This window comes from Glaciecola sp. HTCC2999 (genome assembly GCF_000155775.1).
In the GTDB taxonomy this organism is placed as follows: domain Bacteria; phylum Pseudomonadota; class Gammaproteobacteria; order Enterobacterales; family Alteromonadaceae; genus Opacimonas.
On record NZ_DS989810.1, the window covers coordinates 476,611 to 534,281 of the forward strand.

A 57,671-nucleotide genomic window follows, 5' to 3' on the forward strand; every position below is an offset into this window, starting at 1 on the left:
TGAGTGATTCATGAACGTGGATAATAATGAATTCAACGACGACGTGGTAGATGTAAACAAAACAGAAACGGGCCTGATTGCCTGGTTTGCAAATAATCCTGTCGCATCAAATTTGTTGATGGGATTTATCATCATTATGGGTTTGGTGAGCTACAATTCTATCCAACGCCAGATGTTTCCTAATGTGGAAATTAATTTCATTAATGTACAAGCCTCCTACCCTGGGGCTGCCCCGCGTGAAATTGAAGAAAGTATTCTGATCAAAATCGAAGAAAGCCTTAAAGATATTACCGAGATAAAAGAAAGCGTTTCGCGCTCATTCCGTAATGGTGGACGTATTAGTTTGCGCATACATCAAGGGGAAGATCTTGCTAGTGTATTAGATAAAGTTAAACAACGAGTTGACAGTATCGGTACCTTCCCTGCCGATATGGAACCGATACAAGTCACACAAGCAGAGTTCCAACAAGATGTCATTGAAATGTCATTGGTCGGTGATATACCACTTGAACAACTCAAACCCATAGCCAAACAAATCGAAACAGAGTTACTCCAACTCAATAATGTATCATTAGCGAATGCATCTGATCCTAGCGATGAAATCGCCATTGAAGTTCAACCGGAAACTTTAAAACAATACAATTTAACCATTAATGATATTACCAGCGCTATTCGTCGATATTCGGCTAACTTTTCAGCCGGTCAGCTCAGAACCGATGCCGGTATCATTGCTGTGCGTGTCGAGAACCAATTATATAATGGCGAAGAATTTCGTAATATTCCTGTCGTCATTGGTGCAAATGGTGGACGAGTGCTACTCCATGAAGTAGCCGATATAAAAGATGGATTTACCGAAGGTGAACGTTACTTTAAATATTCAGGGAAAAACGCAATTTTCATGGATGTTAAAGCGACTAAATCACAAGACACCATTCCTGTCGCTGAATCTGTGAAAGCATACATTACGGAAAAAAATAAGCAGCTACCACAAGGATTAGAGTTAAAAATCTTAGTGGATATGACCTATTACCTTAACGCTCGTTTAGACATGATGTTAGGTAATCTATTCCAAGGCGCCATCTTAGTGGCCCTAATGTTGACCCTGTTTTTACGTTTTAAACTCGCTTTATGGGTGATGGTTGGCTTGCCTGTATGTTTCTTAGGCGCGATGATGCTAATGCCAGTCTTCGGTGTCACTATTAATATTCTCTCTTTATTCGCCTTTATTATGGTGCTAGGGATTGTGGTTGATGATGCTATTGTTATCGGTGAATCCTCCTATAGTGAAGTGGAAAAATATGGCGGCGGCGTGAACAATGTCGTTCGCGGGGCAAAGCGTGTCGCAACGCCCGCTACATTTGGTGTACTCACCACAATCGCGGTATTTGCTCCCTTTACTCAGTCTAGTGGATTTGAAGGCTCATTTTTCTTTAATATCTCAATGGTAGTCATCTTATGCTTAGTATTTTCTTTAATAGAATCTAAGTTAATACTTCCATCTCACATTGCGAGTATTAATTTTAAACCACTCAAAGAAGGCTCATTTCGGGATCGCTTTAACAAAGCCTTCTTCGGTTTTGTGAACGGTAAATACCGTCGCTTTGTTGCTCGCTGTGTGGAATATCGCTGGGCGGTTTTCATGTTCTTTGTTGCGATGCTTTTAGTCAGTATCGGTTTAATTCAAGCTAATTACGTCCGTATGGTCCCTAATCCAAAAGTACCGCATGATTTTCCTTCTATCAGTATTGAAATGAGTGAAACTGTATCGGATATGGCCACGATTGAAGCATTAAAAACAGTTGAAAAAGTCATTTTAAATGTGGAACAAGAAACCATTGATGCACATGGTTCAGGCATGATCCGAGATATTTTGGCATTTAACCGTGGCCGGACAGAAGCACGTATTGTGATACCGCTAGTCGATGAAGAATTACGGCATTATGATACGTTTGAACTAGCGCGTCGTTGGCGCGAGCGTATTCCTGAAATAGCAGGCATGAAATCTTTCTCGATCCAAGATGATGTGAATGGCGGAAATGAAGGGGGTGAATTTGGTTATATGATCTTCGGTTCTGACATTGATACGCTTAATGCTGCTGGTCGTTATTTGATTTCACTGCTACAACAGGAAAATGGGTTATTTGATATCAGCTCAACCATTGACCCTGACAGTAAAGAAATTCGTATGGCGCTCTTACCTGTCGCTGACGATTTAGGCTTAGATATTTCTAATATCGCCCGTCAAGTTGGCTTAAGTTTTTATGGTGGTGAAGCTCAACGGGTAATTCGTGATGGGGAAGAAGTCAAAGTCATGGTACGCTACCCACAGCTCACTCGTGAACGCTTTGCCGACTTAAAGTACACCATGATCAAAACCCCTAAGGGTCAAGAAGTCATGCTCGGTGATGTCGTTGAGTTATATGAAGAACCCGGTATTTCTTATATACGTCGTGAAGAAGGTTATCGCACGGTTTATGTCTGGGGCGCGATTGATGAAGAGGTCGTTGAACCTGATACAGTCGTTGAACAAATTAAAGAGAACCTGTTACCACAAATGAAAGCCGCGTTTCCGGATGTAAAAACACAACTGGGCGGTACGATTGAAGAACAACAAGCGCAACAAGACGAACAAATTATGTTTTTCTATGCGGGTATGATCATGGTCTTTATTTTATTAGCTGTGCCTCTTAAGAGTTATGGACAGCCTTTGATCATCATGTCAGTGATTCCATTTAGTTTAACCGGCGCGATTTGGGGACACTTCTTTATGGGGATTGATTTATCAATGATGTCTACCTTTGGGTTAATCGCGGCAGCTGGAGTGGTAATAAATGACTCTCTGGTGATGACGGACTTTATTAACCAACGGGTCAAACAAGGTTATGCTGTGAAAACAGCTGTTCTCGAAGCAGGTTGTGCACGCTTTAGAGCGATCACCCTCACCTCTATCACTACTTTTGCTGGCGTGTTACCCATTATGTTTGAAACGAGTTTACAAGCATCATTTGTGATACCAATGGCTGTAGCATTAGGTTTTGCGGTATTGTATGCGACCCTTGTCACATTAGTCTTAGTCCCTTGTTTATATATCATTTTGTTAGATCTAGCCTCCCCGTATCATTGGCTTAAGCAAAAAATATCAGGACGCGTGTTGAACGAGACGAGCTAAGCAAACCGTCTGACATGATTTATTTTTCTAGAAAAATCTCAAGTTGTGTATAATAGAACACACTTAAATACTTACATCACTTTGAGATTTTTCGATGAAATTGACTCCTCCATATGCTTTATTTTTAGGTGACGCAACCGATACCTTAGGCTTAAAAATGGCCAACAGTATTGCTACCTGGCGTAAACATCAATGCATTGGCGAAATATCATTACCAGAATGTACCGTCACAACTGGTTTACCTCAATTATCGGTAAATAAAGCAGCTGAACTTGGCGCTAAGACTTTTGTACTGGGGTTTAACAATGCTGGAGGCCATATTGATGCTAAGTACATTCCTGAAATTAAAATAGCGATTCAACAAGGCTTAAATATTGTTAATGGCTTACATGATAAGTTAACTGACATTCCTGAATTAGTGACACTTGCCAACCAACACAATGTTGATTTAATCGATATTAGACACCCCACCACACGCTTTAAAACAGCCAATGGAGAAAAACGAACGGGGAAACGCTTATTAACGGTTGGCACTGATTGCTCTGTTGGAAAAATGTATACCACACTCGCCATTCATACTGCATTACAGGCGCGCCAAATTAATTCAACCTTTAGAGCGACAGGCCAATGCGGTATATTAATTGCTGGAGAAGGTGTCGCAGTTGATTGTGTTGTTGCTGATTTCATCTCAGGTGCAGTGGAGGCTCTGACTCCTAACAATGATGACGCACATTGGGATATTATTGAAGGACAAGGTTCATTATTTCAACCAGCATACGCTGGCGTCACATTAGGGCTTATCCATGGTGCTCAACCCGACGCATTAGTGTTATGTCATATTCTACAACGTGACAAAATGCGTGGGATGCCTAGTTATGCATTACCCGATATCCATGACGCGATTGAATTAAACTTACGCCATGCTCGTTTAACGAATCCAGGTTGCCAAATCGTTGGGATAAGTATCAATACTAGCGCAGTCGATGATATAACAGCTAAAGAGACGTGTTTGCAAATAGCCAAACAAACAGGACTTCCATGCCAAGATCCTATTCGACATGGTGTCACACAAATTGTTGATCAACTTGTGACATTATATTCGGATTAATGACGCTTAGTCACTACAACTGTGAGGGATCAATTAACCCATATTTGATTGCAAATCGAGTTAACTCAAATACTGAAGTTACGCCAAATTTATTTAAAATATTACGGCGATGGACATGCGCCGTTTTTACTGCAATATCAAGTGATGTCGCCACACCTTTCACTTCACCACCTAATGCTAATAATATAAATATTTCTTTTTCACGATCGGTTAGGCCCTGATATAAGCTTAGCTCTTCAGTTTGTGTACCTAAAGTATCACTAATTTGCGGACTATAAAACGTATTACCTTTGGCCACTTCAGAAATTGCCGTGAGCAATAGCTCGCCAGCATCACGTTTTGATAAATAGGCTTTCACACCCTGTTCCTTAGCCATTTCAACGTAATGTGGGCTTTCATACATGCTTAGCACGATCGACTTAACGGATAAACCCAACGCATGCAAAGAAGATAAGAAATCGAGACCATTTTGACCTGGTAATGAGATATCAGTAATGACTAACACTTCATCGTTTATTATACCACTGGAAAGTGCCGACTCTGCGTCATTAAAAGCACCAATGACATTTAATTGCGGTTCTGATGCAATTAATAACTCTATGGCTTGTAATACTAAATCATGATCATCGACTAATACAATATTGATAGTGTTCATTTGAGTTGCAACACATTTTTTATTAATATTCTTAACACTTACGTCTCTATCTAATCAATGTCTGTTGTGGAATAATAACTAACTACAGGCCATAATGCCAATTATTATAGGACCAAAAAATGAAACCGTTCAAACTGCATACTCAACCTTTATTATTTATATTTAGTACATCCGTGTTTTTGTTGTTATCTGGCTGTACAATACAGGATGCAGGTCATCTGTTATATCAATCAGCAGTATCTAATCAAAAGTTTCAATGTGAAGAAGATAAGTTAGGTAACAGCATTGAAGCGTGTAAACAAAATATTGATAATGCGGTTAACACCAAATCACAGGTATCCAATGACAAGCATGTTCATGCTCCAGGTTATGAACCTAAAGACTATATCAACAAACAACTGCAAAAAAACAAATAACCGAATAACAATCTCGAACGGGGTGAAGATAGTATTAGCCTAGCAATACACTTAACGTAATAGCTGTCGTAATGCCATTCACACATAAAGCCAGTGAAGCAAAAGCGCCAGCTTGTTCGCTTAGCTGTACCGCTTTGGCTGTACCGATACCATGGGCGATAGTGCCGAGGACCAAACCATTAACTTTGCCTTCGTTGATCCTCAGTACACGATTTAATATCGGTAACGCCATGACACCTACTATTCCAGTAATGATCACAAATACCGCAGCCAGTCCGGCAATGCCCCCTAACATAGTGGCAGTATCCATCGCAAAAGGAGTCGTGATGGATTTAGTGAGCATCGTCATTTGCCAACTATATTCTGCTCCAAGCACATACAACACACTATATGAAGATAGTGGTGCAAGAATACCGCCAAGGAGAATAGGAATTAATACTTTAAATCCTAACTGTCTTAGTACCGCTAGCTGATTATAAACAGGTAACGCTAATCCGACGGTTAACGGGCCTAGTAAATATGCTACGGGGTCCAAATAGTCCATTACCACATTTACATCGGTATTGATAAACTGCGATAAGAAGAGCATTAAGCTTGTGGTAATGACGATTGGATGGGCGATAATATGCTGTTTTAATAATCTGGCAAGCCGCAAAGATACCCCATAACATAACAGTAAAAGCACAATCCACATTGCACTTATACGGATAACATCCAAGCTTTCATTTAATAGCATCATGATGATTTCAATAAGCGATGACTGAGCCACATCACTACAACCATACTTAAAATGGTTGTTCCGACTAATGCTAGTAACAATGACAACCAATGCGTTATCACATCATCTTGAAATAGCCATACTGCCATAATCGCAGGGACAAAAAATAAAGACATATGCGATAAATATTGTGGAATGGTTCGTCGAATAAAGCCTGGGACCTGCCCTAATACAACAAACAAACCTAATAAAATAAATACCCCGTTAATGGTGGCTGGTAACGGGATCCATTGACTTAACAGTGCGCCACATTCAAACACACCGAGTAATACAGCGATTGAAGCGCAGTGCTCTAAAAAGATTACTCCACGTGAAGGATGAGAATGTGTCGGCTGCACGAATGGTTATTTTACAAGAAATTGAGGAAGCTGTGAGCTATGTGCACATTTGAGCTGACTCATTACTTGTATATACTGACGTAATAACATGTTAATAGCATGTGTTCCGCCGTTTTTACCTAACGCTGCAGCTGCATACACAAATGTTCGGCCTAAAAACGTAAAATCAGCGCCACTCGCCATAGCTGCGGCAACATCAGTACCACTTCGAACCCCACTATCAAACAGTAATTTTATTTGATCTTTATATTGATTATTTAATGCTTGGAGTCCTGCAATCGACGATTCACCACAATCCAACTGCCTTGCGCCATGATTAGATAACACCACACCATCTGCGCCCATATCAACAGCTTTTTGCACATCGGACGGATTGACTATCCCTTTGATAATAAAGTTACCATCCCATTTATCACGCAATACTTTTAATGCATCAAAATCCACCGGCCCCATGACCGTATTATTCATAAACGATGCTAACTGATCGGCAGGCATGTTGGGTGGCATATAAGGTTTTAACGTCTCCATCTCTGGTTTACCGGCAAGTGCAGTGGCTAACAGCCAACTTGGTTTTGTTAGCATCTGAATAATATTCGTCAATGACATTTTAGGTGGCATGGATAAGCCATTTTTTATGTCATTGACGCGATAACCGAAGGTGGGTACATCCACAGTCACCATAATATTTTGATAACCAGACGCTTTGAGACGGTCTAATAAATCTTCACGAGTATTCGCATCAGTCGGGTTATATAGTTGATACCATGCTTGCCCTTCGCTCACTTCAGCAATACGCTCTAGAGATGAAGAAGACACCGTACTTAATACATACGGAATATTCATCTTGGCAGCTGCTTTGGCTAAAATTTCTGGCGCATTAGGCCACATTAGCCCTTGTAATCCAACCGGCGCAATACCAAATGGTGCAGCATAACGATGGCCAAATAAATCAACAGAAGTATCCACATCTACCGACGGAGACAACAATTCGCTGCGTAAACGTACTTGTTGCAATTCATTGGTATTGCGATGTAAACCAATTTCATCGATACACCCCCCTTCTAAATACTCGAATGCAAATTTTGGCATGCTTTTTTGGGCTTGAGCACGCAAACTAGCTGAGTCAGGGAAACGAGGATCAAAAAAATCAGTCATTAAAATATTCCAAATTAGATATGTGTAAAAATCTGCGTTTTAGGTAAACGCGATTTCGGTAAATTAGCATTGAAGTCTTCAGTACTTCGATACCCTAACGCAACTACAGCAATCGGGGCTAAATTTTGTTCGCGTAGCGAAAATTCACGATCGAGCGCGGGAAAATCAAACCCTTCCATTGGTAACGCATCAATGTTCATCGCCGCAGCACTGGTTAATAACGCACCTAAATTTAAATACACTTGCTTTTCCATCCAATGTTGAGTGTCTTTCAGCTCAAACCGATGTAAGTCCACAAATGTACTACGTACTTTGTGATAAGTATCTTTAAAATCAGGGTTGCTGGTAAAGCGACCATCTTGCTCTTCTTGCTCGAGTAATTCAGCTAAATACTGATTATCCATGTGAATTTTACTGCACATGACAATCACATGAGAGCAAGCAGTCACCTTAGGCGCATTATACGCATATGTACCTGTTGCACCTTGGTTTACTCGTGCCTTACCCGCTTCAGTACTCGCGACAATAAAATGCCAAGGTTGCGTATTGACACTAGACGGCGCTAAGTGCAAAACATTCAGTAATTGTACTAAATCTTCATCACATATAGTTTTGTTTTGATCGAATACTTTGGTCGCATAACGGGTTTGCATTGCGTTAGATATGTTCATAAATACCTTTTATATCTGGCTTGAATAAGACTGATGATAATCGGATGAAACATTTATATCTAGGGATTTATCGAATATGAATGACGCAAACGTTTTGTTTGGTAAATACTCATTACAAGGGGAACAGGTTAAATCGTTATGATTATTTAGTCACAATGGGTTTGTGACCAGCAATGTCATAAAACTGTTCTCCTAACGATGATGATACGGTTTGAGATAATATCGGGACGCGGGTGGCATCCACCGCTTGGTTATTCGCCTTTATCGCGACTGAAAAATCAGCATTACTCGACCAGCTTTTATTGCGCGTAGCAATCGATATTTCACCAATCGCAAAGACATCAGTGTGTTGGCTGAAGCGGCGATAGCCACGGTAAGTAAATTGTTCAGCCACATACTGATGACCTAATTGAATTAACTGTGTCATCATTTGATTTAATATGACATTAGGATCATTAGATTCAATTAAAATAGTAAAGCAACGCCCGTGCAATTCAGGACAAAGTGCTGTTTGCGAACTGTGTATATTGGAAGTGCAATATAACTGAATATCAGCCACATAACGTTGTTCATCAACACGAATAGATTGTTTTAGGCGTAACGCCTGACTATCAAATCGACATAAACTTAATAATAATGGTAGCTCGTCTTGTTCCACTGTTGTAAGACCCGACGAGTTTTGCTGTGAGACAGCATCAAGGGTATTGACCAGTAACGGCGTATCATGATGACCATTAAAAGGCGTGCTATATTTACCCGATACTCGATCAAATAAACCAAACAACTCGCGCATTTCATGCTCTTTGGCTTTTTGTAATGCTAACAATGCGGTTTGAATGACTTCAGCACTAGGTAAATTTTTCTCTACTCGCCATTTCCTACCATAAACAATGTGTAACGGATTCAATTGATTATTCGTTTTATAATTATCATGCCCAATAATCCCGACCTGAATAAGCAAGGCATCGTTTTCTTGACTCACAAATATAGGAAAACGCTCATCAAACCTAATATCGTTAATAATGTCACACACACTTTTATAGGTATGTTCGTAACTCAGGTAATGCTGCGGTATACACTCTTGTGAATCATTAACAGGAATAGATGGAGCGCCTTGAATCGGTATTTCTGCATCAGCATATGCTAACGGCAATATCACAGGTGAACGTTCAAACAATGAAGACATAATATGCGACTTTCAACACAATAAATTAGAACACGATAACGATTTAACGACGCATGTAGTATTTGAGATCAGTTTAATTTGCTACAATTGTTTATTAGTTTCATTCTGAGTGATTATCATTACTAAATCTTTGTCTATCACGCCGACCATGGCAGCTCTTATCGCTGTCTGTAGTGGCTATCTCATTGCTCCGTTAGGTATGGCAGCTGTCAATGTAGCTATACCTGCTATGGCTGATGATTTAGGCGCAGATGCGATTAAAATAGGCTGGCTCCCTACACTTTATTTATTAAGTAATGTGGCTTTCATGCTCCCTGTTGGGAAAATTGCTGATAATTATGGTCGAAAAAAAATGTATATGGCCGGATTACTACTCAACGCATTATCCGCATTCATGTGTGCTATCGCGACGCATATTGATTGGGTGTTATTTTGGCGATTCGTTCAAGGTGCCTCTGCCGCCATGATTTTTGGCACCGGTATTGCGATAGTCACATCGGTGGTGCCTTCTACCCGCCGTGGAAGTGCATTAGGCATTGTAGCATCATGTGTTTATATAGGATTAACACTCGCACCTGCCGTGGGTGGTTATTTAACTCAGTACATTGACTGGCGAGCTGTTTTTTATTTTCAAGTCCCTATTGTCATAGTCTTAGTCATATTTATTCACTTCACCCTAAAAGGTGAATGGGTTAGCCCAGACAAAACTGGGTTTGATTACACCGGAGCAGTATTATTTGGTACATTTTCCACATGCTTTGTGATTGGATTATCTATGCTGCCTGATGTATTAGGCATAGTTTTATCACTATTATCGCTGCTATCACTGCTGACGTTTATCTGGCATCAAAGTCAGTCTGCATCTCCCCTCATCCGTGTTCAATTATTTAAAGAAAATCGTGTATTTAGCGTCTCCTTAGCAACCTCCTTTTTTATGTACGGAAGTAATTTTGCCCTACTATTTCTATTGAGTTTGTACCTGCAATACATTAAAGGTTACACCCCATCTTTTTCTGGAAAAATATTACTATTACAGGCGTTTATGATGGCCATTGTCGCGCCGTTTGCTGGCAAATTATCCGATCGTTTCCAGGCTAGAGTCGTTGCCTCAATAGGGTGTGTGATTGCGTTATCGGGCTATATCATCATGCAGCAACTCGACCCCAACACGGATGCCATCGTGGTCAGTATTGCGCTGGCATTAATTGGATTAGGTTTTGGGCTATTTTCAACACCCAATAACAACGCCATTATGAGTGCTATTCCAACATCTCAAGTAGGAGTCGCTTCTGCGTCAATGAACTTAGGCAGAACCGTGGGTAATCTAGTTGGTATGAGTATTATCAACTTAATCATTCACTTTTATTTAGGTAATCAAATCATGTCCACACAAACCCGTCCTGAATTGATGTCATCTATATCAGTGGCGCTTACCATGTCATTAGTCTTTGTCGTATGTGCTTGTATTTTATCGATCATGCGCGGGCGACAGGTTTAAACATAGCTGTAGCGCCTATTCATTTAAGTGAATATTACTGTCGAAATTCGCGAGTTAAGTAAGAAATAATCTTAGATACAATATTGAAATTTATGGCATTATATAACCATCTAAGCCATGAAATTTGAGATAGAATTTGAACCAGGCAGTAAAACTTCCTCAAAATCCAATGTTATTGCATTTGATACTCATTATATGTATCACTATTTTGGAGTTTTCTTTTTTTACCGCATCATTTGGCTATTCTGTTGTTACTGATTTTGCCATTTGGTATTTCCCCTTAGGTTTCCATTTTATTTTATTTTTAGTCTTGCCGTTTAAATTTTGGCCGACTGCACTTATCGCTCTAGGGATTGGTGCTGGACTCACCATGTATAATCAAGGATCTATTTATTATGACTGGCTCAAACATTTTTTATTAACCTTAACTATCAGTATTCATACGCTACCGGTTGTATTCATTGCGCAGAAAATGATTCAAAAGCTCGACATTTTTTCTTTGAAAGCCATTGTGACGCTTGTGCTGTTTGGCATGTTATCTCGTCTAACAAATATCGGTTTTCACTTTTTATCAAATACATCGGTATACGATAAAATCCCCGTTAATGAAAAATTTGGGATGTTTTTACAACATAATATTGCAGCATATCCGGGCATACTCATGGCCATCAGCGTATACTTTCTATATCAGTGGTATCGCCATTCCACACTTAAGTTTACAAGGAATATGTTAGCGTCAACAATCCGTTTAGCTGTTGCCCTAACTACTCTCATTGTATTGTTATTTTCTATCTCTGTTACCTCTCAAAATATATTGCAATTAGTATTGATTTTACCGATTATTTGGTTTGGTTACCGATATAGATGGGTAGCAAGTATTGTTAGTGCACTTTGGATAAATCTAGTGTTATTGGTGTTGCTATATAACACTTCACCTGAACAATTAGTCGCTTTTCAACCTTTTATTGTATGTTATTTTTTGATTGGATTAGTCACTGCTGGTCTACAGATAGACCATAACACTATCTATGAATCACTACAGAAACACCAAACACAACTCAAATTTAAATATCATGAATTAAGTCAAACCAAACAGCAGTTACAAAGCATGGCAAAAGAAATCATTGCCGTTCAAGAAATAGAAAAAAAGAACGTATCACAAGAGTTACATGATGATGTAGGACAAAACATTACTGCTCTGCGACTCGCCATAACGATGCTTGAAAAAAATGAAAAATTAACTGTTCAAGACAAACATTCAGTGCATGAGCTAAAAATAATGACCGATGAAATTTATTCAAACGCTTATGATTTAATGTATTGGTTAAGGCCTCGGATGGTAGATGATTTAGGGTTAAGTGCGACATTAACCGGTCACTTTTTCTCACTTAAGCTGACCCAAAATAATATTGAATACTCTCATCAGGTCAGTACTTCAGTCGATCAGCTAAACGACACGATCAAAATCGCGATTTTTCGTATTGTGCAAGAATGTGTCAACAATGTTATTGAGCATAGTCAAGCCACTCAATGCCATATCAACTTACACCTCTATGCCAGTATTATTAAGTTAGAGTTTTTTGATAATGGTATTGGTTTTAACCAGAATATACTCGACCAACCTTTACGTGGTGGACTGTTTAATATTCATAATAATATGCTAGCTTTAAACGGTAAGTTATCTTTATCAAATGAAGAAGGAGCCAGAGTGTATGTTGAACTCCCTATTGAGCGCTAAGTATTCTTCGTCATTACTTAACCGCAATATAGAATCTAGCGGCGCGTATCCTGTATACATCATATTGCTTGTCCAAATAATCATTTTATCGTTAGCGATGCTGATAGATACACTATTAATTACACCAACGCACATCCCATTATTATCCTGTGTAGTATCCGTTGGTTATTTTTGTTTTATTCTTTATCCCAAGACTCATTGGCGCTTAATAGCCTTCCCTTTTTTGTTGTTCCATTTCATTGCCAATCAACCTGTGATCAATAATTTTTTGCATTCACTCTACCTATCTATTTTCACTCTGATCATAATCATTTTTTTAGCGCATTTAACACATAAATTATTGCGAGGAAAAGAATCATTTTCCCTCCCATTTATTCATGTCGTAGTGGGATTCGGCGTGTTGTTATCATTGAGTTACCAACTTGTTTATATTGCCACTGTGATGAATCCCCCAATATTTGCTGCTATATCAAACCAATGGGCATTTTTCTCTATGGGCCAACTAGTTGGTTTCATCATTAGCTTTAGTATTTTGATGATGATTTTGATGTCACAAAATCAATATGCATACGGCATGAAATTGCTCACAATAGAGAGCTATATCTCGCTAATAATGATCACAATATTAACTATTCTCACATTGTTTTATGGTGGTGAACTAGTACATTACTTAAGTATTTATTTAGTCATCCCTGTCGTTTGGTTCTGTTATCGATATCGCTGGTGGGGAATGTCATCATTCACAATAGTCATTAACTTTTTTACTATTATGTTTGCCATCAGCAATTCGCATTTTTTTAATATCGACACTAATATCTCTTACGATGACTTAATTTGGTTTTTGTTAGCTCTCAATTTATTTAGTTTATATATTAATGCGATGGTATTTGAATTAGATGAAATCAAACGAGTCAATCGTAAAAATCAAGTGTTAATGACGGCTCGCAATGCAGATTTGATTGAAGTAAACACACAAATCAAAGAGTTAAATCGCCATCTTATCTCCGCACAAGAAAAACAAAGGCAACAACTATCCAGGCAGCTAGAAAAATTAATGGGTGAAAATATCAATGCACTTCAACAGTCAATTACAGTGCTTGAAATGCGAGCTAGCTTTTCACAAAAAGAAAACAATCCTTACTATGCTATTAAAAAATTTACTAATATTATCTATCTATCTGTTTATGAACTTGTTAACTGGCTTAGACCTGAAACGCTTGAGCGTTTAGGTTTAATTAACACCCTTAACAGTAAATTATTCAAAGACGCATTAGCATTAAATAATATACGATATGAATTTGAACTAATTGGTGAACATGCTGAGATCGCAGACGAAATAGCCTTACCCTTGTTTAGAGTCATTCAAGAGTCTGTAAGCAATGCGATTAAACACTCTAAAGCGAATACTTTTACAGTCAAATGTCAATTTAACGATTCACATTTGCAACTTTGGATTGAAGATGATGGTAATGGCTTTGACAGTGATAATGTGAAACGCGGATTTGGCTTAAGTAGTATGAAAAGTAGAATAGAAGCCATAAATGGGGAGTTTTCTATGACATCGACTAACGGAGTATCAATTTATATTAACACTCCGTTATAGTTTAAAGCTTAATTTTCTGGTTGATATAAATTTGCATTTTTAATGCTAGCAAAGTCATTAAAACGCACCCCTTGCTCTTTCATTATTTTGTTTATTTTGTTGCTAATAAACTGTCGAATATAGAAGGGTTGATTAGGCACATAATGATGAATAGTGTGGGTTTTACCAAAGTTGAAACAGAATAAATGAAATATGCTGAACCATTTACTGGTTAACACTTGTGTTTGCTCATATAAATTATTTACCCCACCATAGTAATGCATTGATGATGTAACTAGATTCAATGACGTAGAACGAAGTATATTAGGCAGTACTACCACCACCATTAGGAACTCCAATACGCTCATTATTGATAAAACATAAGTTGGTACCACGCTGGCTAATGGGTAAAACAAATTAACTAAATGGTAGCCAAGCGTCGTATACAACACAATAAAATACGCAGTTGTGATTGGGAAACCTGCATTAAATACTTTAGAGAAACTAAATCCTTTAATTTCTTTATTAAATGTTGAACGGTTAAGAACCAGCCCCATTAAACCATCAACGATAACGACAGCGCGTAAAAACGGATTTTTAATGCCATTACCCACTAAACGCTCTTCGAGGTCTTGTTGTGTTCCTGACGTAATATGGTGATGCAAATGTATCTTACGGCGGAACCATGGATTTATCGTATTTGGTCGCATTATCCATACGGTTAACATCATTGCATTTTGGATGAACGGTGTTTTAGCAAAATATTGGTTATGAATTAAATCATGTTCAAGTTCATGTGAAATGGAAGCCACCATCGCAGCGAGAATAATACAAAGCCAAGCGGGAATTATCTCGAGGAAATATAAATACCCCAAGCCAACCATCATCACAAAAGACATGACAGTTAGTAGTAATCCAATTGTATTTTGATGAGCTAAAACAGGAAACCTCGCACGGATTTTAGCATCTTCTGAGCGAATAGCGCCGACAATCGCTCTAATTTTTTGCTTAGCGTGTGAATCAGTCATAGTGAAGCGTTTCCTGTATGTTTAGTTAGCAATATATACGGATAATTCAAATCCGAGATTCATTATATCTAATTTTTTTTTCATCACAACAACCACCCTCCATGACAATTCCAGCGTAATGGCAAGCATACGCTACGAATATGTGTGTCAGTCATTACCTTCTCAAAGATAAATAGGCTTATTGCAGTGAACTGTGATGTATGACAGGATATCGACCAAAATATATTACACATAAATGTTAGTATGGAATAACTTATTTAATTTCGATTAACAAAAGGAAAATTATGAAAGTCATTGTGCTAAATAGCCTTTCTCATTCAGGATCGACTGTCCTTTCAATGGTCTTGAGTGCATCTCAAAATGCTATTTCATTAGGCGAAGTTTATCAAATTTTACGAGATGAACCGTCAAAATGGCTGGATAACAACGAATCTTGTAGTTGTAGTCAATCAACAGAACATTGTGATTTTTGGGGCCCTGTTTTACGTCACATACAAACACATCAAATACATGATATCAATGAACGATACCAATATGCCCTACAATACTTTACAACCCATTATGGTGATGACAGTATCTTAATAGATACTTCAAAAGGCGATAAACATATAGACATTTATCGTCGCATTAAAGTCGATTACAAACTGATATATCTCTTGCGTGATGTACGTTCCTTCGCTTTTTCTCAAAGTAAAGTCGCTGCCCGACAAAAAAGAAAAGGACTCAAGAAAATTAAAGGCCAGGTATGGTTTCAGTTTTTAAAATGGTATTTTGGAAATAAGAAAAGACTAAAAAAATTGGAAAACACAACTATCAAATATTTCCAGATGGGATATGAAGATTTTTGTTTTAATCAAAATAACCGACTCAATGATTTATGTGACTATTTAGACATACCATTCGACCCTGAATATCTTTCGATGTCGAATGCTAAACATCATGTCTTAATGGGTAATCCTATGCGTCATCAAAAAGATAAACAATCCGCTATAAAATATGATTCATCTTGGCTATCTGATACAAGAAATGCTGTACCTTGTGCTATCTTCCCTTTTATTATTGCTTACAATAAAAAACATGTTTATCAAAAGTAACTATGCATTGCTAATGTTCAGTAAAGATAAGCTCAATGGGATATTATGTCATACCTAGACGTCTGTGAAACGTTGTTCTAGGTAAGTTATGATGGCTGATGATTCATACAGCCATTCGACTTGCCCCTCATTCTCGATGCGTAAACAAGGTGTTTGTATTTTACCGCCCCCTTTAAGCAATTCATCACGATGAGGTGAACCTTTTGCCACTCCTAATGTGCTGATGGGTAAATTTAACTGATGCATTCTGCGGCGAGTTTTAATACAAAACGGACAAGCAAAAAATTGATATAAGCATAGATTTTCGAGATCAGCTTCTATTTTTTGTTGAACCTCAGGACTCCGTTTTAATTTTTTACCCCGCGTAATCAAGTCAAAAAATACTAAAATGCTGCCGATACCATTACGAATTAAGGAAATGATTAAACCCATGATTACTTCTTTTGTAGTGCTTGTGACAATTTATACTAGTATACCGATTATTCGACAATAATTTAATATCGCAGTACTAAACTCTAACCATTTTCACATGCATTGTGATACTCACGCTTAATTTACGCCATATGACACTTAAAAAATTGCGCAAATAAGCACGTAGGATATACTGATTTTCTTATTTCCTAAAACAGTCACTCATATGTTCTTAAATGATATCTTGCGTCGATTACGCTTCGCCCTTGGCCTTAATAATTCTGCCACGATTAGCTTATGTAAACTGATGGAGTATGAGCTAGATGAAAGTTATCTAACTAACATGATGAAACGCGATGACGAAGATGGGTTTATGCCTTGTCGGGACAAAATTTTATGTATATTTCTAGACGCTCTCATTATCAAACATCGTGGTAAGCAAGACGGGCCCTTACCTCCTTATTTAACTTCTGGACAGCGTTTAACGAATAATGACATTTTACGAAAAATAAAAATTGCGATGAATTATCAACAAGACGATATGCTGACCATTTTAGAAAGCATTGGTTTTCCAGTAAGTAAGGGAGAGCTTACCGCTCTATTTAGAAAACCAGATCACCGTAGCTATCGAGAATGTGGTGACCAATTATTACGTAATTTTCTAAAAGGGATGGTCAAACGCCACCGCCCAGATGCCGCTAAGAAAAGTCACCAAACGTTTAATTAATAGCTTAATGTATTTGCGCTGTAAGGATTGTGGATTATTCAGTATAAAAACACGTATAAATTATTCATTGCTAAAACTAGCGACCTATTAATTTGGTGCTAATATAATAGAAATAATATCTATTAAATATTACACAAGCTTAAAAGGTGCTTGATCTTAAAAAATGCCTACCTTATATAAGGAAAAGAAGTGATGGCAATTAGCATATTCAGTTATTCACCTATATGTGTCCCTCTAAATTGGCAAACAGAATGCTTAATTAATTCAGAAGAAAGATTCCCATTAATCAAAGAATTGTTAAGTGAAGATACCTCGCTAAGTGTAGTTGAAAACTCTTGGGCCATGGGATATGGCAATTTAACCTGTGACAATTTACCCCTACTTTATCAACCTGCAGCAGTCATTAAACCTGCTAATTTACTGGCAGAACCTGACGTTATTGATGGTGCCGTTTATTGTTATGATAATTGTTTAGCAATATTATTTATTGAGCTCAAGATAGAAGAAAACCTGGATTCTTTAGACGATAGTAACATTACGCAGCGTATTGAAACGTTATCACAGACCTTCATCAGCCCCATCCTCGAGCGGCTATATTATTACCCAGGCGGGGGTAAGTTAATTGCACCACAAAAATATCAATTCTTTGACGATACAAAAGACACACTATGTAACGCAAAACCATTATGGGTAGCCAGAACACTAGTTAAACATCCAGATATAGCAGAAACGGCTTATTTTTCATGGCTGAAAAATATTGATGAACGTTCAGATTCGCTTCTTTTAGGTTCAGGGAATTCGCTTATTCTAGACAGTGAAGCAATCCAAGATGTTCATAGAGTAATGATTTTGTCGCAATTCCAATCAGCCTTAATGGCACGTACAGAGGATTTATTAAAGCGAACTTTAAGAGAATTTAACTCTGCCTACTTTAACAAATCAATGGTGAATCAGTTAAATGAAGGAATAACAATTCATCAACAGCGCAATGATCATATAGAGTTTATTAATATTCAATTTTCGGCATCAGTTGCAGGAGTGCAAGGTATACGGCGTAGTTTACTCAGCCAATTTCAAGCGGCTTGGTTATTTGACGAACAGCAAGAGCGAATAAATAAATTATCCTCATTAATCCAAGAACGCTTAAATCGCTCTATTAGCCAACAACTGAGCAAGCAAAATCGTGGCATTCAAACTTTACTGACTTTTTTGGGCTCATTAGGGCTGGTAGGTTTAGTGATTGATTTAATTTCACTCAATGCGTCTACTGATCATGTAAAAACACACGGTTTACTCGATATCGTTTCCTATTTTTCCACAGAAAACTTACTCAGTATTTCACTGCTTATGATAGTTGTATTCACTTGGTATTTTTATAGAAACTACAAATAACATACAAGGTTTAATGATGTCTTTAAATACGTACAATAGTAAGCATGAAGCGGATAGTTCTGAAAGCAGAGTACGTTATACCGTGCTTATATCGTCTTCAATATTTAACTACAAAGAAGTACTTGCTTATATTGGGCCTAAATTAGGCGCATATTTTGCTGGTGCGTGTTGCGAGCCTGTTGATGGTGTATGGTCAGCAGACGGGGCTGAAATAAAAACACGTTATGCCGATGGGAATGTTGAAAACGGCATGCGCATTACTGTGTCGGTTGTGTCAAATGAAGCCCAAACAAGCTACTTCAACATACAATCTCTCATTCAAAAGATGAATGTTGATTTGCATCTAGGGTTAAATTGGGTGCATGTTGAGGAAGAAACGGTAAAAGCAAAGCATTTTTCATTAATAGATTAAATTACTTAGATGCAATCATCAACCCCGCAAATGTATCTGTTCTTGCAGGAAGCGGTCTATGTGGCGTGATACATAAATGCGCCGGCCTTAAACTTGAAGAGAAATGCAAAAGTATTGGGAAGCAGGAAATCGGCAATGCTATTGTTACCCCTGCGTTTGAATTGTCTAATTTAAAAGGAATAATACATGCTTGTGGTCCTTGATGGCTAGACGGTTCTAAAGATGAACCGTAGTTATTAGCATTAACCCATCAAAACATTATTACCGCAGCGCTAGCACACGGCTTCAGTTCAATTGCGATACCCGCCGTTTCTACTGGTGTATATAGATTTCCTGTAGATGTTGCGGCCGATGTGTATCAGTATCTCCTACCAGGGAAACAGCTAAACGAATTGCATCTTCAAATGACGTAGTCTCTAATGCTGCCACTATTGCTTGAGGCACTGAATGAAGGGCTCTTTCTGTTCGTTGATATTTCTGTCTAATGGAGGCAATAGTAAAATCTAGCTCGTAGTTTTTGCTTATAGCCTGCCTGATATCTTTCACTGGCAATCCTTGCCTAGCCAAATAAATAGACTCCACAACTGGCATAGCAGCACTCATTCCTTCAGGATGATTGTAAGTGATTTCTGTATAGTTATCAGATAGCTTTAACGCTTCATCCGAACTGGTAGCAATAAAAGCAACAGAACAGGCCCAAGGGTGCATACTGATTTGTCAGTCTGTCGCTCACCCCAAGGATAAAGATGCGATTAACAGATGGTTAAGTGAGCGTTATCAGAGATAAATATAGGTTTGTTGTCACATTAAATATAGATTCATAACGATAAGCTAAACTCGATTGTAATCTCATCACTAGTATCGTGAGACGTAATACAATAGCCTAACTAAACCAAAACCTGCCTAGCATCGTTTAAATAATATATATTTCGCTAGAGCTTATAATCCATGAAAACTAAATCGGCAATCACACGCTCTCTAATAGTTAGTACAATGATTACTCTTATTGCGTTTTCACAACACGCAAAAGCCAATCTCATTGACACAGCCATGGAGACGACCCTTGAATATCAACTGAATTCTGCCTATCACATCAAATCGCGCCTACAGGAATACGCCAGAGAAACTTCAAACCAAGCTCTATACGATGTTGTTGCAGCAACGACCTTAGTGTTTTCAAACGAGTTAAGCCTAGATAGTGTAGCTTTTGCCAGTGCTGATGAGCGGAGAGAAGTACATATTTCTATGGCATTTATACGACATTTGACAGCCTTTGTTAAACTTACACTTAAAGAACCTCTCACCACTTACAATAGTAATAACACAACTCTTTATGCTTACCAGCAAGACCTGATAAATCACGCTATTACTGATATTATCTTGCACGAATTAGGGCATCACGCCTTGGATTTATTTTATGGACAATACACACCACCACGCTATGTACCCCAAATGGAACAACAGGTAAGTCAATGGACGACTCGCATGAAAAACAATTTAGAATTAGATCAAAACGAAATGGGTCGATTACTCACGTTATTTTCGGTACTTGATCACAAGCTTGCCGAAAGTAAAGCTAATAACGCAATGACGCGCACTGTCAAAAACCTGCAAAATAAAATTGATTACGAATGCTTAGATGCTTTTAGTGAACAAGCTGAAATGTTATGTGAAAATTTAGCGGATACACTTTATGCAGAGTACGCTTTTACGAATGGCAATGATTAACTTCAGGGCAGCTTAGTTGAGGGCCCATATAAGTAATATTCTCTAACCGATCTTTTCCGAAAATTTAATTAAACGTGGATTTATTTGTGGGTAAAATAAAAAACCCGTCAACAAAATCAACGGGTTAGTTTTAAATTTGGCGGAGAGAGAGTGACTTAATAGCCTATATATGCCTATCCTCTGCGTCAAAGACATTGATATACAACGATTTCTCTAGTGTTGCAGATGTTCGGTTCACTGTCAAAGGCACATAAATGTCTACTGTTTTGTCTACTCAGATAAGCCATGCGCACATTTAAACTCAACAGACTTCACAGCCTAATTAGCCACACCGCTTCCAACTGATAACAATCAAATGTATGTGTAGACTAAATAGGCTGCCAAAGCCTCTGTAGGGGGCGGGAGGGGTATTCATTGGCTGTTTTTCAATGGGGCTTTATAGATTTGTAATAGGATTTGTAAGAAAAAGTCTTAGAGACAAGGTTTATGTTTGTTGTTACTTTTAAAAAAATGTCTATAAATGGCTTAACCGTGTTACAAAATTTTATTTAAGGATTAAAGATATGTTCGTTAGCATAAATGAATACGCAAAGAAAAATGACTTAACAGTCACAGATGTATTAAAAGAAATAAAAAATGGTGAACATCAAACAAAAGAATCTGAGCATGAAACACTGATATTTGTTAGTGATGATTTAGCGGATTTGTATCATGATAAACCTGTTAGTAGCGCTCCCAATAAAACTGAAAACTATACACAGGCATATGGTATTGTTTGGATAAATGTTATTTTTGGATGGTTAATTTTCATTGGTGGCTTTATAGCTATTTTTGTTGAATCATTTCAGACGGGGGTAGTCTTCTGCTTAATTGGCTTGTTCACGGTTGGTTTTGGTCAAATATTAAAAGCGGGTCTTGATTCTGCAATTAACATAAGAAAAATAAAAGAACATCTTTGTACTAAATGAGAATTGATTGGTATCCAGCTTATCCACATCCTAAAGTTATCTCGATAGCTAGACAGCTCTTTAGCTATGTTCCAGTGAGAACAAAAGGTGTTAATAAACAAGAAAGAGATAGCAAGCTAAACTTGATATGCATGCAATTTATCTCCGCCTTGTATTTAAACCATCATCAGGCTGATAAGAATAATCCAGTCACTACATATCTATCACCAAAACACTTTAAGTATAAGAACCCAGTAGCGGAAAAGCTGCCTTATCCTCATGGAACTTACCTTGATGTATATAACACGCTCCTAAATCTCAAGTAGGTCACTCAACAGCTCGGAGAAAAAGGAAAATCACTCACCCTTATAAAGCCTACTGAGATATTGAGAGATAAGTTTGATGAGATTGGCTTCTTGTGGGCTGAACAGGCTCTTAAAGATGATGACCAGTTACTGATAATGAGGGATGTTAAGCTTGGCAAGAATAACAAAAAAGTAAAGTATTCAGTCCCAGTGCCGGATTACCCCCTTAAAGAACTACATCTAAGCAATCTAAGAAAGATTAATAAGGCGCTCCTTAGTCATTGCTTTACGCTTGCAGTTAGCGATGATGATTTATTAAAGGTTAATACTAAAAAGCCTGATGAAGTCGACTTTAGTGGTTTCGGTATAAGAATCCTTTATTCAATGGCGGGTGCTAAATATGAAGGTAAAGACCCTTATGATCTAAAATTAAAAGCCTGGAAAGGTAAAGGCGACCCAAGACGGAAAAAAATTAAGAAGGCATTTAATGCGTTAATTAATGACATTGATGGGACGTTCAAGCTCTCACCTAAGCAAATTACTTTGCTTGGAATGAACACGAAAGCGCTTGAAGAAAGAATCAAAGTAATACACAAGCCAATAGCTGATTTACTAAGAACCAGGGATGGACTAAGAGCTACTTATATTGATTCCACAATAGCTGAACACATTATGTTAACAATGATTAATGACGATGCTATCACACTGACGTGGTCAACATATTTCGGACAACCCAGTTAAGCAACTTTTTGTAGTTTTACCATTTCCTGCTCATACTGATTTGGGCTTTGATACCCCAGATATGAATGCAGTCTATAGCTGTTATAGAACATCGTGATGTAATTCAAGATATCCTGTTGTGCTTCGTATCGAGTTTGGTAGTTTCGCCAATGAACCCGTTCGTTTTTCAAGCTGCCGAAGAAACTTTCAGCAACGGCATTATCCCAACAATCGCCTTTTCTGCTCATGCTGCCAACTAGGCCATGAGCGTTAAGTAATTTACGATACTCGTGACTGGCATATTGCGAGCCACGGTCGGTATGCACAATTAATCCTTTCTCTGGTTTTCGCTGCCATATTGCCATTCTCAGCGCGTCAATTACCAGCTTTGCTTTCATCCTTGAGCTCATGCTCCAACCAACGATTTTACGCGAGTACAAATCAATCACGATGGCTAAGTACAACCAACCTTCTCGCGTCCATATGTAAGTAATATCAGAAACATACGCTTTGTTAGGCGCATCCACAGTAAACTCACGATTGAGCACATTATCAAACAACGGCTTGTTATGGTTACTGTCTGTTGTCACCTTATATTTCTTGCGATAACGAACCCACACCTTGGCTTCAAGCATTAGCTTCTTCGCCTTTTGGCGACTCACTGGATAGCCTAAACAATTCAGGGCATGCTTCATTCTGCGGCTGCCATACGTGTTATCACTAGCGACAGCTATCTTTTTCACCCACTCGATCATATCAGCATGAGTAGGGTCTATTTCTTGTTCTATCTTCGCCCAACGGTAAAAGCCGCTGCGCTTCACCCCTAACAATTGACACATTCTGTCAACGGGATAGGTCTTCTTATTTTGGGCAATGAAGCGGTACTTTACTTCATTTCTTTGGCAAAAAAGACCGTTGCTTCCTTTAAAATGTTTTTGTCCATTTCAAGCTGGCGAACCTTTGCTCTCAGTTGCCTAATTTCTTCTTGCTCTGGCGTCAGCTTGCCATTACCACGAAACGCCTGACCATCATTATCTTGTTCGTGTTCTTTCATCCAACGGGTAATCAGATTTGGATTAATCTCCAAGCTTCTTGCCGCTTCAGCTCGACTGAACTTCTGATCAACCACTAGGCTGATAGCGTCTAACTTAAATTCTTTTGAATATTTTTTTCTAGCATTCATAATGCACTCCAGTTTTGAGAATTATCTCTTATCTAGAGTGTCCGAATCAAATCTACCACCTCACACTTCCAATTCATGATAGTTTTATAGTGAGGCTAAAAGATAAGTCATTATTACAATAGGCAATGACTAAGGCATGTAATGAAGTACTGGGTTTTAGCATTGATACCACAGAGGAATATATAAAGAATGCTGAACATTTCAATATGTCAGAAGAAGAAATGATAACGTTAACGAGTTACCCTGAAAACATGGTTGTTAACGCTAATGAATTAAAAGATAGTATTTTAAATAAACCACAAACAATAATGGAAAAATATCTAGCATCCTTTGAAGGCTATAAAGCAGGGGTTTACAATTGTAATTAACCCCTGTTATTAAATTGTTTTGTCGGCTTTACAGTCTTCTCATTAAGGGAAGTAACCTCTGAGCCTTGTTTTTTAAATCGGCTGGCTTAAGATGTTAAGTTAGCTGTCATTATTAACAGATTCGTCAGTTCTCAAGCATTTCAACTCAAACTTGTAATTGTCGTCCATAAATATCACTTTAGAATCAATTCTACTTTCGCAATTAACTCTACTCTCAAATGATTCAACACCTATAAAGGTTTGCTCTGCTGTTCCTGCTACACTAACTAAAATGTAAAGAGTCCAAAACATAATTACAACCAATATTAGCTACCTGTATAAGAGTCACTTATCAAAGCAAGCGAGTAAATGCCTTCAATAATTTGTAAACTCAAATCAATTTTTAAACATTTGTGAGAAAAGTCGGCATTTCTTAAATCCTACACTGCCAGCAGTTTCTCTCCAGGAAGAACAAAATAAATCTATGCTATCGCCTTTATTAATTGTTTCCGCCTCATCAAATGAGGTTATGTCCGCAAAACAACCATTAAAAAAATCTACATCGCTCTTTAAGTGTACCACTGCATCTCCAAAAGTCACATTTATATCTGTTGCAATGCCTGCAACTCTGTACTCTTTATTGAGAGGATATAGACGAATAGCTCGAACTTCATTTTCGTTTAAAGCTGTAACCATTTCGTCACATATAACTGGCTGCATTTTAAGAATTTTTTCGCGACGCTCTTCTTCTGCACGTTTCTGATTAGCAAGTCTAATTTGACGTTGGCGTTCTTGCTCAGCAAGTCTAATTTGGCGTTGGCGTTCTTGCTCAGCAGCTTTTTTCTTTTTCTGTTGAATTTGTTGCTGCTTTCTCTGTTCCTCTAGTTTTTGTTCTTGTAATATTCTTGCTTGGGCTAACTCTCTTCTTTGTTTCATCAACAAATTAAATGATTCCTCATTAAGAATTTGTTTAATTAATCTTCTATCTTTATAAGTACCTTCTGAAGGTGTGACTAGTAATGCTTTATGATTAATCATAGTTTCCCTGCCATCTCTGACTTTAAAAATATCAGAGTCTGTTTTTTCATCATATCCTACATAAACGTAGGCATCATCGGCTTTTCTTGCCCATATATCAGTAAAAAAAGTTTCTCCAACTTGTTCATTAATTGACAAGCAGCCAGTTAAAAGTAATAAGGGAATTATGGTTAAAAACAATTTATTCATTTTGTAGTCCTTAAATATTTTAAACTAATTTATTTGTTAACTTATATATACCAATCCAAATTAAATATATAAAGTGTATCCATATCTGCCCAAATTCGTCGATTACTGTATTTGGAGATGCAAAGGTTACAGAAAACGTAAAAATTAAAATGGGCAAAGTTGGGTAAATCATTTTTCTATCTGCAAATGTATTGCTAGACTTTAAGTATGCGAAAATAGACAAGAGATATATTAATAACACTACTAGTGAAAGTGTTAAAGTGAATGCACCTCTAGAAGTTGTAATTAGGAATAATCTAAGGTCATGAAAAAATCCAGGGTCAATACTAATTGTAGAATCAAAGAGTGATTTTAAAATAGGGGAGTAGATAAAATTTTGGGTGAAATTAGATATTGAGATAACTGCAAGTTGTGTTTGTTCTATGAATAAAAATTTACTGGCAATGCCAACAATCAAAGCCCACATAATTATAACTAAAGCTAAATTTGAATTTAAAAAAAACGAATCCCAATCAAATGTATTTGCAGTTGTATAATCAATTTCATCAGGTATATTATTATCATATGTATTTTGTTCTTTTTTACGATTTTCCCTATAAATTTTTGCTTTTAGTTTTTTAATTCTTAAATTTTCTTCAATAATAAACTTATCTGCTTCTTTTTGGCTTTTTTCAGAATAATAATATTTACCAACATCAAAGCCGCACTCGCAACATACGTGCGCAGAGGCTTCCTGTTTCTTAACAGTATTTGTGAACATACATTCAGGGCATCTGAGATAAGCCATAAAATTTAAACTTATATTTAATAACATAATGTTTACGATATGAATTTTCTTAAAGATCATTTTTAATTAGTCAAGTATTTTTCATTCATAATTTAGACTTCTGATTAAATACTTTTTGGAAACCCATTATCTGTATTCCACCTATTGCAAGTCTAACAAGCTACACAGCCTAAACAGCCAATAAATACCCCTCCCGCCCCCTACAGAGGTTTTTCAGCCCCAAGAAAATCACCAACTAATTACGTTTATTAATGGAGTTTCAAGGCTACACAGACCTGTACAGAGGCTCTGGCAGCCTACTTAGTCTACACATACATTTGATTGTTATCAGTTGGAAGTGGTGTGGCTAATTAGGCTGCGAAGTCTGTTTAGTTTGAGTGTGCGCATGGCTTATCTGAGTAGACAAAACAGTAGGCATTTATGTACCTTTGACAGTGAACCGAACATCTGCAACACTAGATAATACGTTGTATATCAAGGTCTGTAGAGCTTGTTCAGACTAAATTTGGCGGAGAGAGAGGGATTCGAACCCTCGTTAGGTTTAACCCTAAACACACTTTCCAGGCGTGCGCCTTCAGCCTTTATAATAACTAGGCTCATGCTCTCCGCACGTATCGTCATAAGACACTGTGCTTGAATGTACAATACCACATTATACTCATAAATCTACTCATCCCAGACAGAATAGTTACAAAATCCAATGCCAACTAACCACCCTCTCCCGCTAGTATTGGCCGTCCTAGTTAGGTACCGTTACTCATATGTAGCAGGAAATATGTAAACCAATTTACAGTGCCTACCTACCCCACTAGCTCAAAAAACATCTATTACCAACAGACTTGGCTTTCATGTAGATGCCGCTGAGTATAATTTGTAATTATACGATCTAGGTATCCAGCAAGCGTAGCGCGGTAGCTGTAACGATCTGTACGTTGTTGTATGACGTTTTAACGAGTTATTGGTGTACTTGCCGCCTAGTTTAAACATAAGCCAAACGTGATCCATACAGGGGGGTGTATGAACTAGTGATGTACGCATTAGTAAGTATTTGCTTTAAACAAAATTCAATGTGTTTTTTGTAAGGCGGATATGGTGTGTGTTGTAGTGAGCTAGGATGGTCGCTGCTACCTTTACCAATGAAGTAAAAGTAACAGCTCATGTTGTTTTGTGGTGGTTTAAGTGTGGAATCAGTTCAGGTATTGCTCCTTCAACGCTTGCGTTTGTAATTGCTGGTCTGCAAATATCACCAAGTCATTGGTCGCTACATTGCCACCACTAGCTACCGTCACCTGCTCTGTCACATTCTCATCATTCACAATCACGTTTCGAGTGAGGGTAATATTACCTGAGTTATCCAGTGTCAGACTGTAATCCGCCAGTCCACCCTCTAGATAGATTTCATCTTGACCTGATTTCAAGTTCGATGCATCCACTACTGAGACTGCGGGCACATAGATTTGGTCTATCCCGCTACTGCCTGATATCAACGTGCTGATATTTGACCCTAATACCCTCACATTCTAAAACCAGGCTCCCTGCTTATTCATTATTATATCGGTAGGTAGGTGGTATTTTAGTTATTTTTTGTTCAGCTTTTTCCGCTAGAAGTAAGGTCTTATTTCACATGGAGAACTAGAGGTTCCCGTAACATTTCGCTAATACATTTTAGGAAAAGTGATCACTTTCATTACTTATTTTGAAAAAATTCACCTAGAATAAAACGTGTGTTGTAGCTCACTTCTATTGTAGGTCTTACCTAAAGACGCAAAGCTGAAACTACACAACCGGCAAATTATCTCGCACAACCAATGGCAATTGACTGACCAAACGTCGCCTCCACGGCTGCCAAAAAGCAGATAATATCAATAACGACGCCCCCATGAGCACACCTGTTATAGCAAAGCTATAGCCTACACCACCGAAATTTTCGATCATAGATGAAATTGCAAATATCACATAAACCAATGACGATACCATAAACGCACGTCGGTCAATGGCTATCGATATGCCACTCATCATTAAGTAAAGGCACATTACCAGTGTTAGCCCCAACAGGCTCTCCGTTCCCTTAAGAATACCTAAACTTGAAAATACAGGATGAATAATTAATGGTGCAGATAATAAATGTAACCAGAATGCCACATCTGAATGATGTGATATTCTTTTCGTATCCTTTGAATCCCAATACATTGCAAAGGTAAAAGTAATTAATCCGCACATAAATAAAATCAGCATTAACCACGTTTGTGCAGGTGGAAACACACTAAGCAGTAAAGATACAAACAATCCAATCAATGCAATAGCAGCCACAGCAATTGTAATAGGTACTTTAAAGCGCCACCAATGGATACCTGCGGCAAAGAACGATGCGCCCGCAGCAATTGCCGTCATTAATTCATAAGATAAAGTAACTAGTTCATGCACAAACCAAAAAACACCGCCAATAAATGCGATTAATAAAACGATAGCGGGTAATGCCATTTTTCGTTGCTTAACAAAAATCTCCGACAAGCCCCATGCAAGAAAACTAAACACTAGAAAACCAATACTTGTACTTTTAGTTATAAATTCCACCACCCAATGCGATGAAAATAATAGTAACAAACAAGCAATAACGACGAAAATGTCGTTGAAACCACCGATAAGTTTAAAATTTTCTTCGTCTACGATGGGTGAATTACGTTCTGTGGTTAACAAATGACGAAACTGTTCTACTGATAAATCAGTAAAAATACCATTTTTAACTGCTAAGTTGAGATCTTCATCAGAATACATATGTAACCTTACTACTATTAGCAAAAATAATTAAAAAAATTTTAGTACTTGGCCTAGATATAAAAAATAGTAAAATAAATACCAAAAACATTACTACAATATAACAATTATGGTGATTACACTATAAAAGAAATATTCTTAGACTTACATATCAAATGGTACAATTTTTAAACTGAGATATTTGATGTAAACGATTACATTCATACAATGAACTATTGCCACAACAACATATCTAGCGGCTTATCACCAAGTAAAAATAAGCAATCAACCCATCATATTTTACGCAAATAAGCCGCTTCTCTTTGATGTAAGTAATAGGCAAAGTTACCTACCCATCAATTTTAACGTCAAAACCTGTTGTGTCTAAAACCGTTTTCTCGAAGGTTTTATAATCAACCACCTGCTTGCTGTAGATGGCATCATGTACGGGTATACCATCATCTACAACAGATAGCATTGCATCCCGAATTTGCTTTTCAAAGTACGTCCATATAAAGAAGAATACACTAGCTTTGTCCCTAGATTCTTGCCCTGTGGCTTCTTTTTCGATACTTTGCCAATCCATATCTTCTGGAAAGCTGTGCTTGGACTGTTCAATGGCTGACTCTAGCAGTTCAGGTTGATGTGCTCCAATGGTAGCCACCACTTCACGCCTTAGTTGGTCGGATTCTTTAAAGAACGCTTTGAGCTGTTCACTTTGACCAACCTTCTTCTGACTACCATTAGAATAGGCTGTTAGCAACGCTTTAACCTCATCTATACTTTTACCTAGAACTTCAGCAATTTGCTCTCGAAGGGTCTTTTTAGCCTTAGGGTTAACACCATATGAAAATATTAAGGGGTATGCTGCATGTAAATCATCAAAACTTTGGTAGTGATACAATGGGAAATGCGTCAGGATGTTGAAACAAATTATTTGTAGACCACCACTGATATCGTAGTTGTTATAACCTAGCGCTTTACGTTCATCGCTCTTTAACCTAGAAAAGATGTTGTAGGTACGCCCTTTCTCTGGGTCAACACGCGATAGATTAGCTAGTGGTACGGTAATACAGTCAGGGGGTGATGGATGTGCGATACTCATGACTTGTATAAATGAACGCACGGACAATGCTTTTAGGTCAGACACCTTAATACTGAAGTAGTCTTGTGCGTGTTGGTAATTGACCTGACCTAGGTTGACACTTTTCCCACTACACAATGAATCTCCTATATGTAGCGGGGAATATGACAACCCATCTTTAGCCTTATTATATTTATCCACCACCTTAATGGTTGCTTCCACTATTTCGTTATTAAGTTGCTCTGCAGCAGGTGTTAATTTCCAATATTTCGAATAAGCATCTGTTCTATAGCTATTCGACCGGGTAAATAAAGTCGATACCAATGTACTGTTGTTTATCTCCGTCAAAAGGTATTTAGCTGCACCACTTTGACTATGTACCGGCGTACCATTACTGCCTTTTCTAGATGCCACTTGTGTGATTAGCTTAATATATTCCCGCCCAACCCTGACAATACTCTTAGGTGTTTTTAGGTGATTTATCAAGTCACTGTGATATCGCAACACATACCCTGCCACCGCACCCATCACCTGCAAGAAATGCTGTGAGCTGGCTCCTGATGTCAAAGCAATATTTACATATACATCAACCGTTCTATTACGTACATAAGCTATATCCGCCTCATTTGGTGCTGCAGCTGTTAACAAATATTGTGCAATAGCCTGCTTATTTTTGGTGATAGTTTGACGTGATAGCCCAGTTAATTTTGCTAATTCAGTATCCGACGTATCTTGTGCTATGCCTTGATGTTTTAGTACTCGCAATACTTTTTCGATGGTAGTGTTCATAACAAATAGGACCTAGGTTCAGTATTGTTGTATGCCATAATGACTAAAGCTACGACAAATGTGCAAGTTCAGCAAGATATTTAGACCACTTATCCATCAGCTCCCTGCGCTCCTCCAGCCTTTGTGAACGGTCATATGCAGCCTTAACCTGATTACCTTCAATATGCCCAAGCTGAAGTTCAATCAGATCGCCTGGAAGCCTACAATGCTCCCTAGCTAACGTGGAGAAACTTGACCTGAACCCATGAAATACATGAGTCTGCTTATCCACACCAAGTGACCGTAACGCATGGTTTAGGGTGTTTTCACTCAGTGGACTATTCGGTTTGATACCGTTGAACAAGTACTCACCGTTAGTCTGAGCTATGGCAGTTTGTAGCATTTCAATAACAGGCTCTGTTAACGGTATCCAATGTTCCCTACCCATCTTATCTTTGGGTATGACCCATAGTTTACGGTCAAAGTCGATGTGCTCAGGTTTAGCCATCCTGATAGACTGACTTCGCAGAAATACATGTGGTGCTAGTTGCAAGCACAGCTTCACTGATGGCATGAGATTCGATGCACTGTCTATGGTAGCCAACAATCTAGCAAATTCACTTTGTTCAACGATAGCAGGCATATGACGAACGCTAGGTTGTTTGGTACAGCCCTGTAGTGGCTGTGCTGGATTGGTTTCACAGTAAAGATTTTGTACACCGTATTTAAATATCTGACTCAGGATGTTTTGTACGCGTCTAGCTAGCTCTAAATGTCCCTTAGCTTCAATTTGTTTTAGTATTGGCAAGATATCTTTGGGTTTGATATTAGCAATGGTCATATTTCCTAGTTTTGGTAACAGGTAATTTTCAATCCTGCGATGAACTAGATGCTTATTCTTATAACTTGTGTAACCTTTGTATACAAGCCACTCAGAGGCTGTTTCCTTAAAGGATATGCACTTGTACTCTGCAACCACTTCTAGATCATCAAGAAGCGCTCTGGCCTTCTCAAGGGATATCTTGGGATAAGAGCCTAGTGCCTTCATTGTCCAAGAACCTGTGTGATTTTTATAGCGGTATCGCCAGTTTTTAGAGCCTGATTTAGTTACTTCTAAATACAAGCCATCGGAATCTAGATGACGTTCTAATTTGGTGGGTGTTTTAAGACGATGGATTTTAGTATTCGTTAACATGTGTTCTTCTCTGTAAGTGACAGATTATCTACTCAAATTCTACTCATACTAAACAGTAGAATTTACAAGAACTGATTTTGCAGGGGGTATTAGTAAAATCCCTGAAAGCCAGTAAACACAGTGCTTTAAAACGAAAAAAGCCAGACTATTATAGTCTAGCTTTTCATGTAATGGCGGAGAGTAGAGGATTCGAACCTCTGGTACGTATGACCGTACGTCTGATTTCAAGTCAGGTGCATTAAACCGGGCTCTGCCAACTACTTTGTTATGTTTCTAATAACTCTGTGCTTAGGTTAAATATAACACAATCTACTCATAGAGATGATATTTGTTACAAAGTAGAAGAGCTATGCTTGCCCAAGTTACTCCTTCTTGCTGATAACTTGTAGGCACTCCCCTACATATGTAGAGGCAAATGTGTAAACTGTTATTATGCACAGCACTCACCTACTAGTTCTTATCACAGCAACCAATACTAAGATGGCGGGTGAGCATAATTTGTAATTATGTGAAATCGGTATCAAGCAAACGAAGTGCGGTAAGACTGTATGCAACTATATGTAAATCTAAGACGTTAATAGTTGTTGCCACTAATAGGCTAATAATACCTGCTTTAGCCCACTTCAATAGTTTGTTCACGAGAGCTCCTTTATTTATGCTTGTAACTGTTTGTTTGAAAGACAAATGTTAGTGAGGTTTCGCTTTTAAAAGTTGCTTGCGAATAAGTTGTTGATTCACCTTGGCATCATATTCAGGGTTAAGCTTAGTTGGAATATCTGCGCCAATTTGTTGTTGCCATGCTTGCAGTTTCGTTTTTAATTCTTTGACCCTGCTTGGATGCACACTGGCAAGGTTATTCTTTTCAGCTAAGTCATTGGCTAGGTTATATAATTCAAACTCATTGTTTTCAAAGTATTGGAGCAATTTCCAGTCGCCACTTCTAATGGCACTACCTGGGCGAGTTCTAAATAATGGGTCTTGCCCTTGGTCGGTTGGTGCATGGTGTGCCTGTAAATATACTGGAAAATGCCAGAATAAATCACGCTCGGCAATGTCTTGCTGACCTAATAAGTGCGCAGTTAAATCAACACCATCGAGCACTTGGTTTGGTTGTTTTGATTTCGTTAAATTAACTAAGGTTGGGTAGAAATCAGCATTTATAACAGGGGTATGGTCAAGGCCTGGTTTAACTTTTTCTGGCCAACGAACAATTAATGGCACACGTAAACCACCGTCATAATAAGAGCCTTTACCGCCACGAAGTGGTGTTGGGAATGACGACATGCGGTAACCACCGTTGTCAGAGGTGAAAATAACCACAGTATTCTCGGCTAAACCTTCTGAATCTAACATGTCAAAAATTCGACCGACATTGTCATCCATATGTTCAACCATGGCCGCATAGGTGGCTTCTCGCTTACTTTTAATGCCTTTTTCATGGTACTTATTTACTTTATCAACCACCGCTTGATAAGGGGTATGTACAGTGTAGTAAGGTACATACGCAAAAAACGGTTGGTCTTTGCTTGATTTCACCCAGTCGATCACCTCTGTGGTTAAACGCTCGGTTAAATATTCACCTTTCGGGCCGTCTTCAATGTTCGGTAATTGGTAAGGGCTAAAGTAATGAAAGGTCATGCCTTGGTGACTACCGGCAACATTAACATCAAAACCTTGCTTATCTGGATCTGCGCCTAAATGCCATTTGCCAAACGTTCCTGTCGTATAACCTGCGGTCTTCAGGGATTCCCCTATGGTGATAATGTCCGTAGTAAGGCCGCGCTTATTTTTTATCGGGATCAGTTTACGTGTTTTTGCATGACCTCGGTCTGACGGCGATACAGTATAAACGCCATGTCGAGGCCCATATTGACCCGACATTAGTACCGCACGGCTTGGTGCACAGTTAGCTGCGCCTGCGTAGGCTTGATCAAAAACTAAACCTTGTTGTGCGAGTGCATCAATATTAGGCGTTTCAAAATAGTCGGTTGTTTGGTTGTAACCGACATCAGACCAACCTAAATCGTCGATAACAATCATAATGATATTGGGTTTGGTAGTATCTGCTATCACGGCTGTATTCACTGGCGTTGGCTTACCGCCACAAGCAGCCGTCAAAGCTGCCGTTAAAGTTAAAGTGCAGGTTACTAATAAAGTGTTTAATTTCATTAAGGTTACTCTTTTGTTGTTGGTTTTACCTGTCAAATTTTAGACGTTTAAAATTATTGGGTAGCTGTGTTTTATTTCTGGGTTTTATCGCTAAGTGACCAGTTAAGTTAATAACTTAGTTAATAGCTAAGCAGTCACTAATTAAAAAGTCGTAAGAAATTTTTTGAACCATTGCTAATGTAATCAGTACGTTTTAACCCGTCAGTGCCACGTTTTTTAACGCGTATTCGCGCGCATTAGCGTTAATCCTCGGTGATAACAAAACTATATTGTCCAGCGTGATGTAAACTTGGTGTTTTGTTTGGCAATGTTACCAAGGCTTGGGTATTTTGCGGAATACTTATATCCCACTTTATTTGATTTCCTACGCGCTGCCATGAACTTTTTATCTCGCCATAGCCTGTGGTGAAGCTAACATCAGCATGATCTAAATCACGAGGAAATACAGGTTTTAAGATAAACTCTTGAAAACCGACACTGTTTTCCATCGGGCGAATACCGCCTAATCCTTGATAAAACCAGCCGTCATAACCGCCATGAAATGGGTGATTTAAAGAACGAACTGGGCCGCGGCCTTTGCTGGGATCAAATGCGCCTTTACGCTCCCATAAGGTTGTGCCATTAAGTTCATCAAATAAATAAGAAAAGCCCGGATAACCTTTTGCTTTAAAAATATTAAATGCGGTGTCGGTATAGCCATAATCACTTAATGATAAATACAAATAGCTTTGGCCAAGGGCACCTACAGAAGAGTGACCTCGCCATTTTTCGACAACATCTTTATTTAATGCATCAGCAACACTTTGGCGTAATTCAACCGGTGTAATACCAAATTGCAATGCCATACTATCGGCTGTTTGACTGCCGTAATGGCCGGTTTCTGGGTTATAAAATGCTTGGTGAAAGCCATGGCTTAAATTTTGATATAAGGTTTGATATTGCGCTTGTGCAGCTGTATTACCGAGTACTTCTGAAATTTTACTCATATAGTTTGCCGCTTGCGTAAATAAAGCGGTACTGGTGATCGCAGGTATTGTCCATTGTGGTACACCACGGCCGCCCACTCGTGGAGTTCCAGGTGAAGGGACAGGATCACACCAATCACCAAAGCCGTTCTTGATTAAAAAGTCCGACATTTGGCTTTGACCAAAATCCATGTATTTCACTAAACTTTGATATTGGTTTGCTAGCAGTTGTATGTCGCCGTGATGACGATAATGCTCCCAAGCAATAAATACTTCGGCTACAGCCCAATCAACTTTACCACCACCGGTACGTTTACCCGGTACTACAGTTGGTGCAATGTTTTCAGCTGTTTGAAAATCGCCTAAATATTTTGGCCAAAAATTGTTCATATTGAAATTGTAATTACCAGTGATCAGCGCAGCATGGGCATCACCAGTCCAGCCGGCTTTTTCGCGGATCGGGCAATCTAATGGCACACTCATTAAGTTACTTTCATAGCTCCATAATGCAGTGTGATGAATACGATTAACTAAAGCATCTGAACTTTTGAATTGTCCGATACGTTTAACATCGCTGCGAACTAATTGTGCACTTAACGCTGATAACGGCGGTTGCTCTGTTAAACCCGTAATTTCGACATACCTAAAGCCATGCCAAGTAAAACTTGGTGTCCAAGATGCTTGTTGGTTGTTTGAAGCAATATAGCCGTCAACGGCATTTAACTGTGTTGCCCAGCCGCCGCCACTTAACTGGCTAATGTTACCTTTTTCATCTTGCCACTCAGCAAACTTTAAAAATACCCCTTGGCCCGGTGCTAGGTTTAATTCGTTTAAATGTAAGGTTGGAATACCGGTAAAATTTTGGCCAAAATCAAATACCCAAACATTTTCTTTTGGTTGCATAATTTTTACCGGTTTCATCGCTTTTATTGGGCGAATTGGTGGCAACAATTGTGGCACTAATTGCTTGGTAGGCCAATTTGCTAATAATTTAGCCGCTTGCCAATCATCAAAGCTTTTCTGGTTATCAGTGTTATGCCCGTTAGTAACGCTATGCCAGTTAGGAATGTGTTTTGATGCATCATAAAGCTCACCAGAAAATATACCTTCTTTCACGGTTGGTGATGGCGCGCTTAACCAATTTTCATCAGATGCAATAATTTGCTTACTGCCATCGCTATAACTAATTTCTAGCTGAGCAATAAAGGTTGGTTGGCCAAAAGAATACGACCGTTTTGGTTTGCTTGATTTTTTCGCATCAGGATTTTCCCAACGACTAAAGGCAATATTCTCATCATACCAACCGCTCCCTAAGTGAACCCCAATGGCATTTTTACCACTTTTTAATAACGCTGAAACTTCATCGGTGTTGTATAAAATGCGTTTATCAAAATCAGTTTGCCCAGGGTCCATGATACGGTCTTTCACTTTTTTACCATTGATAAACAGCTCATAATAACCACCGGCTGTGCTGTGTAATCTTGCTGAAGTGATTTGTTTATCAATAGCAAACTCATGGCGAAATAAGCTGGCTGTCGGCATCATTTTTAAGGGGGCAATTGCTGGTGTTTTAAAACCGCCTTCTTCCTTTTCAACCGTGCCCACTAAGCTTATCCATTGATTAACTTCAGGGGTTATTTCCGTAATTGTTGGAGTGGCAACTTGAAGCCACTTGGCTTGCCAATCGGTTTTGTTTAGTAAGCCCATTTGCCAATAAGCGGCGGCACTCCATGCACTAGGTTTAGTGTTATCAACTTGCCAAACACGTACACGCCAAAAAGCACTATCGTTACTTGTTAAAGGTTTACCTTGGTAAGCAATATTGAGTGATTGTTTACCTTGAACTTTACCGCTATCCCATAAATCAGGATTGTTTTGGCTTAAAGCTTCTGCGCTACTAGCAACCTGAATTTGATAAAAAGCTTGTTGCTTAGTATTCGCATGCCATGACAGTCGTGCTGTTTGGTTATGGACATTTAGTGGTTTGTTTTTACCTTCAGTTAATAAGTTCGTTGGTGAATTTATTATGCTATTTGGCTCATTTTTTTGAACACAGCCCATTAATGAGCTAGTAACTAACAATAGCCCAATAGGGATTGTTTTTAATTTTTTTAAACAGTTTACTGTTTGGAAAGAGAACATATTTAAACCTATAGTTTTTAATGATTTTTGGAATCAGCATTTACAAAGTCGGTTTTTTTATTACCATCAAAAGCACGTTGTTTAACCGTATTATTACGCTCAGCTTCATATTGATCTATGTAAGCATCTGTTTTTTGTCTTAGCTGGTTTAAAATATTTTCATGTTGGGCAGAATTCGCTAAGTTGGTTGCTTCATTGGGATCATTTTTTAAATCATAAAGTTGTTCATGTTTATCTCGGTAGTAACGAACATATTTCCAATCCTCGGTTCTTACCCCAACCGTTGGGGGTATTTTGAAGACTTTAGGCGAAAATAAATGCTCAAAAAAGAATTCGCTGCGCCATTCGGGTGTTTCACCTGCCATAATTGGTTTGAGAGATTTACCCTGATAACGCATAGATAATTCGATACCTGCTAAATCTAAAATAGTAGGTGCAATGTCGATATTTAACGCAATTTCTTCCCGCACTTGTGCTTTGCGATTACGCGGATCAAAAATGATAAGTGGCACACGTAAATCTTCATCCCAACCAAACCATTTCCCGGCCAATTGACGGTTGTTTAATGAGTAACCATTATCACCGGTATAAATAATAATGGTGTTTTCAGCCATACCGGCTTCAACTAACTTGTCGTAAAGCATACCAACACCGCGGTCAACGGCACTGACGGCACGGTAATGACGCTTAACCATTTTTTGATACAAGGCTTCGGTTTTATAACGATACTGCCAGCGCTCTCGGCCAAGGGATGTTTTTAAAAAGTCAGGCAATGCTTCAAAATCTGCTGCCGACGATAATGGCGCAGGTGGTATAGTTATGTCGTTGTAATACTCGTCAAATTCAGCAGGGTAGTGGTATTGATCTACTTTATCTGGGTCAAGGGCGTGGGGATTCCAAAAACTAACCGATAATGACCAAGGCTGACCGCTCCCTTTATTTTGCTCGATAAAGTCTTTAGCAAGCTCAACAAAGTGGTAGGTCTGTGGACGCTCAACACCCTTGTGGATGTCGTTTTTTTTCATTTTTGAACGTTTAAAATAGTCAAAACGCTGCTCGATATTGCCCGAGGTTTCAACACCAAATTTACCAACAAAACCGGTTGTATAACCGTGTTGTTTTAATACCACTGGGTAGGTAATCGCCATATCTTCTTCAGATACAGGTGGACGGTGAAACGAATAATCGCTAGTGCGTTCGGTTAATCCAGTTAAAATACTAGCGCGACTGGCGCCACAAATAGGTGTAGTAACAAACGCCTTTTTGAAGAACACGCCTTGATCGGCCAATTTATCTAGTGTTGGCGTTTTTACTATTGGGTGGTATTTACCAATTAAGTCCCACCTGTGATCATCAGCTAAAATAAATAAAATGTTTGGCCGTTGTTGTTCTTGCTGGTTCGATACTAGATTTTTAGTGTCTTTATCCGTTAACTGGCAGGCAGATGTTAGTAAGCTGGCGGACAATAATAAACCTAGTTTTATCCTGTAGGATTTATGACTTTTTTTAAACTGAGTCGTTATTTTTGTAAAAACATTATCCATTTTAACCCCTTATAATCTTGCCGTGAATCTGATAAACACCCGGCGCTAGTTTAGTCAACGCCAGTTGTTTCAATGCTTTATTTGTTGATACTTTTTCACCATTTATAGCTAACGAAGTGACTTGTGGTAATACAAAATTTGCTCGGCTATTTTTGGGAATAGTCACCTGCATATCGAGCTTACCTTGAACAACCTTCCAGCTCACTTTAACTTCACCTTGAAGTGTTTTATAACTGCCCGAGGCATTTGTTAAACGCTGATTAAATTGCGGGGCGATATTAATTTCTTTAAAACCCGCACTGGCGGCATTGATGCCTAAAATACCTTCATAAAACCACTGTGCGACTGCACCATAGGCGTAATGATTCAGCGAGTTCATTTTTTCTTTATTAAAACCATCTTTAAGTGAATAGGAATCCCAACGTTCCCATGTGGTAGTCGCGCCATTGTTAATTGAATAAAACCATGACGGGTAACTTTCTTTAAACAAAATGTCATACATAAGATCACTTCTGCCCATATCTTGAAGAACAGGTGCTAATAATGGCGTACCTAAAAAACCGGTGCGCAGATGATTATCCGCATTTTGTATTTCAGTAATTAGGTGATTTTGAGCATTGGTAATATCAACGTCGTCAAATAAGTTAAACGCTAACGGCAGTAAATAACTGGCTTGCGTTGCCGGTGTTTTGACTTTGGTATATTGGTCATAAAACTCAGTTCTAAATGCTTTGCGCACTTGTTGGAATCGCTTTGCATACTGTTTAGCATCAGCTTCAAGGCCTAACACTGCGGCTGCTTTACTGGCATAATCTAACGATCTTGCCAAATAAGCGGTTGAGATCAAGTGAATTGGCGTATCACCGCGATTCGCTTTTTTCTTGCGTTGTGGATAAGGTTGCAACCAATCACCAAAGCCGCCCAATGTAGAGACGTTATTCTTAGCTTTCGCTTCGATAAATTTAAGCCACGACTGAATCATGTTGTAGTTTTCACGTAACACTTGGCTGTCACCTGTTTGCAGGTATAGTTCCCAAGGAATAATCACTGCAGCATCGCCCCAACCTGAGGAGGTACCTTTATCGTGACGACCAGGCACAATTGGCACGAAGTTAGGAATACGACCATCGGTAGCTTGATCTTCTCTTAAGGTTTGCAACCAAGCACTCCAAAACCCATAAACATCTGCCATGTGCATTGACGGTTTAGCAAATACTTGTGCATCACCAGTCCAACCTAAACGTTCATCTCGTTGTGGGCAATCTGTTGGAATATCTAAGAAATTACCACGTAAACCCCACACCACATTCTCTGCCAATTTATTTAGTTTCGCGTGAGAAGATGTGAAGTTAGCATGAACATCGAAGTTTGAGTGTTGAACTAGACCTTTAACCCAATTTAGCTGAGGCTGCTGGTTTTGGTCATAACCAGAAAGCTCAACGTAACGATATCCGTGAAAGGTAAACGTTGGGGTATAAGAAATAGTGCCTGTTGTCGCGGGTGTATAGTAGTCGGTTGCTTTGGCTGAACGCATATTTTTAGTGTAAAACTTATTGTGTTCGAGCGCTTCAGCGAAACGTATAGTTATTTGTTGGTTAGCTAAAACAGGAATATTTAACTCGGGAACACCTACCATGTTTTGTCCCATATCAAATACCACAACGCCTGATTTCGGGTTGGCAACTTGCACAATTTTTTGCGCGTTTAGCGTTAACTTGGTTTTAGTCGCCGTATGGCGTTTAGGAGATAGCACAACGTTTTGTTCTCGAGCCTCAACTAATACTTGCTGCCATTGTTGAGGCGATTTTTTAATTGCAAATTCAGGCGTGTTCCAACCGGGCATTTCGAAGTTAGCATCGTAGGTTTCACCGTCGTAGTTTCCGGCTGCGCGAATAGGGCCATTGACTGTAGCGTGCCAACTACTATCGGTTACAATTGTTTGTTTTGTACCGTCTTGGTAGCTAATCTCTAATTGTGCAAGTAGGGCGTGGGGTTTTACATCACGCTTATGAGGGCTAATGATACGTCCGCCGTACCAGCCTTCAGCGGTAGTCGCTGCGAGAGTATTGTCTCCCTGTTGGAGAAATTCAGTAACATCATAGGTTAAGGTTTCAATGCGTTTGCGATATGGCGTCCAGCCGGGCGTCATTACATCGTCTGAAATCACTTGACCATTAAGATAGGCTTTAAAAATACCTTTGGCAGTAACATAAAGTCTTGCCTGTTTGACACTTCTAGACGCTGAAAAGTCCTTACGTAAATACTGTGGTCGATACAATTTATTGGTAAATTGTTGTTTGTTTCTAGGAACTGTATCTTGATAAGTTTCCCCTGTTTCAGAGTGGCGTATCCATTGGCCTTGCCATTCATCATTGGTTAATAAGCCTAATTCTATTGAGGCTAACTTGCTCCACGATGACGCTTGATCATTTTCATCCCAGATACGCACCCGCCAATATACTTTTTGACGAGACGCAAGCGGCTTGCCTTGATACTTTATCCAAGCGTTGTTTGCCGATAATTGTTTTTGACTATCCCATAAATCTGCAGCCTCAATAGTTACGGCAGAGGACGCCACCTGTATTTGAAAGGCTTGTTGAAACTGCGATTGAGCAGTTGGCGCAATTTGCCAAGTAAAACGCGGGTTTTTTTCATAATAACCAATAGGATCAACAAAACCTTCACCTACTTTTAATGCAATGGGGGCAGTAGCATTGACAATTTTATTTGAATTAACCATATCATTAGGTTCGAACGAACAGGCTGTTAACAACAGCATAAAGCCGATCAAACCTAAACAGCGGACTTTAATCATTGCACTAAACATGTGAAACTCCATATTTTTTAGAATAAACATATTAATTAGCAACTTAATAGGAAAACCAGTTAAGTTTGGCGGTAGTTGATGTTATTTCGTTGCTAAACTGATTGATTTCGTCGAGCTTAACGTAACAGGTCCTAATAAACCTGAATCAATCAAAGCATCGTCTTTTTTGACAAATTTATGCGTGGTAAAGGTACGACGATGGCCTTTTTTACCTGAGTTAGGTAAAGGTTCGTTGTTTATGTACCAAGCTGGCATGTTAGCGACACGTTTACCGTTTTCTTGCCAGAACCCTGAATTATCAGGCAGTGCTTCGTCGGTGATCATGCGGTTTGTCCAAGCGTTTGCTACCTTCACGGTAAGTTGGTTTTGTCCTGGTTGCAAATAAGACGATACATCTAAAGCAAATGGTGCAATCCACGTGGTGCCTACTTCTTTGCCATTAATAAACACTTGCGCGGTGTTACCAACCTTACCTAAATCTAAGGTTACTTGCTGATCAGCGCTCAGTAATTCAGGGTTAATGGTAAAGGTTTGCTCGTATGTTGCGATACCAGAATATGCGTGGATCTCAGGATTGCTTGAATCTTTCCAATTGCTGAGCTGGTCAAAGGTAAAGCTTTGATCTAAACCATAGTCTTTTTCAAATGATACTTGCCAACTACCGGTTAACGTTTGCTTGCCGGCAACATCTGCTATTGAAACATCAGTAGTTCCTTCACCAAGGTCAACAGCAAGGCGCTGATTGCTTTGTGATACAAGCTGAATATTAAATTGTTGGTCATACACGGCTTCAATATCATGCTGGCGAATAACATTAGGCGTTAGTTTTGGCTTGCCGGTAGCGTCTTCATTAAATACTACAAAAGTAGACTCTTCGGGTGCTAAACGGAACACAACATTGGTGATGTCATTGTCGATATCAAATGCTGCAACACGTTTGGTTTTTCCGGTATTAGCATCCCATAGTTCAGGCACTTTGCCGGTAACTTCAAAGCTTGCATCAAACAATTGCTCTTTATCACTGTCGTTATAAACAAAGTAAATATCTTGGTTGGCTGTTTTTCTGTGCGCGTAGAATAAGTTTTTGACGCCTTTAATGCGTAAGTCGTAGTTAAGGTTATGCTGTTGGTATATTTTCTGCCAATCGCTTAGTGATTTAATGGCCAAATGTGTGGTTTTTTGCGACCAAATAAAGTCGACCATTTGTTCAAATTCGGCTTGTTGCGCAGCACTAATATCACGGCCAGCAAGTTGTTTAATTGGTGAGCCTATGATCACGCCACCTTGTTTAGCAAATTGATGAATTTTCTTAACTGACTCGAAAGATAGCGTTTTGTGATTTTTTAACGCTAATATTTTATATTTCACGCCATGATTAAGATGGTAACGACCGTCTTGGTAAAATAGCTCATTGAGCTTTTCAGTATTTAAACAATCATAATTGATATAGGTTGGTACATGTTTGGTTTCAACTTTACGTCTTTCTGGGCAACCTGTTGGCGCAGCTTCGCCTAGGTACCATAGTACGTCAACCACCGGTTGGCCTTGGCGTAGCAGGTATTGACCGCGCGCTATATAGTTAAACCACGCTTTACCTGCGGTTGCAAACCAAGGTTGGGTGCCGTCTATATGTGCGCCCCAACGCTCCATCGTCATACCCGGTACAACATGGGTATTTGATTGATGCACAAAGCGGTGAAATACAAATTGATTGACGCCTAATGCCCACGTTTTGTCGCCATCAAACTTGGCGTTAGCGGGGTTAAATTTCCAGTTATATTCTGGCAATGCTGTAAAAGCTTCTGCTGCGATAATATTACGATTATAAATATGACCAACAGAGATGGCAGAAGACAACATATAAATATTACGTTTTAGCCAAAACTCTCCCATCGTCATATCAACTTTACTGCCAGCGTCTAACTCATTAAAAGGCCCATGGCCATATGGCTCTGTGTAAGTTTTTAAGCCATCTTGGTGTGCTAACTCAGTAAAGTATTGGTAATAATTTTCGGTAATTAATTTATTACTTAAGCCGCGAATATCCCAAGTAACCGCTTTTGATGTTTCAACTGAATCAACAAACTTACCGGTGAATAATGGTAGAAAAGGAATAAGATCATAGCCGTGCAGCTCTTTAAATTGCTTATCGTAACCTTGGGTCCAGTTTTGTCCGCCAACTTCGTAACTATCAATTTCAACATATTGCAACGCGCCTGGCGCAACTTGCTTGGCTTTATTAATCACATTGGTGACATAAGCATCGTAGTGATTTTTAAAGGCAGCGCGGCTGAATTTATCAACTTCTAAGCCTCTGCCTTCATCTGTTGGCGGAATATTAGTGGTGCCTTTGGCGGTGTAACCAAAACGCATAATGGTCCAGTCACCTGTTGGTAACACGGCATTAAGCTCGCCATCAGCAGAGAGCTTATCGGTTACGTTAATAATTTTACTGGCATCAATAATGTGCGCTTGATCTGGCGTACCAATATCAGGAAATTTGTGATAATTAGTATGGGTGGCTAACGTTCTACCTAAGTAGTTCCCCATTCTTGGAGTTGAAGTTAAACTTGCTTCAAATACGTTTAAAGTTTTATCGGCAACAATTCTAAAATATTTTGCGGTAACGCCTTCGAATGCTGCGTCAAGAGCCCAACGTACTCGACCCGGGCGATTAACTTTCATATCGACATGTTTTTTAAAATTTTTGCCGTCATTAGAATACTGTAACTGGTATTTTATATGCTTGCCCCAATTGATATCGACACTAACAAAACGAATGGTAACGGGCTTGTCATATGCAAACTGTAACCATACGGGTTGTTCATTTTTCGATTTTATCGAGGAGACGGTATCAACTTCAATATTATTAACCACACTAACATCAAAATCAGGATCTGAAGCGGTAATGGTAGGTGTTAACTGAGCGTCAATAATATCGGTAGGTAGCGATGGATAAGCAATAACCGCAATGTCGTGATAATAATCTAACATGGTCATCGGCTGAGCTAATTTAACGTTTATATTGCCCTTGTTGCTGGCATTGCTATTTACAATTTTTTCACTCCAAGTCACTTGTTTCATTCCGTGCTCAGGTTTGTTCCACGGGCCACCACTTGATGACCAACCATCGGCGTTATGAATACCAAAAGTCATGCCCAAGCGTTTCGCTTCAGCCGCCATATGGCCGATTAATTCAATATGCTTTTCACTGTTAAAAAGCACATCACCTTTAGGCATACCAAGGCCAATGCTAAAATATAATACGCCGCCAATACCTGCTTGTGCCATGGTTTCGAAATCTTTGGTGATACCTTCGGCAGACATATTACTATTCATGGCGTGATACCATGTCAGTGGCTTAGTTTCTTTCGGTGGATTTTGGAAGTTTTCAAGCAAGCTCGGGTAGCTTGGATATCTTTGCTGGTGGCTATTATCTTGAACTTGGCTTTGGCTGCTTATTGTTTCGGTGTTGCTGTCATCGCTGGAGCCTTTAGATACAGTCGAAGCATTGTTTTGGTCGATACATCCCATCAAGGTAGTTGCGACAAGTATTGAGGCCGATAATATGATTCTACGGGATAATGAATTCATAACCATATTTATATTTAGGCTTGTTCTAATGTTCATAAATATATGCTCCAAGATAAAATTTTTAATAGCCCCAATTTATTCATTGGTGACTTTAGAAAGATAAGTCAGTAACCCTGACAATTGATACCCATTCGATTAAATAATTTTTGCTATTCGTGTGTCTATGCTATGTCTATAGATAACTACCTTACTTTTATAATAAAACTACCTGCATCTACTTTTATTATTTTAACGTTATTATTTTGGTTTTGAATGCGGACATCATTTTCAGCTAATACTTTGCCAATGGTCACTTACGCCAATGATCAATAATAAAGTAGTCTTCAGGCTTTAAGGTGTTTTGCAGCGCTTTCGGCACATCAGTTCTTCTTGGTGGTTTGTTCTGATCGAGCTTAAACGTAGGCGCTGTGATGATTGGCACATTGCCAAAGCCTTCGCTGAGGAAATCCCCTTGCGTTTTCATCCAAGCAAACAGTTGTGTTTGTAAACGTGTTTTTACCGTTTTTAGGCTTGGCTCGGCAATCAGGTTATTTTGCTCGAACGGGTCATTGGTTAAATCATATAACTCTTCAAACGGTTCGTTCTTGTGGTGTTGAGCGCCGAGCTCAAGAAAGGCGTTAACATTGGCTTTGTCGGTTAAGTTTTTATCCAGCACTTCAAGTGCGTTGAAGTTACGAATGTATTTGTACCGAATATCGCGGATCATCCGTGACGGAAAAACGCGGGCATTAATAATGTTTTGATTGGTACGGACACCATAAACATATTGATGGATCGCTTTATCTTCACCTTTTAAAATATTCAAAAAGCTTTTGCCGTCGATACTTGGCTCAGGCTGCCCGCCTGCGGCATCAATAAAGGTAGGTAATACGTCGGTATAATGCACAAGTTGCTCAGAGCGCGAGCCTGCTTTGATAACACTTGGCCAGCGCACCACAAAAGGCACATTTAAACCAATATCTTTTACTGAAAATTTACCCGATACACCATGGTCGGCGCTGTAAATAAATAAGGTGTTATCGGTTAAATGTGTATCAACCATACGTAATACATGCTCTAGTTGGGTATTATCTTCTTCAATACTGCGATAGTAACCGGCTCTTTTTTCAATGTACTTTTTATTGTTTTTTAGGTGCTGATCAAAGGGGTGAAATTTAAGTTTATCGGCATCAGGGTTTTTAACGTCAAAATACTTACCATGAGGGTATTTTGAGGCGATAAACATCACAAAAGGTTTGGTGGTTGTCTGAAAATATTTTTCAATATCAGCTAACGGAATGTAGTCTCGCGGAACACCTTTCTTTGGCACGGGTTGCCATTCCTGATCCCAGTCATAAACACTGGCCGGTTTTACATGGCTTTTACCAGCAAGTACCACCTCGTAACCTAAGGCGCGCATTTGTTTGGTTACTGATTTAATGTTTGGACGCGTTGGTGTGTGATTGGCAAAAGCGCCATTTTTTAACGGATATTTACCGGTAAAAAGTTGTGTTCGGCTTGGTGCGCAAATCGCTTGCGCAGTAAAAGCGTGCTTAAAGATAATACCTTCACGGGCAAGTCGATCAACTGATGGCGTATGTACTTTTTCATTACCGTATACACCGTAATCGGTAATGTCTTGATCATCAGCTAGGTAAAAAATAATGTTAGGGCGACTAGCACTGATATCTATAGGTTTTTCGAGCTTTTTGCTACTTACTGCTGGTGTTGTCAGTGGCTCATTTGAGCAACCTGCAAACTGCAAAGCCAGCAAGCTAAACAACAGGGTGACAATAGACTGGTTTTTCATGTTAAGTCCTTATTTTGTTAACAACAGGATTAATGCGTTTGGCATTGTTGCTGTGTGATACAAGCGGTTAACTGAGCGCGCATTTTAGTGGCAACCGCTTGGTAACGCGGCTCATTAACCACGTTATTGGTTTCATGCGGGTCAACTTTATGATCATATAACATCTCTTCAATGGTGTTCTCGGCAGTGGCATACGAGGTAAAGATAAAGTCATCGTTCACTACCGAGTCACCTTTTTTAAAGCGGCTATAAATTTGTTTTTTATGGTTAACCGATGCGTTTTGTAACGATTTAACAAAACTTTGCCCTTGAACCGTTGCAGGCGGGTTAACCTTGGTGATTTCAGTGATCGTTGGGAACACGTCAACTAATTCGACTAAAGCATCGGTTTTTTCATCTTTAGCAATATTAGGTCCTGCGACGATCATAGGAATGCGCAGTGAGGTTTCTAACATGGTGTGTTTAGTCCAGAAATTATGCTCACCTAAATTAAAACCATGATCACTGGTTAACATAATAGTGGTGTTGTCACGTAAGCCAAGGCTATCTATTTGCGCGATGACATCACCTACCAAGGCATCAATATAACTGACGGATGCATAATAACCTTGTAATGACGACATATGGAAAGCATCACTGTTGTAGGTGTAGTCTTTAAAATGGTAAGTGTGAATTTCGCCAGAGCCATTTAGTGATTTGGGTGCGTTACGTGGCTTGTTACGGTCAAAAAATGGGCTGAATTTTTCTCTTGGATGCAAGTCGTAGTACTTTTTCGGTGCATAAAACGGTAAATGCGGACGAATAAAGCCAACACTTAAGAAGAAAGGTTGCTCTTGCTTGGCAAGCCGAGTTAACGCTTTCAGTGCTTTTTCTTTTACTTTGCCGTCAGGGTAGGCTTCATCAGCGACATCCATGGTTTCGTACCAAGGACCATTACCACGTTTATTAAATTTAGTCGTTTTAAGGTAATTTTCTGAATCAGGGTTTAAGCGAGTGGCATGGCCCATACCGGCATTTTGCAGTTTTTCACTCCAACTGACCTTGGCTAAATCTTTGCTGTTGTGAAAGATTTTGCCAATTCCCATGGTGTGATAGCCTGACTCGCGAAGCACTTGCGGTAATGATTTGGCGCCAGGCGCGTCTTTTTGTGCTTTGGCTTTATAGTCAATAAACCGAGTTTTGTTCGGGCGAATGCCGGTTAACATACTGGCGCGTGAGGCACCACAAACAGGGACATTGGCGTACGCTTGAGTAAAGGTGATCCCTTGTGCCGCTAAAGCATCAATATTAGGGCTATAAGCATTTTTGTCGCCGTACACGCCTAATACTGGTCGTAAATCATCAACAATGATCATGACAATGTTCTGTTGTGGGGATTGTTCTAGCGTTTGTTTTGCTTTTTGTTTTAGCTGTGTTTTGGTCGTATTTTCTTGTTGGTCGCTATTTACCGCGGAAGTACAGGCGCTAATAGCTGTTGCTACCAATAGGCTAGCAACGCCCGCTTTAGCGCATTTTAATAATTTGCCCACAAGAGCTCCTTTATTTATGCTTGTAACTGTTTGTTTGAAAGACAAATGTTGGCCTTTTTCAATCTAGCTTTTGGTCATTACTTTTGCTTTTTTCTCACTAAGGCTTGTATAGAACAGTCATAAGTTGGCGGTGTTACCCCCCTTATATATCGTTTTTTTCGTATTTTTTCGATGGGAACAAAAAAGCCCGAAAACGGGCCTTTTTGGAATGGTTTCTAATTTTAAGGAGCCATTATTTTTTTGGGCAAACCTGTTATTGGCGCTAATGCTAATGTTGTTTGCGCAGGTAAAAGCAGAGTTAACTGAACTGGCAATGGTTCGGCGTTGGCAGGTAAGCCAAAATAATTTTTTCCTTGTTGTGTATGTTGCCAATGTTGTTGTACCACAAACTTGGGTAAGGCAAAGTCGTAAAATGCCACTTCATCAATAACGCCAGCATAAGATTTTTCTTGCCAACGTTTATGGCCTTGAGTGTTGCCAATAGTGGCATTGCCGGGGCCGCCAGTAAGCATTTTAGAGCCTGGAGGATACTGATAACTGGCAAGCAACTGACCGTCAATATAAAGTGCTTTTAAGCCTGTGCTCACATCATAACTGGCGACCACATGATGCATCTTGCCGTCTTTCAATTGCGCTAGTGTTGGTCGCCCTTGTTGGCCGTCAAGTGGCAGTTTTAGTCGGTGATAACCTTGCCCTAATATATATAAACCAAACTCTAAACTTTCGTTTACGTCTATATCTGGCATCAAATCTTGTTTGCGGCTGTTGTGCTGAAAACCTAGCACCATACGTAGTTTCTCATCACCGGTATCTTTACTGAATATTTGGTCAATATCTCCTAATTCGCCAGAATATTCTGGCGCTAGCAATACTTCAAGGGTGACGCCGTCAGATACCGCAAAAGAACCACTTGCTGGTACGGTGCCACCACCACTGCCTAAATCAATGCGATCAGTCGAATGGTTATTAAAGTAATAACTACCTTGGCCTACTAAACCTTTGGTTCGGCGAGTACTTTTACCCGCGATACCAACAGCATTATTGGCAAGGTCTATAACGCGATCGCTGTGGCTTTCAAATGGCCAAAAATGTTTAGGTCTCCAGCGTGAGGGCAGTAGTAGTGTATTAGCGCCCGTGGTCAGTATGGGTTCGGGCTGCGTTAAATCAATGGTTAAATCGTCACCATTGGCGTTTACACTGAAGCTAGGTGTATGCACGATTATTTTCTGCTTAGAAACGGCAACGAGCTTTAATAGACCACGTTTTAGTTGCAGTTCATTGCCGTTGAAAAGCTTAATAACAGTATGGGCGGTAAGGTGGAGGCGAACATCGTTTGGTAAAGCGATCACCGCGTCTTGCTCCACCCGGTATTCACCGGCAAACAAGTTGTTATCTGCAATATTTCCTTGGCTAACAATAGACAGGTGACCTTGCAAAATTTGCGCATTAAAGGGCGCGGTGCTTTGGTTGAATAACTGCCAAGTTAATAGCGCAGTTAATATCGCAATAAGCAGGCACAGCACGATGAATACATGGCTGCGCATCTGCCTTAATTTATTGCTTTTGCTTACGCTGTTCGTTGTTGTATTTGGCAGCTGTTCGGTTGGCGTTATGGTTGCTATTGTTTGTTCATCGCCTTTTGGGCGCACTACAAATTCTTCCGTCATCCGTCGATAGACAAATTCCATATTTTGTTCAACGGCAGCTTCTAGTTGCATATGCATGCTGATGTAATCGTAATAAAATTGCTGCGCGTCTATATTATTATCTAGCAGTTGTTCAAGCCGTTGTTTTTGCTCAGTGGTTGCGCTGTAATTACAAATCGCATCGGCTATTTCCCTGATTTCGGCAAACTGTTCGCTACGCTTCACGAGGCACCTTCGGTAATTTTTTGATCAATACAGTCAAATAAGCTTTTTCGTAATTTATGCACGGCTTTGCGAATCGCACGAATGGATCGTCCGTTTATTTCAGCTATTTCAGCTGCGGTTTGGTTATTGACATAAAACGACTGGTAAATATTTTGTAATGGCGGTGCCAGCAGTTGGCAGCATTGCTCTAAATAACACCATTTTTGCTCTTGCGACAAAGCCTTGCTTTCAATGGTGGTAAGGTTTTGTGCAAACTGTTGCATAAAGTAATCAGACAGCCCTAATTGGTATTTTTGCTGAGTACGCCTGAATACTTGAATACGGTTAAAGGCAATGCTATTTGCCCATTTCGAAAAGTTAGTGCCTGGCTCAAACTTTTCAAACTCTTTCCATAAGGTTAAACAGCATTCTTGAAAAACGTCATCAGTTGCTGGTTTGTCTTGCAGGTAAGCAAAAATATAGGCATATAAGCGTTTTTTATCGGCATTAAAAAGCTGCCCAAATGAACTTGAGTGAAGTAAGGTCGCGGCATTTTGGGGTTCAGCGCATGATGTTGAACCTTGCGTTGAAGAGGTTACTTTGGCGTGAGACACGACATACCTTTTATAAACCTTAACTCGTTTATCTGAACACTAACGAATAGCGTTTGGTTTAGCGCTCAGGTTAAATACAATATTCGAAAGATCGTACTGACTGAGCAGACTTACTACTCAATTCATATCCAAGTGCAAAAGCTTGAATTTCGTCAGTGAAGATAACAATACTTTAGGAGGATGACTACGTCAATATTAACATTGCTCTACCGTTTGCTATTGTACCGGAAACTTAATTCAAACAACGAGCTTTTGTTCTTTGATTTGAGCTAACAGGTACTATCGGTTAGATAATACCTGAGCTGCATTGTTATTAATAAGGTTTAATTATTTATGAGGTTTTAAAAGTTGCTCGCGAATAAGTTGTTGATTCACCTTGGCATCATATTCAGGGTTCAGTTTGGTTGGAATATCTGCGCCAATTTGTTGTTGCCATGCTTGCAGTTTCGCTTTTAACTGAGCGACCTTTTGTGGCTGTTGGACAGCTAGGTTGTTTTGCTCAGCCAGATCGTTAGCTAAGTTATACAATTCATATTCGTCATTTTCAAAGTATTGGATCAGCTTCCAGTCGCCACTTCTAATAGCACTACCAGGGCGGGTTCTAAATAGTGGATCTTGCCCTTGGTCGGTTTTGGCATGGTGTGCCTGTAAATATATCGGGAAATGCCAGAATAAATCGCGCTCGGCAATGTCTTGCTGACCTAATAAGTGCGCAGTTAAATCAACACCATCGAGCACTTGGTTTGGTTGTTTTGATTTCGTTAAATTAACTAAGGTTGGGTAGAAATCAGCATTAATCACCGGGGTATGGTCAAGGCCTGGTTTAATTTTTTCTGGCCAACGAACAATTAATGGCACGCGTAAACCACCGTCATAATAAGAGCCTTTACCACCGCGAAGTGGTGTTGGGAATGACGACATCCGGTAACCGCCATTGTCAGAGGTAAAAATAACCACGGTATTATTTGCTAAACCTTCTGAGTCTAACATATCAAAAATTCGGCCAACATTGTCATCCATATGCTCAACCATTGCCGCGTAAGTGGCTTCTCGCTTACTTTTAATTCCTTTTTCATGATACTTGTTTACTTTATCAACAACCGCTTGATAAGGGGTGTGCACCGTGTAGTAAGGCACATACGCAAAAAACGGTTGGTCTTTGCTTGATTTCACCCAGTCGATCACCTCTGTGGTTAAACGCTCGGTTAAATATTCTCCCTTCGGGCCGTCTTCAATGTTCGGTAATTGGTAAGGGCTAAAGTAATGGAAAGTCATACCTTGGTGGCTACCACCAACATTAACATCAAAACCTTGTTCGTCAGGATCTACGCCTATATGCCATTTACCGAAGCTTCCGGTGGCATAACCTGCTGTTTTCAGGGATTCCCCTATGGTGATAACGTCCGTAGTAAGGCCGCGCTTATTTTTTATCGGGATCAGTTTACGTGTTTTTGTATTCCCTCGGTCCGATGGCGATACCGTATAAACGCCATGTCGAGGCCCATATTGACCTGACATAAGTACCGAGCGGCTTGGTGCACAGTTAGCTGCGCCTGCGTAGGCTTGATCAAAACGTAAACCTTGTTGTGCCAGTGCATCAATATTGGGCGTTTCAAAATAGTCAGTCGTTTGGTTGTAACCCACATCAGACCAACCTAAATCGTCGATAACAATCATGATGATATTGGGTTTGGCATTATCTGCTATCACGGCTGTGTTTACTGGCGTTGGCTTACCGCCACAAGCTGCCGTTAAAGTTAAAGTGCAGGTTACTAATAAAGTGTTTAATTTCATAAAGGTTACTCTATTGTTTTTGTTTAAATTTAATACGTTTCAAACGAGCGGTGCTGCCAGCTTTGGTTACGGTGGCGAGTGTGTTATTTCTTTTATAAGCTTTTCATAAAAATCTAGTGCTAACTGTGGGGTAACGATCGAAAGCGTGTTGGCCACTACAATGCTAAAAATATTTATTTATAACGGTAGAGTCAAAAAAAGAAAAATACTACCCATAAGATCGAGAAAAAAATAAATGTTTGTTTTTTGCCGCCACTAGTGTCACTCAATGTACATAAAAGAGCAAAATGGATACCTGCATCAGTACAATTTAATATTATGCGGGTGCAGGATATCAAGCAAGCGCAGCGCAGTAGTTGTAGGTTGATGTATACCAACCAGAGCCACTACGGGCAACAATAAGCGTACTTAGCATAGTCAGAAGGCTGTCTTCGAGCATTAGAGGCTTACAGGTCAATCTCAAAGCTCACTGAGACATCGCTAGGCTGAACGATAACTAGTGGATAAGCCTAGGCTATAAAATTTACCATTACCTTGCGTACAAATGCTTCTGAAACCCAATAATACTGAATAAACTTATTTTTTACCCGATGTGGAACTTAAATAGATCATGTTATTCCTTTATTAAATACCGTCATCGAGTGTTTGCTTTGGCATTCAATTGACAGGGTTTAGGCTGACGTTGCCGTGTACCTATATTTATTTCTTCATATTACGATAAAACGATCGCCTAGTGAAACAAATAATGCCAAGCGAGAGCAAAACTAACAAGCCAACACCGCCGCCACTACTCGATGATTCATCAGCTACAGTTAATGGTGGAGCTGGCTGTACAGGAGTAGGAGTTGGCGCGGGAGCATTTACCGTAATCGTAATACTTTCAGATTGTTTAATACTACCATCGCTTTTAGCGGCTACTGCATCTAGGGTATACTCTCCTGCAGTTGCAGGTTGCCAAGCAAAGGTATAAGGAGGTGTTGTGCTGCTAAAAACAAAGTTGCCATTGACATGAAAATCAACTTTACTAACTTTACCATAATTGGAGCTTACACTGGCGTCCAGCGTGAGGCTTTCACCCGCAGTCATTTCACTTGTACTTGGTTGTGCTAAGCTTACATCAAACACTAAGGGCTCACCGTTTAGACTAACCAATGTAGTGGCGGATGTTTTTTCTGTGCCATCTTCTTTGAACGCTTTAACCGTTATTTCATGTGTGCCGGGTGTAGAAGGTCGCCAAGTAAAAATATATGGCGCGTTACTATCGCTAGCTAATAAATCGCCATTTTCAAAAAATTGAACCGAATCAATCGCCCCTTCGTTAACGCTAACACTAGCTTGCAGGTTAATGCTTTGCCCAACGTCATACCTATACTTATTGGATTCAGTAGTCACTTTTACGTCAAACACATCAGCGATAATGTTCGTATCGTTTAGCACAATCTTATTAAATGAAAACGGGGCTAAGCTAATATTTTTATTACCATCAGATACTAAATTAAGAGGGTTCTCATCTATTGGTAAAATACGTTCTTCGTCTAATGAACTAAAGGCCATAGCGTAGTGCGTTACATTACCGTTATATGCCGCATTGTCTAAGGTCAACGTAAAAGGGGAAGCTTTATCAGTAAGATTTAACGCCAAGATAACGATTTTATTGTCTTTTATTACCGCCCTAGCACTTATGCTTTTTACACCACTTTCTAATTCAACGGCGCTTATATCGCTGTCTAACAAGGTGCTGTCTTGTAAAACTGAACGAATAATTTCATGGGCAGAACCAAATAAGGTTTTTTCTAAAGGCTCTTTAACACTAGGCCTAAATACTCCTGGTTGTACTTCTTTTTGATGCCACACTAAAAAAGAATTCAATTTACCATTAACACTAAACCAATTGGCTCTTTGGTAAATATCTTGGTTTTCACTCATAAATATATAAGTATCTGCCATTCCTAAAATTGACGCTGCATTTGGTCCACCTGACTTAACCCCCCATTCTGTTAACCAAATAGGTTTATTAGGCGCAACTTGTCGCGAATAATTATTCACAGAATTGGCAATGTGAACACGCGCTAGTAGCGCAGTTTTATAAGCTTCATTGCTATCATTATTGTCATCGGGATCGTAGCCAACATAGGTGTGTACTGTCACCGCATCAAAATAATCTTTACTTTCTGTGAGTAGTTCATTGTAATTAGGGTTGGCATAATTTTCTTTTCTTAATAGAGGTATAGAAAGTTGAATATTTGGATTTATCGCTTTTAAAGCCTTAGACATTGATTGTGCACGGGCAATATAATCACTCACGTTGGGTATAATTGTACTGCGTTGGCCAGGATAAAAGTTTTCATTACCCATTTCTATATTGGTGACAGTAAAACCTCGATCAATTAAGTCCATGTATCGGTCTACTGACTCAGAACTACCATCATCTAAAGGGCTACTGCCGTCTTCACCATCAGCACTCATATTAAATGTCCATACCATATCAAAGGGCTGTCCCTGATCATTTAAACGCTCGTTATTTAATTCTTGTAATCCATCAATGCCTACTTTTGAGCCACTTGATTCAAATACTTGAATTGTCGATAAATGGTCTAGCAGTCTGGATTTCGTTTCTCCGAGTGAGTTAGTAAATGTCACTCTATCGTCACCGAATTGTCTCGTGCTATCAGTACGCCAATCATACCAATTTGCCCATAAGCCATGAGGGAAGCGTATAGTTAAGGGGGCGAATGTTCTTATTAATTCTTTTTCGTTTGAATAAGTAAAGTTAAAAATATTGGTGCCGAGCAAGTTATTGTTATATTTTTGTTGTTGATGTGTATTTATGTTTATTTCTGCTGATATTGTTTCTGGCAACTCAAATGGATAATCGCTGGCATTAGATGAAGGTATTATTAAAAGTTGCAATGCAACAAGATTAGAAATTTTCATTTATTCTCCACTCACGGTATTAATCAACAACATCATTAAGTCAACGTTACTTAAGATTGCTCATGAAACTTACTTAAACTTTATTCACTTTTGCTGCTGTAGGTGCTAAAGCTTCATACGCCAAGACTTTTTACATATAAGTTTTAGATGGTTATTGTGTTTTGAGATCTACCAAGTTTGACCATAGCCAATCACTCTATCAAAAATGACTTACAATGACCCTAATAAAACACAGATGACAACTTATGACTCATTGTGATTTTTTTAGATCGTAAACGATAAGTTTCGAATTGTAAATTAATTGTTTTATGCCAAAGAAGCGAAAAAACATTAGGCTTAAACGAATAAATGAATCGACTCATAAGCTAACAACAGATTGAGTTTAGTATGCTAACCTCGTTTATTGCTCTTCCACGTCCCATCATATTGATACCCTATGTTTGCTTTGGCATTCAATTGACAAGGTTTACGCGGACGTTGTCTAGCTCACCTGTTACGCCATATCCGTTATACGATACTGTGTACTTCTAGCCCCTAGCCCAATTGACAATTCATCACCTGTTTCTTTGCCTAGTAATTGCTTACCTAACGGTGAGTGTGTACTGATGACCATGATCTTTCGCTGTTTAAATTCAAACTTGATCCCACCTGACACGGGCGCTAAAAAGACCCAAAGAGACGTCTCATTCTGGTCGATAATCTCAACCAAAGCGCCAATAGTGATAATATCAATGTCATTAACAGTCATGGGTTAGTATTCCTCTTACTTAATATACCCATACCATGAGGATTACGTTTTTTGTAATGGTCTAACTTTCCTAGACACCTAGTTAGAGGTAATATAACCAAAACTAACGAGGTTTTTAAAATGGGTAGACGACAATTCACATTGGAATTTAAACGCGAATGCCCAGAGAACGCAAAGCATGGTTCAACGTATTCTCGCTCAATGGCTTACCCTGCCTGATACCATTAAACAATAACGTACCCCATCAGACAACTTTAACGCTAGTTTCAGGAGTGCTATAACAGGCTCAGTTAGCGGTATTACGTGCTCCCTGCCCATCTTATCTTTCGGTATTGTCCATAACTTGCGATCTAGGTCAACATCGTCACAGTGTGCCAGCCTGATCGACTCACTACGGAGAAAGACATGCGGTGCTATTTGCAGGCAAAGCTTCACAGAAGGCATCAAATTGCTAGCCTGATCAATGGTAGATAACATGCGTGCAAATGCTCCCTGCTCTATTATCCCAGGCATATGACGCACTCTTGGCTGCTTGGTACAACCTTGCAACGGTTGGGCTGGGTTAGCTTCACAATACAAGTTTTGCACACTGTATTTAAAGATTTGGCTTGTAATGTTCTGTACTCGTTTAGCTAGCTCCAAGTACCCATCAGACTCCAGTTGCTTGAGTATGGGCAAAGTGTCTCTTGGCTTGATATGAGAGACTGTTATGTGACCTAGAGTGGGTAAAAGGTATCGTTCTATTCGTCTTTCAATGAGTTGTTTGTTT

At 39.2% G+C, this 57,671-nt stretch carries 44 protein-coding genes, 1 tRNA gene and 2 pseudogenes (1 of these 47 running past the window's edge); 15 read left to right on the forward strand and 32 right to left on the reverse strand.

The genetic code is table 11. The annotated features are described in order from the left end of the window. Positions 1-10: 10 nt before the first annotated feature. Positions 11-3,169, forward strand: a complete 3,159-nt coding sequence (locus G2999_RS02050) for an efflux RND transporter permease subunit (RefSeq protein WP_010178223.1) — start codon at positions 11-13, stop codon at positions 3,167-3,169. Positions 3,170-3,263: 94 nt separating this feature from the next. After that, a complete protein-coding gene (gene dgcN / locus G2999_RS02055) occupies positions 3,264-4,277 on the forward strand; it encodes an N-acetyltransferase DgcN (protein WP_010178224.1) in 1,014 nt (337 codons plus the stop codon). A 13-nt stretch (positions 4,278-4,290) separates the two neighbouring features. Here dgcN and G2999_RS02060 read toward each other — a convergent pair whose 3' ends face one another. Further along, positions 4,291-4,932, reverse strand: coding sequence for a response regulator transcription factor (locus G2999_RS02060; protein WP_010178226.1), 642 nt, complete (start codon positions 4,930-4,932; stop codon positions 4,291-4,293). Positions 4,933-5,051: 119 nt separating this feature from the next. Here G2999_RS02060 and G2999_RS02065 point away from each other — a divergent pair, with 119 nt between their 5' ends. After that, on the forward strand, positions 5,052-5,348 hold the full coding sequence (locus G2999_RS02065; RefSeq protein ID WP_010178227.1) for a hypothetical protein: 297 nt from the start codon (positions 5,052-5,054) through the stop codon (positions 5,346-5,348). 34 nt (positions 5,349-5,382) lie between these two features. On the opposite strand, the gene G2999_RS02070 is transcribed toward G2999_RS02065, so the two are convergent. From G2999_RS02070 to G2999_RS02090, 5 genes are all read right to left on the reverse strand, one after another. Beyond that, positions 5,383-6,117 carry an LrgB family protein gene (locus G2999_RS02070; protein ID WP_156780186.1) on the reverse strand — a complete coding sequence of 245 codons (735 nt, stop codon included), beginning with the start codon at positions 6,115-6,117 and terminating at the stop codon, positions 5,383-5,385. Beyond that, on the reverse strand, positions 6,084-6,464 hold the full coding sequence (locus G2999_RS11620; protein ID WP_010178230.1) for a CidA/LrgA family protein: 381 nt from the start codon (positions 6,462-6,464) through the stop codon (positions 6,084-6,086). The genes G2999_RS02070 and G2999_RS11620 overlap by 34 nt, the downstream gene beginning before the upstream one ends. 6 nt (positions 6,465-6,470) lie before the next feature. Next, positions 6,471-7,619, reverse strand: a complete 1,149-nt coding sequence (locus G2999_RS02080; RefSeq protein ID WP_010178232.1) for an alpha-hydroxy acid oxidase — start codon at positions 7,617-7,619, stop codon at positions 6,471-6,473. A 14-nt stretch (positions 7,620-7,633) separates the two neighbouring features. Further along, positions 7,634-8,290 carry an oxygen-insensitive NAD(P)H-dependent nitroreductase NfsB gene (locus G2999_RS02085; protein ID WP_010178234.1) on the reverse strand — a complete coding sequence of 219 codons (657 nt, stop codon included), beginning with the start codon at positions 8,288-8,290 and terminating at the stop codon, positions 7,634-7,636. Positions 8,291-8,432: 142 nt separating this feature from the next. Further along, entirely contained in the window at positions 8,433-9,476 is a 1,044-nt protein-coding gene (locus G2999_RS02090; protein ID WP_010178236.1) for a hypothetical protein, read from the reverse strand. Between the two features lie 148 nt (positions 9,477-9,624). Here G2999_RS02090 and G2999_RS02095 point away from each other — a divergent pair, with 148 nt between their 5' ends. From G2999_RS02095 to G2999_RS02105, 3 genes are all read left to right on the forward strand, one after another. Beyond that, entirely contained in the window at positions 9,625-10,974 is a 1,350-nt protein-coding gene (locus tag G2999_RS02095) for an MFS transporter (protein WP_050751014.1), read from the forward strand. A 208-nt stretch (positions 10,975-11,182) separates the two neighbouring features. Then, positions 11,183-12,712 (forward strand): ATP-binding protein, encoded by a 1,530-nt coding sequence (locus G2999_RS02100; protein WP_198006073.1) that lies wholly within the window; start codon positions 11,183-11,185, stop codon positions 12,710-12,712. A 397-nt stretch (positions 12,713-13,109) separates the two neighbouring features. Further along, a complete protein-coding gene (locus G2999_RS02105) occupies positions 13,110-14,315 on the forward strand; it encodes a sensor histidine kinase (protein WP_198006074.1) in 1,206 nt (401 codons plus the stop codon). Positions 14,316-14,323: 8 nt separating this feature from the next. Here G2999_RS02105 and G2999_RS02110 read toward each other — a convergent pair whose 3' ends face one another. Further along, positions 14,324-15,322, reverse strand: a complete 999-nt coding sequence (locus tag G2999_RS02110; protein ID WP_010178244.1) for a fatty acid desaturase — start codon at positions 15,320-15,322, stop codon at positions 14,324-14,326. A gap of 284 nt (positions 15,323-15,606) precedes the next feature. On the opposite strand from G2999_RS02110, the gene G2999_RS02115 reads away from it, so the two are divergent. Beyond that, positions 15,607-16,416 (forward strand): sulfotransferase, encoded by an 810-nt coding sequence (locus G2999_RS02115; RefSeq protein ID WP_010178245.1) that lies wholly within the window; start codon positions 15,607-15,609, stop codon positions 16,414-16,416. 54 nt (positions 16,417-16,470) lie between these two features. Here the strand turns inward: G2999_RS02115 and G2999_RS02120 are convergent, their stop codons facing one another. Continuing rightward, positions 16,471-16,848 (reverse strand): glutathione S-transferase N-terminal domain-containing protein, encoded by a 378-nt coding sequence (locus tag G2999_RS02120; protein ID WP_010178246.1) that lies wholly within the window; start codon positions 16,846-16,848, stop codon positions 16,471-16,473. 205 nt (positions 16,849-17,053) lie between these two features. Between G2999_RS02120 and G2999_RS02125 the strand changes: the two genes are divergently transcribed. From G2999_RS02125 to G2999_RS13810, 4 genes and pseudogenes are all read left to right on the forward strand, one after another. Continuing rightward, positions 17,054-17,554, forward strand: coding sequence for a DUF1456 family protein (locus tag G2999_RS02125; RefSeq protein ID WP_010178247.1), 501 nt, complete (start codon positions 17,054-17,056; stop codon positions 17,552-17,554). Between the two features lie 192 nt (positions 17,555-17,746). Beyond that, positions 17,747-18,946 (forward strand): hypothetical protein, encoded by a 1,200-nt coding sequence (locus G2999_RS02130; protein WP_010178248.1) that lies wholly within the window; start codon positions 17,747-17,749, stop codon positions 18,944-18,946. A 16-nt stretch (positions 18,947-18,962) separates the two neighbouring features. After that, positions 18,963-19,358 (forward strand): hypothetical protein, encoded by a 396-nt coding sequence (locus G2999_RS02135; RefSeq protein ID WP_010178249.1) that lies wholly within the window; start codon positions 18,963-18,965, stop codon positions 19,356-19,358. A gap of 65 nt (positions 19,359-19,423) precedes the next feature. Continuing rightward, positions 19,424-19,771: pseudogene (locus G2999_RS13810) on the forward strand (macro domain-containing protein). On the opposite strand, the gene G2999_RS11625 reads toward G2999_RS13810, so the two are convergent. Next, a complete protein-coding gene (locus G2999_RS11625; protein WP_010178250.1) occupies positions 19,671-20,066 on the reverse strand; it encodes an ADP-ribosylglycohydrolase family protein in 396 nt (131 codons plus the stop codon). The pseudogene G2999_RS13810 and the gene G2999_RS11625 overlap by 101 nt on opposite strands. Positions 20,067-20,351: 285 nt before the next feature. On the opposite strand from G2999_RS11625, the gene G2999_RS02145 reads away from it, so the two are divergent. The 3 genes from G2999_RS02145 to G2999_RS02160 all read left to right on the forward strand — a co-directional run bounded on the left by G2999_RS02145 (position 20,352) and on the right by G2999_RS02160 (position 23,079). After that, positions 20,352-21,086 (forward strand): hypothetical protein, encoded by a 735-nt coding sequence (locus tag G2999_RS02145; protein ID WP_010178252.1) that lies wholly within the window; start codon positions 20,352-20,354, stop codon positions 21,084-21,086. A 563-nt stretch (positions 21,087-21,649) separates the two neighbouring features. Further along, on the forward strand, positions 21,650-22,054 hold the full coding sequence (locus G2999_RS02150) for a hypothetical protein (RefSeq protein WP_010178254.1): 405 nt from the start codon (positions 21,650-21,652) through the stop codon (positions 22,052-22,054). 365 nt (positions 22,055-22,419) lie between these two features. Then, positions 22,420-23,079, forward strand: a complete 660-nt coding sequence (locus tag G2999_RS02160) for a hypothetical protein (protein WP_010178256.1) — start codon at positions 22,420-22,422, stop codon at positions 23,077-23,079. Here G2999_RS02160 and G2999_RS02165 read toward each other — a convergent pair. Further along, positions 23,076-24,241, reverse strand: a protein-coding gene (locus G2999_RS02165) for an IS3-like element ISApr1 family transposase (protein WP_076611658.1) whose coding sequence is annotated in 2 segments (ribosomal slippage) — positions 23,076-23,995 and positions 23,995-24,241 — 1,167 coding nt in all. Because the reading frame shifts where the segments join, the coding sequence is not laid out codon by codon here. The two genes, G2999_RS02160 and G2999_RS02165, sit on opposite strands and share 4 nt — an antisense overlap. 125 nt (positions 24,242-24,366) lie before the next feature. On the opposite strand from G2999_RS02165, the gene G2999_RS02175 reads away from it, so the two are divergent. Further along, complete coding sequence (locus G2999_RS02175) at positions 24,367-24,609, forward strand: hypothetical protein (RefSeq protein ID WP_010178257.1); 243 nt, start codon at positions 24,367-24,369, stop codon at positions 24,607-24,609. 375 nt (positions 24,610-24,984) lie between these two features. Here the strand turns inward: G2999_RS02175 and G2999_RS02185 are convergent, their stop codons facing one another. The 22 genes and pseudogenes from G2999_RS02185 to G2999_RS02285 form a co-directional block, all read right to left on the reverse strand. Continuing rightward, a complete protein-coding gene (locus G2999_RS02185; RefSeq protein WP_010178260.1) occupies positions 24,985-25,815 on the reverse strand; it encodes a hypothetical protein in 831 nt (276 codons plus the stop codon). 19 nt (positions 25,816-25,834) lie between these two features. After that, on the reverse strand, positions 25,835-26,575 hold the full coding sequence (locus G2999_RS02190) for a hypothetical protein (RefSeq protein ID WP_010178263.1): 741 nt from the start codon (positions 26,573-26,575) through the stop codon (positions 25,835-25,837). Between the two features lie 533 nt (positions 26,576-27,108). Next, positions 27,109-27,209: transfer RNA gene (locus G2999_RS12860), tRNA-Ser, on the reverse strand. Between the two features lie 580 nt (positions 27,210-27,789). After that, positions 27,790-28,053 (reverse strand): hypothetical protein, encoded by a 264-nt coding sequence (locus G2999_RS02195; RefSeq protein WP_156780188.1) that lies wholly within the window; start codon positions 28,051-28,053, stop codon positions 27,790-27,792. 325 nt (positions 28,054-28,378) lie between these two features. Beyond that, the gene (locus tag G2999_RS02200; RefSeq protein WP_010178267.1) at positions 28,379-29,377 is read right to left on the reverse strand and encodes a hypothetical protein; all 999 of its coding nucleotides are present in this window, start codon (positions 29,375-29,377) and stop codon (positions 28,379-28,381) included. 328 nt (positions 29,378-29,705) lie between these two features. Further along, positions 29,706-31,229 carry a hypothetical protein gene (locus G2999_RS02205; RefSeq protein WP_010178269.1) on the reverse strand — a complete coding sequence of 508 codons (1,524 nt, stop codon included), beginning with the start codon at positions 31,227-31,229 and terminating at the stop codon, positions 29,706-29,708. Between the two features lie 49 nt (positions 31,230-31,278). Further along, the gene (locus tag G2999_RS02210; protein ID WP_232222415.1) at positions 31,279-32,049 is read right to left on the reverse strand and encodes a site-specific integrase; all 771 of its coding nucleotides are present in this window, start codon (positions 32,047-32,049) and stop codon (positions 31,279-31,281) included. A 201-nt stretch (positions 32,050-32,250) separates the two neighbouring features. Then, positions 32,251-32,403 (reverse strand): annotated as a pseudogene (locus G2999_RS13665) (Arm DNA-binding domain-containing protein); the annotation flags it as partial. Positions 32,404-32,907: 504 nt separating this feature from the next. After that, the gene (locus G2999_RS13750; RefSeq protein ID WP_010178273.1) at positions 32,908-33,042 is read right to left on the reverse strand and encodes a hypothetical protein; all 135 of its coding nucleotides are present in this window, start codon (positions 33,040-33,042) and stop codon (positions 32,908-32,910) included. 48 nt (positions 33,043-33,090) lie between these two features. Beyond that, positions 33,091-34,572 carry a sulfatase gene (locus tag G2999_RS02225; protein WP_010178275.1) on the reverse strand — a complete coding sequence of 494 codons (1,482 nt, stop codon included), beginning with the start codon at positions 34,570-34,572 and terminating at the stop codon, positions 33,091-33,093. A gap of 242 nt (positions 34,573-34,814) precedes the next feature. Continuing rightward, positions 34,815-37,679, reverse strand: coding sequence for a family 78 glycoside hydrolase catalytic domain (locus G2999_RS02230; protein WP_010178277.1), 2,865 nt, complete (start codon positions 37,677-37,679; stop codon positions 34,815-34,817). A gap of 17 nt (positions 37,680-37,696) precedes the next feature. Next, on the reverse strand, positions 37,697-39,223 hold the full coding sequence (locus G2999_RS02235) for a sulfatase (protein WP_010178279.1): 1,527 nt from the start codon (positions 39,221-39,223) through the stop codon (positions 37,697-37,699). 1 nt (position 39,224) lies between these two features. Then, positions 39,225-42,050 carry an alpha-L-rhamnosidase gene (locus tag G2999_RS02240; RefSeq protein WP_010178285.1) on the reverse strand — a complete coding sequence of 942 codons (2,826 nt, stop codon included), beginning with the start codon at positions 42,048-42,050 and terminating at the stop codon, positions 39,225-39,227. 81 nt (positions 42,051-42,131) lie between these two features. After that, a complete protein-coding gene (locus G2999_RS02245) occupies positions 42,132-45,680 on the reverse strand; it encodes a glycosyl hydrolase (protein WP_232222404.1) in 3,549 nt (1,182 codons plus the stop codon). Positions 45,681-45,933: 253 nt separating this feature from the next. After that, positions 45,934-47,433 (reverse strand): sulfatase, encoded by a 1,500-nt coding sequence (locus G2999_RS02250; RefSeq protein ID WP_010178290.1) that lies wholly within the window; start codon positions 47,431-47,433, stop codon positions 45,934-45,936. Positions 47,434-47,462: 29 nt separating this feature from the next. Beyond that, the gene (locus G2999_RS02255) at positions 47,463-48,962 is read right to left on the reverse strand and encodes a sulfatase (RefSeq protein WP_010178292.1); all 1,500 of its coding nucleotides are present in this window, start codon (positions 48,960-48,962) and stop codon (positions 47,463-47,465) included. A 221-nt stretch (positions 48,963-49,183) separates the two neighbouring features. Further along, positions 49,184-50,833: a LamG domain-containing protein gene (locus tag G2999_RS02260; RefSeq protein ID WP_010178294.1), complete on the reverse strand. Its 1,650-nt coding sequence runs from the start codon at positions 50,831-50,833 to the stop codon at positions 49,184-49,186. Continuing rightward, positions 50,830-51,426 carry a sigma-70 family RNA polymerase sigma factor gene (locus G2999_RS02265; RefSeq protein WP_010178296.1) on the reverse strand — a complete coding sequence of 199 codons (597 nt, stop codon included), beginning with the start codon at positions 51,424-51,426 and terminating at the stop codon, positions 50,830-50,832. Before G2999_RS02265 ends, G2999_RS02260 begins: the two co-directional genes overlap by 4 nt. A gap of 327 nt (positions 51,427-51,753) precedes the next feature. Beyond that, the gene (locus G2999_RS02270) at positions 51,754-53,220 is read right to left on the reverse strand and encodes a sulfatase (RefSeq protein WP_010178297.1); all 1,467 of its coding nucleotides are present in this window, start codon (positions 53,218-53,220) and stop codon (positions 51,754-51,756) included. A gap of 699 nt (positions 53,221-53,919) precedes the next feature. Further along, entirely contained in the window at positions 53,920-56,154 is a 2,235-nt protein-coding gene (locus G2999_RS02275) for an Ig-like domain-containing protein (protein ID WP_010178298.1), read from the reverse strand. A 493-nt stretch (positions 56,155-56,647) separates the two neighbouring features. Then, the gene (locus G2999_RS11630) at positions 56,648-56,902 is read right to left on the reverse strand and encodes a GreA/GreB family elongation factor (RefSeq protein WP_010178299.1); all 255 of its coding nucleotides are present in this window, start codon (positions 56,900-56,902) and stop codon (positions 56,648-56,650) included. Between the two features lie 198 nt (positions 56,903-57,100). Further along, positions 57,101-57,671, reverse strand: partial view of an integrase arm-type DNA-binding domain-containing protein gene (locus G2999_RS02285; protein WP_010178300.1) — the 3' portion only. The gene runs 296 nt beyond the window's last position; the window shows 571 of its 867 coding nt (coding positions 297-867); its start codon lies off the right edge, out of view; its stop codon occupies positions 57,101-57,103.

What these genes read in the sequence shown, in the direction of transcription:
- G2999_RS02050 (WP_010178223.1), top strand. Translation starts at nt 11, where the DNA reads ATGAACGTGGATAATAATGAATTCAACGACGACGTGGTAGATGTAAAC.
- dgcN (WP_010178224.1), top strand. Translation starts at nt 3,264, where the DNA reads ATGAAATTGACTCCTCCATATGCTTTATTTTTAGGTGACGCAACCGAT.
- G2999_RS02060 (WP_010178226.1), bottom strand. Translation starts at nt 4,932, where the DNA reads ATGAACACTATCAATATTGTATTAGTCGATGATCATGATTTAGTATTA.
- G2999_RS02065 (WP_010178227.1), top strand. Translation starts at nt 5,052, where the DNA reads ATGAAACCGTTCAAACTGCATACTCAACCTTTATTATTTATATTTAGT.
- G2999_RS02080 (WP_010178232.1), bottom strand. Translation starts at nt 7,619, where the DNA reads ATGACTGATTTTTTTGATCCTCGTTTCCCTGACTCAGCTAGTTTGCGT.
- G2999_RS02085 (WP_010178234.1), bottom strand. Translation starts at nt 8,290, where the DNA reads ATGAACATATCTAACGCAATGCAAACCCGTTATGCGACCAAAGTATTC.
- G2999_RS02090 (WP_010178236.1), bottom strand. Translation starts at nt 9,476, where the DNA reads ATGTCTTCATTGTTTGAACGTTCACCTGTGATATTGCCGTTAGCATAT.
- G2999_RS02095 (WP_050751014.1), top strand. Translation starts at nt 9,625, where the DNA reads ATGGCAGCTCTTATCGCTGTCTGTAGTGGCTATCTCATTGCTCCGTTA.
- G2999_RS02110 (WP_010178244.1), bottom strand. Translation starts at nt 15,322, where the DNA reads ATGACTGATTCACACGCTAAGCAAAAAATTAGAGCGATTGTCGGCGCT.
- G2999_RS02115 (WP_010178245.1), top strand. Translation starts at nt 15,607, where the DNA reads ATGAAAGTCATTGTGCTAAATAGCCTTTCTCATTCAGGATCGACTGTC.
- G2999_RS02120 (WP_010178246.1), bottom strand. Translation starts at nt 16,848, where the DNA reads ATGGGTTTAATCATTTCCTTAATTCGTAATGGTATCGGCAGCATTTTA.
- G2999_RS02125 (WP_010178247.1), top strand. Translation starts at nt 17,054, where the DNA reads ATGTTCTTAAATGATATCTTGCGTCGATTACGCTTCGCCCTTGGCCTT.
- G2999_RS02130 (WP_010178248.1), top strand. Translation starts at nt 17,747, where the DNA reads ATGGCAATTAGCATATTCAGTTATTCACCTATATGTGTCCCTCTAAAT.
- G2999_RS02135 (WP_010178249.1), top strand. Translation starts at nt 18,963, where the DNA reads ATGTCTTTAAATACGTACAATAGTAAGCATGAAGCGGATAGTTCTGAA.
- G2999_RS11625 (WP_010178250.1), bottom strand. Translation starts at nt 20,066, where the DNA reads ATGCACCCTTGGGCCTGTTCTGTTGCTTTTATTGCTACCAGTTCGGAT.
- G2999_RS02145 (WP_010178252.1), top strand. Translation starts at nt 20,352, where the DNA reads ATGATTACTCTTATTGCGTTTTCACAACACGCAAAAGCCAATCTCATT.
- G2999_RS02150 (WP_010178254.1), top strand. Translation starts at nt 21,650, where the DNA reads ATGTTCGTTAGCATAAATGAATACGCAAAGAAAAATGACTTAACAGTC.
- G2999_RS02175 (WP_010178257.1), top strand. Translation starts at nt 24,367, where the DNA reads ATGACTAAGGCATGTAATGAAGTACTGGGTTTTAGCATTGATACCACA.
- G2999_RS02185 (WP_010178260.1), bottom strand. Translation starts at nt 25,815, where the DNA reads ATGAATAAATTGTTTTTAACCATAATTCCCTTATTACTTTTAACTGGC.
- G2999_RS02190 (WP_010178263.1), bottom strand. Translation starts at nt 26,575, where the DNA reads ATGTTCACAAATACTGTTAAGAAACAGGAAGCCTCTGCGCACGTATGT.
- G2999_RS02200 (WP_010178267.1), bottom strand. Translation starts at nt 29,377, where the DNA reads ATGTATTCTGATGAAGATCTCAACTTAGCAGTTAAAAATGGTATTTTT.
- G2999_RS02205 (WP_010178269.1), bottom strand. Translation starts at nt 31,229, where the DNA reads ATGAACACTACCATCGAAAAAGTATTGCGAGTACTAAAACATCAAGGC.
- G2999_RS02210 (WP_232222415.1), bottom strand. Translation starts at nt 32,049, where the DNA reads ATGACCATTGCTAATATCAAACCCAAAGATATCTTGCCAATACTAAAA.
- G2999_RS02225 (WP_010178275.1), bottom strand. Translation starts at nt 34,572, where the DNA reads ATGAAATTAAACACTTTATTAGTAACCTGCACTTTAACTTTAACGGCA.
- G2999_RS02230 (WP_010178277.1), bottom strand. Translation starts at nt 37,679, where the DNA reads ATGTTCTCTTTCCAAACAGTAAACTGTTTAAAAAAATTAAAAACAATC.
- G2999_RS02235 (WP_010178279.1), bottom strand. Translation starts at nt 39,223, where the DNA reads ATGGATAATGTTTTTACAAAAATAACGACTCAGTTTAAAAAAAGTCAT.
- G2999_RS02240 (WP_010178285.1), bottom strand. Translation starts at nt 42,050, where the DNA reads ATGTTTAGTGCAATGATTAAAGTCCGCTGTTTAGGTTTGATCGGCTTT.
- G2999_RS02245 (WP_232222404.1), bottom strand. Translation starts at nt 45,680, where the DNA reads ATGAACATTAGAACAAGCCTAAATATAAATATGGTTATGAATTCATTA.
- G2999_RS02250 (WP_010178290.1), bottom strand. Translation starts at nt 47,433, where the DNA reads ATGAAAAACCAGTCTATTGTCACCCTGTTGTTTAGCTTGCTGGCTTTG.
- G2999_RS02270 (WP_010178297.1), bottom strand. Translation starts at nt 53,220, where the DNA reads ATGAAATTAAACACTTTATTAGTAACCTGCACTTTAACTTTAACGGCA.
- G2999_RS02275 (WP_010178298.1), bottom strand. Translation starts at nt 56,154, where the DNA reads ATGAAAATTTCTAATCTTGTTGCATTGCAACTTTTAATAATACCTTCA.
- G2999_RS11630 (WP_010178299.1), bottom strand. Translation starts at nt 56,902, where the DNA reads ATGACTGTTAATGACATTGATATTATCACTATTGGCGCTTTGGTTGAG.